Here is a 56835-nt window from a genome sequence, read left to right as displayed (position 1 = left end):
GGCCAAACCAAACACAACCAGAGCAAGATAAGTAGCGCGCCGAGACGGGCGCTGAGACATGGTCTGAGTCATTTGAACATCCTGTGCAGCTTTGGATGGATCGTGTCGATACATTATCAAGCTTTTGTGAGTCGCGAAAGCATTATTAATCTATCAAATATATCGTGATTGATTCTGACGGCGGAAAAAGGCGGTTTTCGCAGTGATTTCTGGAGTTTCAGAGCTGTTGATCCATCGGCGATAGTTGGCTTGCGGCTGGCTCAGGCGGCAATCCCCTGCGAAACCGTCACGCAGGGGCTTTGGTGTCAAGTTTTTTTACAATCCCGCTTCGCGCGGATTGATTCCTTTTTCCACGCCAGTTAGGTCTTGGAGATGATTACACAAAAGATGAAATATGCGTTGAAAGCGCTGTTGGTGTTGGCGGATGCGGCAGCGATGCCCGCGCCCGAGGCCTTGACGATCGAAGTGATCGCCAAGCGCTCTGGCACGCCGAAGCGATTTTTGGAGCATATCCTTTTGGAAGTGCGCAACGTGGGCATCATCGCCTCGACCCGTGGGCGCTCGGGCGGCTATCAGTTGATCAAACCGCCTGCCGAGATTTCGATTTCGGAACTGCTGCGGCTGATTGACGGGCCGATTGCGCCCTTGCCGTGCCTGTCGCGCCGCGCCTATCAGCGCTGCGAGGATTGCGCGGATGAGGAAAGCTGCCGGATCCGCAAGGTGTTTGCCGATATTTTCTGGTCTTACCTGCTGCTGATCGAATCGCTGACCTTGGCGGATATGCTGCGCTCGGGTGCGGTGGCTGCCCAAGTGCTAAGCGAGCCTTTGGCGTCTTAAGCGCTGCGTTTAGTCCTGCAACGCCGTGACTTCGCGGCGGAACGGCAAAGCGTCACCGAGATCGGGCATATCCAATTCGCGGGCATAGCGGTGGCCGGCATAGGTTGCCCAAGCAATCGGGCCAGGGGCGCAGGCATCGCCGATCAGCTTGACCGACAGGATGCCCGCATCGGCCCAATCCGCGGCGCGCGTTTGCAGATCGCGGTAAAGCTGGTCTTGGGCGATTCGGCTGGCAACCATCACGACGGATTCCGCGTCGATATGGCCTTCGATGCCAGTGTAGACGCAGGCGGTGGTAACGCCTTGATCACTCAGCGAAACCACGCCAGTGTTAAGTACGATCTTGACGCCAGCCGCTGCCAGTTTGCGATGGATCGAAGCTTGTTCGAGGGTGTTCAGCGTCCAATCCGAGACATAGGCTGAGGGGGTGATCAGCGTTACATCGCAGCCGTTTTGCGCCAGAAGTTCCGCCAAAACCCCGCCCATATAGTAGTGATCGTCATCAAATACCGTGACTTGGCCTTTCGGCAAACGCCCTGCCATGAGATCATCCGGAGTGTAAACGGGCAGACCTTGGTTCGGGATTGGTTCGACATGCATCCGGGCCACGCCATCGGCGCGCCAGAGTGCTCCTGTGGCGATGGCTACATGCTGAAAGCCAAAGCCGAGGATGTCTTCGGCGCTGAGGCGGCTGTCGAAATAGGTTTCGACATTCGGGCGCTGGCTGATCTGATAGGCGCGGTAATCGGCCACGCGACCCCAAGCCGACAGCCCGGGCAGCAGGCGTTCCTTGGCGACGCGGCCACCAAGTGTCGTGGTGGCTTCGGCCAAGGCCACATCATAGCCCCTTAGAGACAGCGCGCGGGCGGCTTCCAGACCTGCCGGACCAGCGCCGACGATCAGCACGTTTTGGCTGGGGCCTTTGGCGTTCATCTTTTCCGGGTGCCAGCCCTTGCGCCATTCCTCCATGAAGGTCGGGTTCTGCGTGCAGCGTGAAATGCTTTGCGTCATGTCGCCCGTGACACAGATATTGCAGCCGATACATTCGCGGATATCCTCAATCCGGCCTTCTTCGATCTTTTTCGGCAGGAACGGATCGGCAATGGAAGGCCGGGCGCAGCCGATGAAATCAAGCGTGCCTTGGCGGATCATTTTCGCCATCACATCGGGGCTGGTGAAACGACCGACGCCGACCACAGGGCGGTTGGTCAGCTCGCGGATGCCTGTGACAAGGGTTTCCTGTGCTGCTTCTTCCTTGAAGCGGCTTGGCCCCGAGCACTCCTCCCAGGTGCCTTGGGCCAGATCCCACAGGTCGGGCAGATCGCCGTTCATCGCGATGAAATCGCGCAACTCGGCGTTGGAAAAGCCAAGCTTTCCAATCTGTTCATCCAAGGAGACCCGCATGGTCAAAGCCATGGTATCGCCGACCGCTTCGCGCATATCGGACAGCACTTCGCGGGCGAAACGCGAACGGTTTTCCAAGCTGCCGCCATATTCATCGCTGCGCTGATTGGTGGCGCGGCTTAGGAAATGTTGAAATATTCCAAAGCCATGCGCGCCGTAGAGGCAGATCAGATCAAAGCCCGCGATCTGGCTACGCTTGGCCGCGTTCACAAACCAGCGCCGCAGGTTCTTGATGTCGGTTTTATCAAGCCCGCGCGCCTGTACCGGATCATTAGTGAAGGTGCGAATGGGGCCGGGCGACACCGCCATTGGCACCTCTTTGGAGTAGAAATTCGGGCCGTTTATGCCGGAATAGGCGAGTTGGATGCCAGCAAGCCCGCCATGGGTTTTCATTGCTGCTGCCATCTTGGCGATGGCGGGAATGTCCTGGTCTTCCCACAGCCGCAGTTCGATAAACGGCGTGATTTCAGAGCTATGGTGCATCTCGGTCTGTTCGGTGAAAATCACGCCCCAGCCACCCTCGGCCTTGATGCCACGCATCGCGGCCGCCGCGGAGGGGTCACGGTAGCCCGCGCCGTTGCAATGTGGCACCTGATAGAAGCGGTTTTTGGCGACAAGCGGGCCGATGGCCAGCGGCTGAAACAGAATGTCATAGCGAGGATCGCGCACGGGGATGCCTTTCGGGTGGGTGGCAGCACTTTGGCTGGATCGGCTTTAGCGTAAAGGACGCAAAGGTGAAGCGTAAGTTAGGTTGCGCCTTAGCTGCTGCGCGGCACTTTCAAATGCAGGCCGGGCGTGGAATCCAGTGTGATCTCGGCGCGGGCGTGGTCGATGAAGGCTTGCACGGTTAACGAAATCCCCGCACCTTCAGCCAAGGCAAGGCCAAGTTTCATCGGGCGTACGGCACCTGTGAGGGGCACATAGCGCAGGCGGCGGCCATCGGGGGCAGCGTCGGTCAGGGGGCGGATATTGGCGATGGAATAGCCAAAGCCATTGGCGACCATTGACTGCATGACGCCCATATCGCGGGTGCGCTCGACGATGTTGGGGCGCAGATTGTTGGCGGTGAAATGCGACAGGAAATAGTCCGATGACAGTGGCAGATCGAGCAGGATCATCGGATATTCCGCCAGATCGCGCGGGGTGACGTGATCGCGGTTGGCTAGCGTATGGCTGGGCGGCATCACTGCATACGGGGGCAGGGTGACCAGCGGGATGAAGCTGAGATCAGACGGAATATCAAGATCATAGGTCAGCGCAATGTCGAGATGGGCCGAACGCAGTGCTGCGAAGATTTCGACCTGGTTGAGTTCGACTTGGGTGAAATCCACCTCGGGGTAGGCCTGCACGAAACTGTGGCGCAGTTGCGGTAAAACCATTTGCGCGAAGGTAACAAGGCAGCCGACGCTGAGGGGGCCGCGCACCTTGCCGGTGATTTGGTTCGCCAGTTCGTTCAGCCTGCCGGCCTCGGTCAGCACTTGCTTGGCTTGGGCGACGAATTGCTTGCCGCCTTGCGTCAGGGACATGCCATGCGCGTGTTTGCGCACAAACAGGGCGAGGCCGAATTCTGCCTCTAGCTGTGAGATCGCGGCCGAGATCGAGGGGCTGGAGACGTTAACCTTTTCGGCCGCAAGTGCGATCGAGCCGCTGTCGCCGACGGCGACGAGATATTCCAACTGACGAAGCGTGAAGTGAAGCGGCATCTGGGGCTGTTCCCGGCTTTGGATTAGGGGCAGCCTAAGCATTCGCGATACCTGCGGCAAATCTATTCGTCGCCGGGGACACCGTAAGACGGGGCCTGGGTGGGGTCTTGCGCGCGCTGCACATAGGCGGCCATCTGCGGGCGGTAGATTTGCCAAGCGGCTTCGAGTGCTTGGATCGGGGTATCGGACCAGTCGATGCGCAGATCGACCAAGGGCCAGTCGAGTGTGTCGGCAATTTTCATGCCAGCGGAATGCACAGGGCCAGCCTCACCGCCTGCCGCCAGACCTGCGGCGAGGGCTGCTAGCAGACGGTCGCCGAGATGGCCTTTTGCGCCTTCAAACGCACCTATCATTGCGACTGGGATGGTCGGATTGGCCAGCAGATTGCCGCCTGCGGCGCAGTCTTTGCCTTGGACTTCGCCCCAGATGCCAAGGACTTGGGTGCCAGAGTGGATGGCGGTTTTTCCTTGAGCGTCTATCACCAGAAGTTGTCTGTAATCAATGTGTTGACGGTCTACGGTGATGTCCGCCAAAGCCAGATATGCCGATTTGCCCTTGGCCAGTTCGTCCAGCAGCAGCGCGCCTAAAGCCGGGTCGGTGATATTCTGGCTGGCCACCGCCCCTACGCCCGCCCGCACATGCGCGCAGCGGGCGGCGACGGCGGGGGAGGAGGACGCGATCACCATGCCAAATTGTCCGGTTTTGGCGCAGCGGGCGATTAGGGAGAAGGTCATATGTCATCCTTTTGGCCAAGTGCCGGGGGTTTCAAACCCCCGGACCCCTGTGGAGTAATTACACCAAGGTGAAAGTATTAGGGATTGATAGGTTTGGATTAGTCCGGGATCACGGCAGTTGCGTCAATCTCGACTAGCCAGTCGGGTCGGGCGAGGGCCACAACCGTCAGCCCCGTGCAAACCGGATGCACGCCTTTAATATATTCGCCCATCACGCGGTAGACGGGTTCGCGGTGGCGCACGTCGGTGAGGTAGACCACCAGCTTGACCAGATGCTCCATCCGCCCGCCAGCTTCTTCGATCATCTGTTTGATATTGCTCATGACTTTATGGGTTTGTTCAGCGGGATCGTGACTGCCGAGGTTCTCGGCGGTATCCAGGTCTTGCGGGCAAGCGCCACGGAAATACAGCGTGGTGCCGCCACGGGTGGCGACGAGATGGCAGAGGTCGTTGTCAAGGTTCTGCTCGGGGTAGGTGACTTTGGTATTGAATTTACGGTAGCGGGTGATGGTCATTTTGTCCTGCTGGGTTGGAGCGTTTTCGAGTCAGGCCGGGATGCGGCTGGCGAGATATTGGGCGAATTCAAAATTTGGCCGCTCTAGATGCGACAGCGGGCCGGGGCTAGCCATGCGGGACAACAGGCCGCGATAGACTTTCTCGGTGCAACCTTTGTCTTCGATGTTCACGTCATCCAGCAGCGCCTTGACGGTGGCGAGATGGGTCTGCGCGTCGGGGTCGGCGATCCAGTCGGCGGACATCCCACCGCCGAACAGCACGTTGACATGGCCGGGGCCGTCGGGTGTCAGCGACAGATACCAAAAATAACCCGGCGTCAGGGTGATCAGCAGCGATGGGTAGATCGCCAAAAGCCAAGTGATGCGGCGCTGATCGTCTTGCAACGTGGTGTTGCTGGGGTGCGCGAGCGCCAGCGGCACGGTGTCATTCTTGATGATCCAGTGGTAGTTGAAGGCCGGATCGCCCTCTGGACAGGTCATCAGATTGAGATCGCACGAGCCGCCGATGGTGCCAGAATGGCAAACCGGCAGGTGGTAGGATTCCATGAAATTCTCGGCCAGAACCTTCCAGTTGGTCGCCCAGCGAAATTCCTCGCGGAAGGTTTCGGTATAGGTCGACATATCAAGATAACCGACCAGATTCTCGACACCTTGCAAGCTGGTAGCGAGAGAAGCGGCCTCTGGGTTCAATGAAACCATGATCCAGCCCAGCCAGACCTCGCAGCGGATTTGCGGCAGCGCGATGTCGGTTTTGCAGAAGCCTTCGTTCTGTGCCATAGCGGGGGCACCGCGCAAACTGCCGTCAAGGTTATAGGTCCAGGCGTGATAGGGGCAGACGATGGCGCGAGTGTTGCCACGGCCTTGTAGCAGGGTGGACATCCGGTGGCGGCAGACGTTGGACATCGCGCGGATGGCACCGTCGCGGTCGCGCAGCACGATCACCGGCTCGCCTGCGATCTGCATGGTCAGATAATCGCCGGGATTGGCGAGGGTTTCTGCGCGGCCCGCACAAAGCCAGTCTTGCGCGAAGATGTGTTTCTGCTCCTGCGCCAGAAAGGCATCGCTGGTGTAGAGCGATTTCGGCATCGCATGGGCTTGGGTAAACGGCACCGAGACATTGGCGTGCAACTCGGCGGCGGGGGTGAGGCTGTGATGCTGGTTCATGGCGTGCTCGCGGCTGAGGGCTTGATGACTGATCTTTGCCCGAAAGCGGCGCTGCAGGCTATCAGTGTTTTGCTCAGCTTTGCTTAGGCGGGGGTTAAGCCAATCTGCGAGGTGGCTTTGGGTGCAGCCTAATCAGTGCTGCGTGAAATCCTTATTTCTGACGGCCTGCGTCTGGCCTACACCAAACGCAACCGCCCCAGGGGCCAGCCACAGAAAAGGACGCCGCGATGCCCGTTGAACATATTGACACGCTGATCATTGGCGGCGGACAGGCGGGGCTGGCGATGAGCGCACAGTTACGGGAACGCGGGGTGCCGCATCTGGTGCTGGAGCGGCACCGGATTGCCGAGCGGTGGCGATCAGAGCGCTGGGATTCGTTGGTGGCGAATGGACCGGCTTGGCATGACCGCTTCCCGATCCTGACCTTTGATGAAATCGACCCGGATGCTTTCGCGCCAAAAGAACAGATTGCGGCGTATTTTGAGGCGGTGGCCGAGAAGATCGCAGCGCCGATCCGCTGTGGGGTCGAGGTGACGTCGTTGCAGCCATCGGGAGAGGGGTTTGTGGCCGAAACCTCGGCGGGCCGGGTTGAGGCGCGCAATGTGGTGGTGGCGACGGGGCCGTTTCAGAAGCCGTTGATCCCGACCTTGGTGCCGGACAGTGCTGGCCTCGTGCAGATGCATTCCAATGCCTATCGCAATCCGGGCCAGTTGCCAGAGGGGGCGGTGCTGGTGGTGGGGGCGGGGTCTTCGGGGGCGCAGATCGCCGACGAATTGATGCGGGCGGGCAAGAAGGTTTACCTGTCGGTTGGGCCGCATGATCGGCCGCCGCGCGCGTACCGGGGCCGTGATTTTGTCTGGTGGCTGGGGGTTTTGGGGCAGTGGGATGCACGGGTGAAGGCGCCGGGGACCGAGCATATCACGATCGCGGTTTCCGGAGCGCGGGGCGGGCATACGGTGGATTTTCGACGGCTGGCGGCGGGGGGGATGACCTTGCTGGGACGTGTTGGGGCATATCGCGACGGGGTGTTGCAGGTGGGCGGGGATCTGGGGGAGAACATCCGGCGCGGGGATGAAAATTATCTCGCGACGCTGGACCTGGCGGATGCTTACGCGGCGGCTGAGGGGTTGGATATGCCGTTGGAGCCGGAGGCGCGACTGATTGGGCCAGACCCGGATTGTGTGACGCATCCGATTTTGGCGCTGGATTTGAAGGCGGCGGGGGTGACGTCGATCATTTGGGCGACCGGGTTTGGGCTGGATTATGGTTGGTTGAAGGTTGAGGCTTTCGATGAAAAGGGTCGGCCTGCGCATGATCGGGGGGTGTCGGGGGTGTCGGGGCTGTATTTTCTCGGGCTGCCGTGGCTGTCTCGGCGGGCGTCTCCGTTCATCTGGGGGGTCTGGCATGATGCCGATTATTTGGCGGGGCATATCGCGGCGCGGTGAGGTGTCCACGCGTGGACAAAGAGCCGGTGCGTGTAAAAACAAGGCCTTAGCGGGGCCTTGTTTACTTGGTGTTAACGCTTTGCTCAGGTGACGAGGCTGCGTTGCTCGGGCAGCCCCATTGAGATCAGCAGCGGATTGGCGGCTTGGCGCGATTGAAAATCTGCTTTGCTGGAGAGGCCCTGCCAGTGGGCGAGGATCAGGCTTTGCGCGACAGCACCCCCAAGTGTGGTGCCGGGGCCCGCGATGATGAACAGGTCGGGGGCAAATTCGCGGGCGCATGTGCGGATGGCGGCGGTGAAATCGTAGGGCTCGGTGACTTGGTGGCCGAGGGTGTAGTCGTAAAGATCGGCAGTGCGGGTTGAGCCGGGCCACCAGATCTGGCCGCGCCCGTCGATCAGCGGTTTTTGCGGTTGTTGGAACAGGGTTGCAGGCAGGGCTGCGCGGCCTTGGGCGGCCACAGGGGCTTGCAGGGCGGTGTGGAAGGCGGCGTGATTGGCCAGACGCATCGGGAAGCGGGATTGCTCGGGCGAGACGATTGCCTCGAAGGCTTTCAGGCCGGATTCGTTGCCTGCGAGGACCAACATACCACCAAGGTCGATCGACAAGCTTAGGATGTGGTCGGGGCGGGTGTTGATGTCTGCCACTATCGCGAGAAGTTCGGCGCGGCGGCTCGGGTTGCGGTGCCAGTTTTCATCCATGAAGGGGTGAATGATCTGGCCGCCGATCAGGCTTTGCTGCATCAACGTGCCCATGGTGTTGACGACTTCAAAACCGTTTTCGGGCGTGAGCGCGCCGGCACAGGCGAGGGCGGAATACCAGCCCATCGAATTGCCGGTTACGGCTGTGATTTCAACGTTTTGCAGGGACAGTGCGTCGCCCAGCGTGCAGGCATAGATCAGGGCGGAGGCGTTGTCGCCCCTTGTGTGTTTTGAGACGGAGTAAGTGGGCGCGCTGTCGAGGGCGGTCAGGGTTTCTTGGTTCAGGGCCGTGCGGCGGGCGTCGAAATGCGCCAGCAGTATGCGGTCGGGGAAACGGGTAAGGGAGCCCAGTTCGGTCTTGGTATAGCTGCCACGACCGGGGCAAATCAGGACGGCGGTTCTCATTTGCAAAGCTCCATGGCGGCGGCGGTGATACTGGCGGCTGATGGCATGGTGGCGGCATAGGCGGGGCCGGTGGCGATGAAGCTGTCAGTTGCCGTCAGGCGGGCGAGATTGGTGGGGGGGCCTTCGTGGAACAGCGCCATCAGCGCCTCGGCGACGCCGCCGGAATGGCGGGTTTCATCGACGATCAGGATGTTTTTGCAAGGCGCGGTGGCGGCGAGAAGGGCCTCGACGGGCAGTGGAGAAAGCCAGCGAGTGTCGATGATGCGGGTCTTGATGCCGGATGAATTTATGGCCGGAAGTGCTTGATGCGAAAGGTAATTTCCGTTGCCGAAGGTGACGATGGCGAGGTCGGTGCCGTCACCTTGCTGGCCAACTTCACCGAAGGCAATGCTTTGATCGGGGGCGGGGTAGCGTTGCATCCAGAGGCCGTCTTTGTCGCTGTGCAGGTCACGCATCGGGTAGAGGGCGATGGGCTCCAAGAACACCACGAGCCGCTGTTCTTCGCGGGCAAGCCGGGCACATTCGCGCAGCATTTTGGCCGCGTCGGCGCCGTTTGAGGGCACGGCAAGGATCAGGCCGGGAATGTCGCGCAGCACGGCAACCGAGTTGTCATTGTGGAAATGGCCGCCGAAGCCCTTTTGATAGCCAAGGCCCGCGATGCGCAGCACCATTGGGTTGGAATACTGGCCGTTGGAGAAGAACGGCAGGGTGGCGGCTTCACCGCGCAACTGATCCTCGGCGTTGTGCAGATAGGCGAGGAATTGGATTTCCGGGAACGGGATGAAGCCGTTTTGCGCCATGCCGATGGCAAGGCCGAGGATGCTTTGCTCATCCAGCAGGGTGTCGATCATGCGCGAGGGGCCGAAGCGTTGGGTCAGCTTTTGGGTGACGCCGTAGACGCCACCTTTGCGGCCCACGTCTTCGCCCATCATCACGATCTCGGGGTGGGTCAGCATCAGATCGGTCAGCGCCCAGTTGATCAGGCGCGACATGATTTGCGGTTCGTCCATCTGCTTCAGGTCGCTGCCGAAAGCGGCGGCTCGGGCATCGGGGCTGGGGCCGTTGCTAGGTTTGCACGGGCGGAGGGGCGGGATGATGGCGGCCATGACTTGGGCGGCGGTTTTCAGGTGGGGGTGGGTGGTGGCCTCGGCTGCGATGCGGGTGACGCGCCGGGCGGTATCGGTGTAGAGCTCAAGCGCTTGGGCAGCGGGAAGGGCCTGGGCTTGGTCGAGTTGGCGGACCATGTGCAGCAGGGGATCATGGGCTTCTTCGGCTTCGACCTCCTCGCGCGGCAGATAGGTGGTGGGCATATCCGCGCCCGCATGGCCGTAGAGGCGGATGGTTTTCAGGTGCAGGAAGACGGGTTTGCGGCGGGTGCGGACATACTGGGCGGCCTCTTGCGCGACTTTATATGTCTCGTAGATATCAAGGCCGTTGGCGTGGAAATACTTCAGGCCGGGGCGGTGTTTGAAGGAATTGGCGATCCAGCCGGTGGGGGTTTTGGTCGAGATGCCGATGCCGTTGTCCTCGCAGACGAACAGCAGCGGCAGGGGGAGGTTTTGGTAAGCCGTCCAGCCCGCAGCGTTGAACGCCCCTTGCGCGGTGGAATGGTTGGCCGAGGCGTCGCCAAAGCTGCAGTAGATAATGGCATCATCTGGAAGCTGGGCGTGATCGGGGCGGTTTTTCTTGGCAGCGCCAATGGCATAGGCAGCGCCGACGGCTTTGGGCAGGTGGGAAGCGATGGTCGAGGTTTGCGGCGGGATGTTCAGCGCTTTGCTGCCCAGAACCTTGTGGCGACCGCCCGAGATCGGGTCATCAGAAGAGGCTGCGAAGGACAAAAGCATGTCATAAGCGATGGTTTGCCCCGGCACTTGGCCCGCGCGGGCGATTTGAAAAGCAGCATCGCGGTAGTGCAGGAAGGCCATATCGGTGGGGCGCAGGGCGACGGCAACCGCCGCCAGCCCCTCGTGGCCGGACGAGCCGATGGTGTAGAATCCGGTGCCTTGGCGCTGCATTTCGCGCGAGGTGCGGTCCAGCGCGCGGCTGGTGCAGGCGGCGCGGTAAATCGCCACGGCGTCTTCGGGGGTGAGCGGGCCAGCGGGGGCGGCACCCTCGGGGAAGTCGCGGGCGGCTATTCGGCGCAGGAAGTTTTCGTGCACGATGACAGAGCGGCCCATGATCTTCTCCCGATTTGCCGCATTTTTAGCCGAAACAGCCCGGCTAAGATATTGAGAAGACAGCATGGGACTATGCAAAATCGGCATAGAGGCGGCTGGACTTATCGGCCCATGCGGTCTGGACATAAGAAGAAGCGGCGGTTTCCCGGATTATGTGCCAAACGGGGTTCGCGCGGTGCGGCCGATGCAAAGTGAGGTTCAGCCATGGACGGCTATACAAACGCCAATGATATTTCTGCGGTGGTCGCCGCCGACAAGGCGCATGTTTGGCACCATCTGAGCCAGCACAAGGGCTATGAAAGCCCGGATGTCGACCCTCGGATCATCGTTGAGGGCAAGGGTCTGCGTGTCTGGGATGCGCGCGGCAAAGAGTATATCGACGCGGTGTCGGGCGCTGTCTGGACGGTGAACGTCGGGTATGGCCGCGAAAGCATCGCCAATGCGGTGCGCGATACTTTGCTGAAAATGAACTATTTTGCCGGGGTTGGCGGCTCGATCCCGGGGGCTTTGTTTGCCGAACGGCTGATTTCGAAGATGCCGGGGCTAAGCCGGGTGTATTATTCGAACTCGGGCTCCGAGGCGAACGAGAAGGTCTATAAGATGGTGCGCCAGATCGCGCACAAGCATCACGGCGGCAAGAAGTGGAAAATTCTGTACCGCGAGCGGGATTACCATGGCACCACAATTGGCACGCTTGCGACTTCGGGTCAGTTGGAGCGGGCGGCGCAATATGGGCCCTATCCCGATGGCTTCGTGATGGTGCCGCATTGCCTCGAGTATCGCAAGCAATGGGACGTTGAGAACTACGGCGAGCGCGCGGCGGATGCGATTGAAGAAGTGATCTTGCGCGAAGGCGCCGATACCATTGGCGCGCTGGTGCTGGAGCCAGTGACCGCAGGCGGTGGGGTTATTACTCCCCCGACTGGGTATTGGGAGCGGGTTCAGGAAATCTGCAAGAAATACAACATCTTGCTGCACATTGATGAAGTGGTTTGCGGTGTGGGCCGCACCGGGACTTGGTTCGGCTATCAGCACTATGGCATCAAGCCCGATTTCGTGACGATGGCGAAGGGTGTGGCCTCGGGCTATGCGGCGATTTCCTGCACAGTGACGACTGAGGCCGTGTTCGACATGTTCAAGGATTCGGGCGATCACATGTCGTATTTCCGCGACATTTCGACCTTTGGTGGCTGCACGGCGGGGCCTGCGGCGGCGCTGGAGAACATGCGGATCATCGAGGATGAGGGTCTGCTGGATAACACCCTGAAGATGGGTGCGCGGGTGCTGGATAACCTCAACGCCTTGATGGAAAAGCACAAAGTCATCGGCGATGTGCGCGGCAAGGGGCTGTTTTGCGGTGCGGAATTGGTGGCGGATCGTGTCACCAAAGAACCGATGGACGAAAAGAAAGTCGCAGCCGTTGTGGCCGCCTGCAACGCGCAGGGCGTGATTATCGGCATGACCAACCGCTCGATTCCAGGGCTGAACAACACGCTGTGCCTCTCGCCTGCACTGATTGCAACTCCGGATGATATCGACCAGATCACCGGGGCGATTGATAACGCGCTGACGACGGTGTTTGGCTAAATCCTGCGGATTTATCTAAAATTTGTGCTTTCTGATTGAGCCCGTGCCTTGACTGGCGCGGGGTTTTTCTTGGGCGTGCCGCGCGGGTTGCGGCGCAGAATTGAGTATTTAGAAAAGAGCAATTCCCTTGCAGTTGCTCTTTTTTGAAATACTCCCGCCGGAGGCCCTTCGGGTGGCCCAGAGCGCTTGACTTTGCCCTAGGGTCGCGGGCCTATAAGTCCAGCAATGCCGCCGAAATGAGGCCAGAATGTCGATCCCCGCTGAAGCCTTTGTGCTGCCACCTGCCGTACGCGGCACTTTGCAGCAACGTATCCGGCAGATGGTGACGGAAGGCGTGTTGTCGGGCCGGTTTCGCGCCGGGCAGAAGATGCCGTCGTCTCGGGGTCTGGCGGAGCATTTGGGGATTTCGCGGATCACGGTGACTTTGTCTTATGCTGAGCTGGTCAGTGCGGACTATCTGATGGCGCGGGGGCGGTCGGGGTATTTCATCTCTGAAAACGCGCCGCGCGCGCCGGAGTTGCAGGCGCGGGCACCGCGGGCTGAGGGCGTCGATTTTGCGCGGCTGACGGGGCGGCGGTTTTCTGATCTCGCCACGGTAAAGCGGCCGCTGGATTGGGAAAATTATGCTTATCCGTTCATTTATGGCCAAGCAGATGCGAGTTTGTTTGATCATCAGAACTGGCGGCTTTGTGCTTTGCGCGCGCTGGGGCGAAAGGATTTTGCGGCGCTGACAAGCGATATGTACGACCGCGATGATCCGCTTTTGATCGAGCATCTGTTGCGTTCGATCCTGCCCCGGCGCGGCATTGCGGCGCGCGAGGATGAGGTGTTGCTGACCTTGGGGGCGCAGAACGCGCTGTGGATCACAGTCGCGACCCTGCTTGGGCCGGGGCGGCGGGCGGTGGTGGAGAATCCGGGATACTCCGGCCTACGCGGGGTGTTGGAGCCTTCGGGAACGGAGGTGATCTCAGTCGATGTCGATGCCGATGGGTTGCCGCCGGACCGTTTGCCGAAAGGGGTGGATGTGGTGTTCACCACCGCCAGCCATCAATGCCCGACCAATGCGACGATGCCGCTTGAGCGGCGACTGGCCCTGTTGGAGGCGGCGTCGCGCGAGGATTTCGTAATTGTGGAGGATGATTACGAGTTTGAGATGTCGTTTCTGAAGCCGGTGTCACCCGCCTTGAAGTCTTTGGATAGCGAGGGGCGGGTGATCTATGCGGGGTCGTTTTCCAAGTCTGTGTTTCCGGGGATGCGGCTCGGCTATCTGGTGGGGCCTGCGAGTTTTATCCGCGAGGCGCGGGCGTTGCGGCTGATGATGCTGCGGCATCCGCCGGGGCATATTCAGCGCACGGTGGCATATTTTCTAAGCCTTGGGCATTATGATGCGTTGATCAACCGGATGCGAAATGCCTATCGCAGGCGTCGGCAGGTGATGGAAGAAGCCATTCGCGACAATGGCTTGGCGGTGGCCGGGCAGGGCGGCTTTGGCGGATCGAGTTTCTGGATGCGCGCGCCTGCTGGGGTGGACGCCGAGGTTTTGGCCGAAGGGTTGCGGGCGGAAGGCGTGTTGATCGAGCCGGGGCGGGCGTTTTTTGATCCGGCTCAGGCGCCACGGAATTTCTATCGGCTGGGGTATTCCTCGATTTCTCCAGCAAAGATACCTGAGGGGATTGCGCGGATTGGGCGGGCTATTCGGGGGATGTAGGGGCTTGGAGCCGGCCGCCGGGGCCGGCCCCCGCCGATTGGGTCTTTGAACCAATGGCAGACTCAATCGGCACCCGGAGTATTTTCGCCAAGATGAAATTGGAGAACTGGCCTTATGACGGGGGAGGCTCTGGCCCTAAGGCAGGCTTGGGCAGAGGGATAGAACAGATTTAACCACGGAATTTCAGGAGCAAGCCGATGCGGATGACCACGGAAGAAGCCTTTGTCAAAGTGCTGCAAATGCATGGGATTGAGCATGCGTTTGGCATCATCGGCTCGGCGTTCATGCCGATTTCCGATCTGTTTCCGCGCGCGGGAATTACCTTTTGGGACTGTGCGCATGAAGGCTCGGGCGGGATGATGGCGGATGGCTACACGCGGGCCACCGGCAAGATGAGCATGATGATTGCGCAGAATGGGCCGGGGATTACCAACTTTGTGACGGCGGTGAAGACGGCCTATTGGAACCACACGCCCTTGGTGTTGGTGACACCGCAGGCGGCGAATAAGACCATTGGGATGGGCGGGTTCCAAGAGGTGGAACAGATGGCTTTGTTCGCCGATATGGTCGCCTATCAGGAAGAAGTGCGTGATCCTTCCCGCGTGGCAGAGGTGCTGAACCGGGTGATCATCAACGCCAAGCGTTTGAGCGCGCCTGCGCAAATCAACATGCCGCGCGATTACTGGACGCAGGTGATCGACATTGATCTGCCCGCGATTGTCGAATTTGAGCGGCCTTCGGGTGGCGAGGCGGCTGTTCATGCGGCTGCGGAATTGCTGTCGTCGGCGAAGTTTCCGGTGATCCTGAACGGCGCGGGCGTGGTGCTGGGCGGGGCAATTCCGGCAAGCATGGCATTGGCCGAGCGGTTGGATGCGCCGGTCTGTGTGGGCTATCAGCATAACGATGCATTTCCGGGCAGCCACCCGCTGTTTGCCGGGCCTTTGGGCTACAATGGCAGCAAGGCGGCAATGGAGTTGATTTCTGCGGCGGATGTGGTATTCTGTCTGGGTACCCGATTGAATCCGTTTTCAACGCTTCCCGGATACGCGCTGGACTATTGGCCTAAACAGGCCAAGATCATCCAAGTCGATATTAACCCTGATCGGATCGGGTTAACGAAGAAGGTGACTGTTGGCATTGTCGGCGACTCGAAAAAGGTCGCCGAGGCGGTTTTGGCGCGGTTGGCCTCTACCGCTGGTGACCATGGGCGCAGCGAACGCAAAGCCAAGATCGCACAGACCAAATCCGCTTGGGCGCAGGCTTTGTCCTCGATGGATCATGAGGACGACGACGCGGGCACCACATGGAACAGCCGTGCGCGGGCGGACAAGCCAAACTGGATGAGCCCCCGGATGGCGTGGCGGGCTATACAGGCCGCTTTGCCGAAAGAGGCGATTATTTCTTCGGACATTGGCAACAACTGCGCGATTGGCAACGCTTATCCGACGTTTGAGCAAGGGCGAAAATATCTGGCTCCGGGGCTGTTCGGGCCGTGTGGCTACGGTTTGCCTGCGGTGGTGGGCGCGAAAATCGGTTGCCCGGATGTGCCGGTGGTGGGCTTTTCGGGTGATGGGGCGTTTGGCATTGCGGTGACCGAATTGACCGCGATTGGCCGGGGCGAATGGCCTGCGATCACTCAAGTGGTGTTCCGCAATTACCAGTGGGGCGCGGAGAAGCGCAACTCGACCCTGTGGTATGACGATAACTTTGTCGGCACCGAGTTGGACACGCAGGTGTCTTATGCTGGGATTGCAAAGGCTTGCGGGCTGCAAGGCGTTGTGGCGCGAACTATGGACGAGCTGACGGCGGCATTGCGCCAAGCGATCATCGACCAGAAGGCGGGCAAGACCACACTGATTGAGGCGATGATCAATCAGGAACTGGGTGAGCCGTTCCGCCGCGATGCGATGAAAAAGCCGGTGGCGGTGGCGGGGATTTCTGCCTCTGATATGCGCAAGCAGGTGGTTTGATGCCGTTTGAGCTGGGGCTGGGTGCCTCGATCTGGATGGGTTGCGCCATTCTGGTCGCGGCTTTCATCCGGGGCTATTCTGGCTTTGGCTATTCGGCGATGGTGATTGCGGCCTCGGGCGTGGTCACCAATCCGCTGCATTTCGTGGCGGTGGTGGTGATCCTAGAGACCGCGATGAGCCTGCAAGCCGCGCGCGGCATCGGCGGCGATGTCGATTGGCGCAGGGTTTGGCTGATGCTGGCGGGGGCGGCCGTGGGCCTGCCGCTGGGGCTGTGGGCGTTGACCGGGATCAGTGAAGAAGCGGCGCGGGCGGCGATCTCGGTCTATATCCTAGTGATGTGTTGCGTGTTGCTGGCGGGCTGGCGGCTGAGGTCTGAGGTGCGCGGCGCGGGTAATCTGGCGGTTGGCGTGGTTTCGGGTCTGGCCAATGCGCCGGGGATGGGGGGCTTGCCGGTGGCGGCTTTCTTTGCAGCACAACCAATGCAGGCGGCGACGTTTCGCGCCACGTTGATCGCGTTTTTCCCGCTGCTGGATATCTATTCGGCACCTTTGTATTGGTGGCACGGGCTGGTGACATGGGATACATTGTCGGCGTCATTGGTGGCTTTGCCACTGACGTTTCTGGGCAATTGGCTGGGATCGCGGCATTTTTTGCACACCGATCCGCAGGATTTTCGCCGTTTTGCGATTTTGCTGCTGGGTGGGCTGGCGGTGATGGGGCTGATCAAGGCGGTGCTTTAGATGTTGCTGGTGGTCAATGCCGGGTCATCCTCGGTCAAGCTGGCGGTGTTTGACGGTGGTTTGCGGCAGATTCTGGCTGGGTCTGTTACCGAGATTGGTGGCGTGGGGTGCCTGCGCCTTGGCGCGGTGGATCGCGATTGTGCAGCGGCGGATCATCAGGCGGCATTGGCGCTGGCGTTTGAGGCGATGGCGGCGCAGGGCGTGGCGCTGGCGGATCTGACGGCGGCGGCGCACCGCGTGGTACATGGCGGCGAGGCTTTGGTGCGGCCTGCGCGGGTGACGGCTGCGGTGATTGCAGGGATTGAGGCGTGTGTGCCGCTGGCCCCGTTGCACAACCCCGGCAATCTGACCGCTATTCTCGCTTTGCAGGCCTTGGCGCCCGATCTGCCGCAGTATGTCAGCTTTGATACGGCGTTTCACAGCACGAACCCAGAGGTGGCGGTGACTTATGCTTTGCCTTTGGCGGAGCGGGCGCGCGGGCTGCGGCGCTATGGCTTTCATGGCATCAGTTATGGCGGTTTGGTGCGGCATTTGCGGGGTTTGGAGGCGCTGCCCGAGCGATTGCTGGCGCTGCATCTGGGCAACGGGGCCTCGCTGTGCGCGATCAAGGCGGGCGTGTCGGTGGCGACGACAATGGGCTATTCGCCGCTGGATGGCATCACTATGGGCACGCGGACGGGCGGCATTGATGGCAATGCGGTTTTGCGGCTGGCCGAGTTGCATGGCGTTGCGGGCGCTGGGCGGATTTTGAACCGCGAAAGCGGTCTGCTGGCGTTGGGTGGCCATAGCGATATGCGGGCCTTGCACGCGGCGGGGACGCCAGAGGCGGCGTTTGCGGTGGAGCATTTCTGCTATTGGGCGGTGCGACATGCAGGCAACATGATCGCGGCGATGGGCGGGCTAGACGGTATCGCCTTCACCGGCGGGATTGGCGAGAATGACGCTTTTGTACGCGGGCGGATTGTGGCGGGCTTGGCTTGGGCTGGCAATGTTCCCGTGCATATCGTGCCTGCCGAGGAGGAGCGTTCGATCGCGACCGAGGCTTTGGCGCTGCTGGGGGTTGGTTTGTAAGCGTATGGCGCGCGTGGGTTTTTCTGGGTTTCCGGCACTGGGGCGGAAGTTTTTCCGAGATTGCGGTGAATGTCGCAACGGTGTGTCGCAATCAGGCTTGTTTGGCGAAAAGCTTCCGTCCAGATTGACGGTCAGACGTAAGGGGGGAAGATGAGAGTTCAGCCGAAGATTGACACCTCGCCCCCGGTTTCGGACGAAATCCGCAAGACCACCTGCTATATGTGCGCCTGCCGCTGCGGCATCAATGTGCATCTGAAAGAGGGCCGGGTCAGCTATATCGAGGGCAATCGCGACCATCCGATCAACAAGGGCGTGCTCTGTGCCAAGGGCGCGAGCGGTATCATGCAGGTGACGGCGCCGTCGCGGCTGCGCGCGCCGTTGAAGCGGGTGGGGCCGCGTGGGTCCGGCGCGTTTGAGGAGATTTCCTGGGATGAGGCTTTGGCTTTGGCGGTGTCCTGGATGAAGCCATTGCGCGAAACAGCCCCCGAAAAGCTGGCGTTTTTCACCGGGCGCGATCAGTCGCAAAGCTTTACCGGTTGGTGGGCGCAGGCGTTTGGCACGCCGAATTATGCGGCGCATGGTGGGTTTTGTTCGGTGAACATGGCGGCGGGCGGGATTTACACCATCGGCGGTGCGTTCTGGGAGTTTGGCGCGCCGGATTGGGAGCGCACCAAGCTGTTCGTGCTGTTTGGGGTGGCGGAAGATCATGACAGCAACCCGATCAAAATCGGGCTGGGCAAGCTGAAGGCGCGCGGCGCGCGGGTGATTGGCGTTAACCCTATTCGCACCGGGTATAATGCTGTGGCCGATGACTGGCTGGGCATCACACCGGGGACGGATGGGCTGCTGATCCTGTCGCTGATCCATTGCTTGTTGCAGGCGGGCAAGGTCGATCTGGAGTATCTCGCGCGCTACACCAATGCGCCGTTGCTGGTGGTGGAAGATGGGCCGGAAAAAGGGCTGATCGCGAAGAACGCCGAAAGCCAACCCTTTGTGATTGATCGCAGAACCGGCGCGCCGGCGCCTTGGGATGGCAAAGGCGTGCAGCCTGATCTGGGGGCGACATATCAGGGCAACCGGACGGTGTTTCAGCATATGGCTGAGAAATATCTGTCGGATGACTATGCCCCCGAAGCGGTTGCTGCGCGCTGTGGCATTGCGGCGGATCGTATCCGGGCTTTGGCTGCTGAACTGGCGCATGTGGCGTTTGAGCAGGCGATTGAGATTAAGCAATCCTGGACGGATTTTCGTGGCGATTTCCATGCAACCATGCCGGGGCGGCCTGTGTCGTTTCACGCCATGCGCGGGATTTCGGCCCATTCTAACGGCTTTCAAACCGCCCGCGCTTTGCATCTGTTGCAGATCGTTCTGGGCACGGTCGAGGTGCCGGGTGGCTACCGCCTAAAGCCGCCCTATCCGAAACCGATGGAGGCGCATCCGACGCCGCATTTTGTTACCGCTCCGGGCAAGCCGTTGTCTGGGCCGCATTTGGGCTATGTGCGCGGCCCGGAAAATCTGGCGCTGAAGGAAGACGGCTCGCCTGTGCGGATCGACAAAGCCTTTACGTGGGAGAACCCATTTTCGGCGCATGGGCTGATGCATATGCTGATCCCAAATGCCCATGCCGGTGATCCCTACAAGATTGATACGCTGTTTTTGTATATGGCCAACATGGCGTGGAATTCTTCGATGAATTCGACTAAGGTCATGGAAATGCTGACAGATAAAGCGCCGGATGGAGAATACATCATCCCCCGGATCATCTATTCCGATGCTTATGCGTCGGAAATGGTGGCTTATGCCGATCTGATCTTGCCGGATACCACCTATCTGGAACGCCACGATTGTATCAGCCTGCTCGACCGTCCGATCTCGGAACCGGATGCGGCGGGGGATTCAATCCGCTGGCCGGTGGTGGAGCCGGACCGCGATGTGCGGCCGTTCCAATCGGTGCTGCTGGATCTGGGCGCGCGGTTGGGGTTGGCGCCGATGGTTAACGCGGACGGAACGGCGAAGTATAAGGACTACGCCGATTACATCGTGAACCATATTCGCCGCCCCGGAGTCGGGCCGCTGATCGGCTTTCGCGGCGATGGTACGGCGGAAGGGCGCGGCGATGCCAACCCCGACCAGATGGCGCGCTACATCGAAAATGGCGGGTTTTATCAAGCCCATGTGCCGGAGGAGGGGGCCTTCTACAAGCCGTGGAATATGGCCTATCAGGACTGGGCAGTGAAAACCTCGTTCTATGAGAGCCCGCAGCCATATCTGTTCTCGATCTGGTCGGAGCCTATGCGCAAATTCCAGATGGCCGCCGAAGGGCTGGGGCCGATCCAGCCGCCCGATCATCTGCGCGCGCGGTTGAAACAGGCGATGGATCCGCTGCCGATCTGGTATCCGCCGTTTGGCGATCTGGAGGCGACGGGTTGGGGCTATCCTGTCCACGCGATCACCCAGCGGCCGATGGACATGTATCACTCCTGGGGCAGTCAGAACGCGTGGTTGCGGCAAATTCGTGGGACTAACTATTTGTATTTACCAACAAAAATATGGGCGGAACATGGTTTTAGCGAGGGCGACTATGCCCGCGTAATCTCGCCCAATGGCGGCATCACCGTGCCCGTCGCGCATATGGCGGCGCTGAACGAAAATACGGTTTGGACGTGGAATGCGATTGGCAAACGCAAGGGGGCTTGGGCGCTTGACGATGGCGCGTCGGAGGCGACAACGGGGTTCTTGCTGAACCACCTGATCTCGGAACTGCTGCCAGACAAGGGCGATGGCGCGCGGCTGTCGAACTCTGATCCGGTGACAGGGCAGGCGGCGTGGTTTGATCTGCGGGTGCGGATTGAGCGGGTGGGGGCAAAGGCGCAGTCTGAACCTGCCTTTGCTCCGATCCCGCGCGTGGTGCCGCAAGGGGGGGAGCGCGCATGACCTGTTTACCAGTTTCCACGGAAAAGCGGCTAGGTCTGGCGATTGATCTGGACACTTGCGTTGGTTGTCAGGCTTGCGTGACGGCGTGTAAGGGTTGGAATGATCAAGGCTACGGCGTACCGTTGTCCGACCAAAACCCATATGGGGCAGAGCCTTCCGGGGTGTTCTTAAACCGAGTTCACAGCTATGCCGTGCAACCCATTGAAGGTGAGGCACAAACGATCAATTTCCCTCGCTCCTGTCTCCATTGCGAAGATGCGCCTTGCGTCACGGTTTGCCCTACGGGTGCAAGCTATAAGCGCAGTGAGGATGGCATTGTTTTGGTCAACGAGGATGCCTGTATTGGCTGCGGTCTTTGCGCTTGGGCCTGCCCTTACGGCGCGCGCGAGATGGATGCGGAGGCCGGGGTGATGAAGAAATGCACGCTCTGTGTGGATCGGATCTATAACGAAAACCTGCCCGAAGAAGACCGAGAGCCCGCCTGCGTGCGCGGTTGCCCGACAGGCGCGCGGCATTTTGGCGATTTTGCCGACCCAGATAGCAAGGTAAGCCGTTTGAGTGCCGAGCGCAGTGGTTATGCCCTGATGCCCGATCTGGGAACCAAGCCGGTTAACCGCTATCTGCCGCCGCGCAAGAAAGATGTGCGGCAGGATGCCAGCATTTTGGCACCCCTGTTGGACATCAAGGCCAGTGGTTTCGCCGGATGGCTTGACCGCGTGTTGGGGAAGATCTGATGCATCCGGCACCTTCGGTTATTGTGTTTTCGGTGCTGTCTGGCGCGGGGTTTGGCCTGCTGTTTTTTCTTGGTCTGGGATTTGTACATCCGTCCGGGCTGGTGGCCTTTCTATGGTGGGGCTTGGGCTATGGTCTTGCGGTGATTGGGCTTTTGGCCTCGACCTTCCATTTGGGAAATCCTAAGCGGGCATGGCGGGCGTTCACGCAATGGCAGACAAGCTGGCTTTCGCGTGAGGCTTGGGCTTCGGTAGCGGCCTTGGTTTTGTTGGCTCCGATGGCGCTGTCGGATTGGTTGGATTTGGGTCTGCCGCGCCCGTTCGGCTGGCTTGGTGCGGCGTTGGCGCTGGTCACCGTGTTCACTACTTCGATGATCTATGCCCAGATCAAAGCGGTGCCGCGCTGGCACCATTGGTTAACACCTGTGATGTTTTTAAGCTTTGCGCTGGCAGGGGGCGCGGTGTTGGCGGGGCAAAGCTTTGCTGCAGTGTTGCTTTCGGCCTTAGCGGCGGTCTTGCTGGCGATATGGCAGGTCGGTGATGGACAGTTTGCGCGTCGGGCACAGACTTTGGGCACCGCGACCGGGCTTGATCGGATCGGCGAGGTAACGGTGTTTGAGCAGGCGCATACGGCGGGAAATTACCTGCTGCGTGAGATGATTTTCGTGGTGGGGCGCAAACATGCGCAAAAGCTGCGGGCGATTGCATTGGCACTGGCGGCGGTGATTCCGGCGGCGTTGCTGGTGATTTCGGGCGAGGTTTGGACCTTTGCTTTGGCTGCAATATGCCATCTGATCGGCGCTTTGACGGCCCGCTGGTTGTTCTTTGCACAAGCCGAGCATGTGGTAGGCTTGTTCTACGGAAAACGCTAGGAGGTGCGATGAGTCCGCTGCAAAAGGTGCAAAATCTGCCGATCTGGCAGGGCGCGGCGCGGATTAAACCCCTCGGCGGCGGCATCACCAATGTGAATTTTGTTGTGGAAGATGATGCACAAAAGGTGGTGGTGCGGATCGGCGATGACATTCCGCTGCACCAGATCTTGCGATTTAATGAATTGTCGGCCAGCCGTGCGGCCCATGCGGCAGGGGTGTCGCCCGCGGTGATTTACCACGCGCCGGGGGCCTTGGTGATAACCTATATTCAGGGCCGCACCATGACGCCTGCGGATTTTGCCGAGGATGCGGTGCTGGATCAGGCACTGGACTTGGTGGCGCGGGCGCATCGCGAAATTCCGCAGCATTTACGGGGGCCCGCGCTGGTGTTCTGGGTGTTTCATGTGCTTCGCGACTATGCCGGAACGCTGCGGGATGCGGGATCGGGGTATAGCTCGGCGCTGCCAGAATTGCTGGCGCAGGCCGTGCTGCTAGAGGCGGCGGTGGGGCAGATTGACTTGGTGTTTGGCCATAACGACCTGCTTGCGGCGAATTTTCTGCATGATGGCACGCGGATGTGGTTGATTGACTGGGATTACGCAGGTTTCAACTCACCGCTGTTTGATCTGGGCGGCTTGGCCGCGAACACGGGGCTGAGCGAGCGCCAAGAGACGCGGATGCTGGGGGCCTATTTTGATAGGGCACCAGAAGGCGATTTATGGCACAAATACAAGGCGATGAAGGCTGCAGCGGCGCTGCGCGAGACGCTCTGGAGCATGGTATCGGAGATCTATTCCGAGATTGATTTCGACTATGCCACCTACACTGCGCAAAATCTTTCCACCTATCGGGCGGCGTTTGCCGCCTTTGAAAACTCCTGAGGATATCATGGTTGATCTACCCACGACCGCGCGCACTGTCATCATTGGCGGCGGGATTATTGGCTGCTCCACCGCCTATCACATGGGGAAATTGGGCTGGACCGACACGGTTTTGCTGGAGCGGAAAAAGCTGACGTCGGGGACAACGTTTCATGCCGCGGGGTTGGTGGGGCAACTTAGAACCTCGGCTAACATCACTCAGTTACTCGGCTACTCGGTAGAGTTGTACAAACGTCTTGAAGCCGAGACTGGCTTGCAAACCGGTTGGAAAATGAACGGTGGCTTGCGTTTGGCCTGTAATGAGGCGCGCTGGACCGAGGTGAAACGGCAGGCGACGACGGCGAAATCCTTCGGGCTTGAGATGCACCTTTTGACGCCGCAAGAGGCGCAAGATTTATGGCCGTTGATGACGATCGATGACCTTGTGGGGGCAGCTTACCTGCCGACCGATGGGCAGGCGAACCCCTCAGATATCACCCAAAGCCTCGCGAAAGGCGCGCGGATGGCGGGGGTGAAGATTTTTGAAGACACCCCGGTGACGCGGGTGATCGTCGAAGGTGGCCGGATTCGCGGGGTGGAAACGCCGTTCGGGACGATTGAATGTGAGAAGGTAATCTGCTGTGCGGGGCAGTGGACGCGGGTGCTGGCGGCATCAGTGGGGGTGAATGTGCCGCTGGTCTCGGTCGAGCATCAGTATATGATTACCGAGCGTATTGAAGGGGTTACACCGGGTCTGCCAACTCTGCGCGACCCGGATCGGCTGACCTATTGGAAGGAAGATGTCGGCGGTTTGGTTTGGGGTGGCTATGAGCCAAACCCGAAGCCTTGGGCGGTGAAAGGCATACCGGAGGGGTTTCATTTCGATTTGCTGACATCGGATTTTGACCACTACAGCCAGTTTATGGAGGATGCGATTGCGCGGGTGCCTGCGCTGGCAACGGCGGGGGTGAAGCAGCTTTTGAACGGGCCAGAAAGCTTCACGCCGGATGGCAATTTCATCTTGGGCGAAGCACCAGAGTTGAAGAATTTCTATGTGGGCGCTGGGTTTAACGCCTTTGGCATCGCCAGCGCTGGTGGTGCGGGCATGGCTTTGGCGGAATGGGCGGCGAAGGGCGAGGCGCCTTATGATCTATGGCCGGTGGATATTCGCCGCTTTGGCCGCGTGCATCAGTCGACCGATTGGGTGCGGACGCGGACACTGGAGGCTTATGGCAAACATTACACGATTGCTTGGCCGTCAGAGGAGATGACCTCGGCGCGACCGACCCGGCGCTCGGCTTTGTATGGGCATTTGCAGGCGGCGGGGGCGTGTTTTGGCGAGAAATTGGGCTGGGAGCGCCCGAACTGGTTCGCCGATTTGTCAGTTGGGGAAGTCGCGGTTGATCGCTACTCCTACCAGCGCCCCGGCTGGTGGGATCAGGTGCGACGCGAGCATTTGGCGTGTCGGGAAGCGGCGGTGCTGATTGATCAGTCGTCGTTTGCTAAGTTTGTGCTGAAGGGGCCGGATGCGGCTAAGGCGTTGAATTATGTTGCGGCGGGGAATGTAGATCGGGCGGTGGGGGCACTGACCTATACGCAGATGTTGAACGCGCGCGGCGGGATTGAGGCGGATGTAACTGTGGCTCGGACGGCTTGGGATGAGTTTTACATTGTCACCGGCACCGGTTTTGCGACGCATGATTTCGACTGGATTTCACGCAATCTGACCGGGAATTGCCAGTTGGTTGATGTGACCTCAGGCTCGGCGGTGCTGTCGCTGATGGGGCCGGAGGCGCGCCGCATTTTGGCGCGGGTTTGCTCGGATGACTTGTCGAATGAGGGGTTCAAATTTGGTACCGCGCGGCGGATTTCGGTCGCGGGTTGCCCGGTTCTGGCGTTGCGGGTGACCTATGTGGGCGAGCTTGGCTGGGAATTGCACATGCCGACCGATGTGGCGGTGACGGTGTATGAGGCGCTGATGGCGGGCGGCGATGTGGTGAACGCAGGCTACCGCGCGATTGAAACCCTGCGGTTGGAGAAGGGGTATCGGGCTTGGGGCGCAGATATTGGGCCGGATCATACGCCGGTTGAGTCAGGCTTGCTTTGGGCCTGCAAGATGAAATCCGGGGTGGATTTCCTGGGCCGTGCAGCGCTTCAGGCGCAACTTTTGGGCGGCGTGAAGAAGCGGTTGGCGGCGTTTACCGTGGATGATCCTTCGGTGATTTTGCTTGGGCGGGAAACAATCTACCGCAATGGCGAGCGGGTTGGCTGGCTGTCATCTGGCGGGTTTGGCCACACTATTAACCAGCCGATTGGCTATGGCTATGTCCGGCGCGAGGCGGTGGATGCGGCGTTCATGACGAGCGGCAGCTATGAGCTGGAGGTGGCGTCAGAGCGGGTCGCGGCCAAACTGCATCTGGGCGCGCTCTATGATCCGACGGGCGCACGGATTAAGGCGTAAGCTGGAACCGGAGGCTTGGCAGGTTGTGGCAGAAGCCTCCGGCGGGAGTATTTTTAAAACAGCATTTCATGAAGTGACAGGCATTCACGCCATAAAGAACTGTTTTGGCAGCAAATATGGGTAGTTTGTGGTGGCGTCGATTTCGATTTTCATGATCGGTGCCATCCATTCGCCCCAGCGTTTATCGACGGGCGATGTCCGTAGATAGGCCTTGGTGGCGTCTAGGTCATCGGTTTCAAAGAAGCCGAACAGGGTCAGTCCGTGGCGGAAAATATTGTAGTTGCGGATGCCGGCTGCGCGCAGCGCCTCCAGCATTTCGGGCCAGATTTCATCATGGCGTTTGAGGTATTCAACCTCGTATCCGGGGCGGACTTCCAGCACCCAAGCGTATCCGGGCATAGTTAACCTTTCCAGTTTTGGAAACAATCGCGCAGCAGGATGGTTTCCGTCAGAACGTCTTCGGTGAGGGTGTTCATGTAATCTTGATGCACGGCCTCAAGCGCCAGATGGCCATAATAGCCCACATCGCGCAGGGTGGCGAACAACGCGGGGAAATTCAGCGTGCCATGGGCGAATTTGGTCTGCAGCGCGCCCATTTTGGTTTGGCGCAGATGGATGTGGGTGGCGTGTTTGGCCAGCGGGTCGATCTCATCCTGACGGTAGCCAAGGCAGGTGAAGTGGCTGTAATCTAACGCCAATCCGATGCCGGTTTGGTCGATCAAAAGTTGGGTCAGGGCGGGGCTTTCGGCCCAGCTTTGCACATGCGGTTCAATGCAAAGGCGGGCGCGGTGGTGGGTGGCGACTTCCAGCAGGGCTTTGAGCGATTCGGTGGCTTGCTGGGCTGCTTGATCGCGAGATTGGCCGGGATTGATGATGCCGGGCAGGATGAAAACCGAGGCGATGTTGGCGGCATCGGCGAAGGTCAGGACGGAGTCGATGTCTTTGATATTTTGAGAGATTGTGCCAGGCAGAGATAGGTTTTGGCCGCTAACGCCTGCGCCAAACAGATGGTAATAGTTCGGGATGCTGACGCCGAGGCTGCGCAGCGGCTCTGCCGCAGCCTTCGGATCAGCGAGAATTTCCGATTTGTTAAGACCTGAGCGGTAAAATAAACCGACGTCCAACGCGCCGATGCCCAAAGCGCGGCTGATGGCGGCACATTCTTGCAAGTTACAGGCGGGGAAAGACCATGATGTAAGGGACAGTTTCATCTTAAGCTTCGATCTGTATGGCAGCGCCTGTGGTCGCAGAAGCATACATCGCGGCGATGGCTTCGGTGACGCGGGCGCCGTTTTCGCCGTTGGCGGGGTTGCCGACGGGTTTTCCGGCGCAGAGAGCGGCAAAATGCGTGACGGGGAGTGTACCGTCATAATTGGCCTCTCCGGGCGCCATTGCATAGGTTTCATTGCTGCCGTCGAGACGCGACAGTTCCAGTCGGGCGCGACCGGATTCGCAATCAAACCAGATCACGCCTTCGGTGCCGTAAAGGCGGATATCGGTATGCATGCCGCGCTGTTTTGGCACGGTGGAGGCACCGGAAAGTGCGACGGTTGCGCCATTGGTGCAACGGCCGACGGCGGCGTCGTAGTAATCGACTCCGGTTTTTGACTTGCCATCAAGACAGTAGATCGACTGGAACTTCACATCCGCGACATGACAGAGCCACGCCAGAGAATGGCTCATCTGGCCCCAGGCATAGCCGCCGGCTTTCGCCGGATCGGACCATGTCGATGCTGGCGGACGGAACAGGTGGTTTGCGGTCTCTAACATCGGCTCGCCGGCCATCAGATCATCCAAAGCGCTGCCCATTTGACAGGCGGCGTGGCGGATCTGGCCGATTCTGCCGCTGCGCACCCACGCGGCGGCTTGCGCGGTGAAGTTTGTGTAGTTGAGGCCGGTGGCGATCAGCACTTCGCGGCCCGCAGCGATACCAGCGGCGGCTATCGCGCGACCGTCGGCGGCAGTGGTGGCCATCGGTTTTTCGACCAGCACATGCGCGCCCGCTTGCAGCGCGGCGAGGGCGGGGCGGGTGTGGGCGATGTGGGGAGTGGAAATGATCACGCCGTCGAGGGCTTCGGTTTTGATCATTTCGGCCACATCGCTGTAGCGGGCGGTGATGCCGAATTGGTCGCCGACTTGGACGAGGCGCGCTGGATCAAGATCACATATGGCGATTTTATCAACGTCTCCCAAGGCTTGCAAGGCTGGTATGTGATTGAAGCAGGCCCACCAGCCGATGCCGACTATTCCGATTTTGGCCATGTTAATTTTCCTGCGCAACGGTGGATTGGATGGTGGATTGGTAGACGTTTTGCATATGCGCCTCGGCTGCGCTTGCGGCTGCGGCGGGGTCGCGGGCCTTTAGCGCTTCCAGCAGGCGGCGGTGGTCTTGCAGCGATTGATCCAGCACGCCGGGGCGTTCCGAGGCGCGTTTGCGGAACTCTAACCCGATCACGTTCAGGGTTTCGCCGATGCGCTTCAGAAAGGCATTGCCGGAACCGATCCAGATGATTTCGTGGAACTCAAAATCGGATTTTCGGAAGGCCAGCGCGTCGCCGATGGTGTCGTGCTGGGCTGTCAGAACCAATTCCAGCCGCGCCAGATCCGCATCGGTGATGTTGACGGCGGCGCGGCGGGCGACATCGGATTCGATCAAGCTGCGGGCGTCATAAAGCTCGCGGATGTTCATTTGTTCGAGTGACAGATAGAACTGGATCGGGCCAAGCAGCGCATCGGGGCCAAGATCAGAGATATAGGCGCCTCCGCCTTGGCGCGATTTCACCACACCGAGCACCGCCAAACCCCGCATCGCCTCGCGCACCGAGGGGCGCGAAACGTCCAGCGATAGCGCCAGATCACGCTCGGGCGGCAGGGCGTCTCCGGCTTTCAGAACGCCGGATTTCACCATGTCAAGGATGCGGCGGACCACCATTTCGGCGACGGATTCGCGCTGGATCGGGGTTTCAAATTCGATGCGGATCGGGTCGGTCATGTTGCAACCTCGGGCTTGAGTGACCTAGGGGTAGGGAGTTTGATGCGCGGGATCACTACCGATGCGATCAGCAATAGGCCAATCACCCCGGTTTGGATATGGCCAGTGATGCTAAGCAGCGCCATGCCGTTGCGCAGGTTTAGAACGATCAGGATTGAAAGCAGGGTGCCGACCAAGGTGCCTTTGCCGCCGAAAATGCTGACGCCGCCGAGCAAAACGATGGTGATCACGTCAAGCTCAAAGCCAGAAGCCACATCACCGCGCACGGCCCCGACGCGGGCGGCGTAGAGCAGGCCTGCGAAGGCGGCGCATACCCCGGACATGGTGAAGATGATGATCTTGTGGCGGGCGGTGTCGATGCCAGCAAAGTCGGCGACGTCTCGGTTCGAGCCGATGACATAGGTTTTGCGGCCGAAACCGGAGCGTTCGAGCAGGATATAGAGCACGGCGAACAGCACCAAGAAAGCGATCAGCGCGAAGGGCACCGGGCCGATCAGGCCCTTTTGACCCAAAGCGGCGAACCAATCGGGGAAGCTGCCGATGCCGCGATCTTCCAGCATGACGCGGGCGAGGCCGCGAAAGCCGATCAGGGTGGCGAGGGTGACGACGAGGCTGGGCAGGCCTAGGCGGGCGACGAACCAGCCGTTGAACAGGCCGCCCGCAATGCCGATAGTCAGGCAGATCAGGATGATCAAGGGCGCAGGGACGCCCATTTGGAAAAGATAGCCGAAAGTGCAGGCGGAAAGGCCCATCATCGAGCCAACCGAGAGATCAATCTCGGCATTGATGATCACGAAGGTCATCACAAGAGCGAGGATGATTTTCTCGATGGAAAGCTGGAACAGGTTGATTTGATTGGAGATGCCAAGAAAATCTGGGACGGCGATGGCATTGAAGGTGAAGACCCCCAAAAGGCAGACGAACAGGAAGCCTTCCCAGCTGAACAGACGGCTCATTGCGCAGCCTCCTTGGATTTCTTGGTGCGGAGTTTGGTGAGGCGGCGCGACAGGATGGTGTCGGTGGCGACGGCGAGCAGGATCAGCGCACCAAGGATGGCTTCGCGCCAGAATTCAGAGACGACGGCCCAGCGAACGAGGGAGGTTTCCAAGAGGTCAACCAAGATTGCGCCGAGGAATGCGCCGATCACCGAGCCGGAACCGCCGAAGATATTGACGCCGCCAACGACGCTGGAGGCCACGGATTTCAACTCAAACCCGAGGCCCGCGACGACGGTGATATTGCCGAAACGGGCGAGGAACATGAAGCCCGCAAGGCCCGCCATCAGTCCCGACAAAGCGAAAGCGGCAAACACCACGCGCTTGGCGTCAATGCCTGCCATGTCCGCGGCTTCGGGATTGGAGCCGACTGCGAACAAAGCACGGGCGGGGCGCAGGCGTGTGAGGCAGAGGTGGACGAGGATCACCACCAATAGGCTGGCGGTGAAGCCGGCGCGGAATTCCAGCGCTCCGATCGAGAACACCGGAAGGTTGGGAAAATCGGTGAGCCATGCCGGCAGGCTGTCGGAGGTGATGGATTTGGCGTTGGAATATTCGACAAGGAACGAGCGGAACAGCGCCATGGTGGCGAGGGTGACGATGATCGACGGCACGCGGGCGTAGGCGACCAAAAGGCCGTTGATGATGCCAAAGCCGGTGCCGACAAGGGCAGCGTAAAGCAACAACAGCAAGGGGTTAAGATCGGGATGGTTTGTGATGATGGAGCCTGTGGCGAAGGCAGAAAAGCCCACGACAGAGCCGACTGACAGGTCGATATTGCGGGTCAGGATCACCAGTGTTTGGCCGGTCGCGATCAGTGCCATGATCGCGACCGAGGATGAAATCCGGTTGAACAGGCGGCCGTTCAGGTAGCCTTCGATCTGGGAGGCGAAGAACAGTATGACGATGGCAAGCACTACCAGCAGCGCGAGGATCCGCAAAGCGGCCGGGGAAAGGCGGGAAAGTAGGCCCATCAGGCGGCGTCCTTTTGTCCGGTGGCAAGCGCCATGATGGATTCTTGAGAGGCATCGGCGTGATTAAGGATCGCCATTTGGCGGCCTTCGCGCATCACCAGAATGCGGTCGCCAAGGGCGAGGACTTCGGGCAAATCTGAAGAAATCACCAAAGCGGTGCCACCCGCGGCTGTGAAGGCGCGGATCAGGGCGTGGACCTCGGCTTTCGCACCGACATCGATGCCACGGGTGGGTTCATCGACAATCAGCAGGTCAGGCGCCATATTCAGCCATTTCGCCAGCATCACCTTTTGCTGATTGCCGCCCGAAAGATTGCCGACGGCAATATCGGTGTTCGGGGTGCGGATGTTCAGCTTTTTCTTGTAATCCCAAGCGGTTGCGATCTCGGCACTGGTGTTGATCAGTCCTAGGGGCGTGAGGTATTTCTGCAAAGTCGCAAGGCTGATATTCCAGCGGATCGGTAGCGCCATGGCAAGACCCAGCTTGCGGCGGTCTTCCGAGACATAGGCGATGCCAGCATCAATCGCTTGCCGCGAGGAGGTGACTTTCAGCGGTTGGCCTTTGTAAGTGACGGCCCCGGCGCTGGTTTTCAGCATGCCAAACAGCGCGAGGGCAACATCAGTCCGGCGCGCGCCGATCAGACCGGCCATGGCAAGGATCTCGCCGCGTTTGATGTCGAAGGAGATGTCTTCAAACACACCGTCGACGCTGAGGCTCTGCACGGACAGCAGAGTTTCCGAGGTGGCGGTGGAGGGCATCTTGGTGAAATAATTGCCAACCTCGCGACCCACCATCTCGGCGATCAGGGTTTGCGGATCGGTTTCGGTGATCAATTTGGTCGAGATGTGCTTGCCGTCGCGGATCACCGAGACCCGGTTGGCGAGTTGAAAGACTTCCTCCAACCGGTGCGAGATATAGACCACAGACACCCCATCATCGGCCAAAGCGCGGGCGATGCGGCGCAACTCAGAGGCCTCATGCGCTGAAAGGCTGGCGGTGGGCTCATCCATGATCAGCACGCGCACGTCTTGGCTGAGGGCGCGGGCGATTTCCACGGCCTGCTGTTCGGCCAAGGACAGACCCGAGGCGATACGGTCGACATCTAGCGTCATACCGATGCGGGCGATTAACTCCTTCGCGGCGCGGCGCATGGCGGGGCGGTTGAGGAACAGGCCGGAAGTGGCCGAAATGAAGATGTTTTCGGTGACATCAAGATCGGGAAACACCATCGGCTCTTGGTAAATCGCCGCAATCCCGCGCATTCGGGCAGCTTTTGAGCCGTTCAGCACAACGGGCTCGCCATCAACGTCCAGCACACCAGACGAAGGTTGATGAATCCCGGTCATGATCTTGATCATGGTGGATTTGCCCGCACCGTTTTCGCCGGCAATGGCATGAACTTCGCCGGGAAACAGTTCCAGCGTCATGTCGGTCAAGGCGGCGGTCATCCCGAAATTCTTCGAGATGCCGCGCAGCGCGAGCGTGGGGGCTAAGGTCATAGGGTCAATCCACAGGGAAGGACGCGGCCGGAGGGACCCCGGCCGCGTGAAAAAGCCTTACTTTGCAGCGGCTTCGACGTTGTCTTTGTTATAGACGGTGAATGGCCCCATCAGGATGCGCTTGGCCCCTTCGCGGCCCGGATCGGCCTCAATCGCGTAGTCGCCCATGCGGCCAGCGGTGAACGTCTCGCCGATTTCGCCCTTGAGCTGCCCAGTTGCGAGGCCATAGGCGGTGAAATAGGTCAAATATCCCAGATCGCGGAAGTCCCACAAAGCGAATTCTGGCGCGCAACCGTTCATCGTGTAGCTGACCATTTCGGACGGCAACCCAAGGCCAGACACTTTAACTTTGTCGCACAACCCCTCGTCCTGCATGGCTTTTGCCGAAGCTTGAATGCCGACGGTGGTCGGCGACATGATCAGGCCAAGATCGGGGTATTTATCGACCAAAGCCAGCGCGCGGTTGTAGGACACTTCCGCTTGGTCATCGCCATATACCACGTCGACCAGTTCAATGTCTTTATACTTCGGATCGGCGGCGAGAGCGGCCTTCATCGACTCGATCCAAGCGTTCTGGTTCGAGGCATCCGGCGTGGCCGACAGCACAGCCATCTGGCCTTTGCCGCCAAGGATGTTCAGCGCCATATCGGCCATCACGGTGCCGATCGAGCCGAAATCGACCTGAGCCACGAACACGCTTTCGCCCTTGCCACCCGGGATCGGGCTGTCCCATGTCACAACCTTGGTGCCAGCGGCTTGCGCGGCTTCGGCGGCGGGCACGATCTGGTCGCCCGCGTTGTTCGACAGCATCACTGCGCCCTGTTTTTGGGTGCCAGCAGTGGTCATGATCTCAATCTGGCCAGCGGTGGAGTTTTCCGGGGTTGGGCCGGTGAATTCCAGCTTGCCGGGGTTGCCGAGTTCTTTATGGGCTTCCTGCGCGCCCTCATTGGCCTGATCGAACACCAGAATACCAAGGAATTTCGGCAGCAAAACCATGTTGGTTTCTTTGCCGGGCTCGAGTTTGATGGTGTCGGCATAGGCGAAATTGGCGGTGGTCAGCATCATCGCGGCTGCTGCACCAAGTAGAACGTGTTTCATTGTAATCCTCCCAGATTTGGTGGCACGAACCCCGTGCCGGGTTATTTCCCTTGGTTTCCCGCAGGTTAGTGTGGAACTGGTTTGCGCGGGTCGTGGCCTGCAAGCGCACGGGCAATGTCGCCTGCAACAAGGTGCTGCAGCTGATGGATCGCAGCTTCGGAATACCAAGCGGCGTGCGGGGTCAGCAGCAGATTGGGGGCCGCGCGCAGCGGGCTGTCGGCGGGCAGCGGCTCGACATGGAATACGTCGAGTGCGGCGGCTGCGATGGTGCCTGCGGTCAGCGCCTGCGCCAAATCGGTCTCGTTGATCAACTGACCCCGGGCAGAGTTTACCAGCATCGCATGCGGTTGCATGGTTTTCAGCCGGGTGGCGTTGAAATACCCGGTAGTCTCGACGGTGGCCGGGGCGTGCAGGCTGATGATATCGGCCTCGCGCAACAGGGCGTCGGGGGTGACTTTACGGACGCCCAGTTCTGCCGCTTGCGCTTCGGTCAGGCCGGGATCGGCGGCGAGAAATTGAAAGCCAAAGCCTTTCAAGCGGGTGTGAACGGCGCGGCCAATGTTGCCCAGACCGAAGAAACCGAAGTTTGTTTTGTTGAAGGGTTTCATTGGCTTGGCGATTTTAACTGCGGCCCATTCGCCCACCCGCACCGAATTGTCCATCGCCACCAGTTTGCGCAGCAAGGTCAAAGCGGCGGCGGCGGTGTGGTCGGCGACCTCGTCAGCGCAGTAGTCGGGGACGTAGCCGACCTTCAGGCCATGCTGTGCGCAGGCGGCGAGGTCGATGTTGTTATAGCCGACGCCGTAGCGGATCACCGTGGCGCCGGGATTGACGGCGGCAGCGGCGGCGGGGCCGAAGCTGGAAAATTGCACGACGACGACATCGGCCCCGGCAACGGCTGCGGCGACTTCCTCGGCGGATTTGCATTGATAGGACGCAATCGCGGCTCCAGCGGCGCGGGCAGCGGCGGTTTCCTGCTCCAGCGCGGGGAAGGTGTAGTCGGTAACGACGACTTTCATGGTGAAACCTTTAGGTAGTCGTGAATGATCTCGCCGGGGACGAGGGTGAAATCGGCGCGCCAGTAGAACCCTTGCAAAGGCTCCCGCACGGGCAGGCGGAAGATCGGCATCTGTGCATTGGCGCGCAGCTCCACCGTGCAGGGGCCTTGCCAACATTCATGCACCACCACGTCTGACAGCTTACGCGAGGTGAGTTGTCGGATCGCCGGGGTACCGTCAATATGGTCGATGGCCTTGAGGTTCAGGTTGGTGGCGAAGTCGAAATAGGGCTTCAGACGGGCCGGGTCGCAGGGCCGCTGTTTGTAGGGCAGGGTTGCGGTAAGCACGTCGATGCCGTTGCGTTCAACGGTGCCGACAAACAGATCGCCGCGTACATCAAGCGTGGGTTTCCCCAGCTTTTTTGGTTGGCCATGGATCTCGCGGCCATGGGTCACGCCAACATCAGACGAGAGCACCAGATAGGGCGAATAGGCGCCCTGCCGAGCGCCAAAAGACGCGCCGAACATCACATTGGCCTCGGCATAGGGGCCAAGCCAATCGGTGTCGTTCATCTTATAGATATGGCAGCAGGCGATATCGCCTTCTGGGCACAGCGGCGGCGGCAAAAGGAAAGCCATCGCGGCTGGGTCTGTGCGCCAATACACCGTTAGGATTTCCGCATTGCGAAACCGAAACGGAAACGGCGGAATCATCGGCGCATCCCACGGGGTGGAAAAGCCGCCTTTGCGGATATCGTCCTCAGTGGGGGGCGTTAAAGTCATTGCATCGCAATCCGGCGCACGACGTCTTCCTGCACTTCGATGCCAAGGCCGGGGGCGTGGATTGGATAGGCCCAGCCGTCTTTGTGCCAGATTTTCTGGGCTAAAAGCTCGTCTTGCACGATCACCGGGAAGGGCTTGAATTCAAACACTTCGGTGTTGGGGGATGCCAAGGAAAGATGCAAAGACGCTGCCGTTGTGATGCCGGTAGACCAAGCATGGGCATTGACGGTTTTGCCGTATTGCGACGCCAAAGCATCGACGCGGCGGAATCCTGTGATCCCTTCAACGCGGGCAGGGTCTATGCCGTAGACGTCCACCGCTTGCACGAATTCCATCTGGCGGCGGTAGCCTGCTTCGGTGAATTCGCGCTCGCCTGAGGCCAACCGGACTTTGGTATTGGCGCGAAGTTTGCGGTAGCCCGCATCATCGGTGACATAGAGCGGCTCTTCGTACCAGCCGATGCCAAGATCGTGCATCCGGTTGGCGACGCTGATGGCTGTATCCACATCCCAGCGCACGCCGTTGCCGATATCGACCAAAATTCCCGCATCGGGGCCAAGCGCAGAGCGTAGAGCGCGGATGAAGGAGACATCCACATCCGGGTCGCCGCCGATATTGCTTTCGCCCTTTTTCGCAAAGCCCAGCTTGGTGGAGCGGAATCCATTAGCGAAAAAGCCTTCCACATCGGCAACGCAAGCGGCCTCGCCCTTTTTGTTGACATGGCTCGAGGCGTTGGCGAGAAGGCGATCATGCTTCAAGCCGCCGAACAACTCATACAGTGGCTTGCCTTCCAGTTTGCCGCGAATATCCCACAAAGCCATATCGACGCCCGAGATCGCCAAGGAGGCCACGCCGCCCTCGCCATACCACCAAACATGACGGCGCATCTTGAGCCAAAGTGTTTCGATATCAATCGCTTCACCCAGCAAGATCGGCGTCAAGCCTTCGCGGATCACCAGCGCGGTCGCCTTACAAGCCTCGGGCCACATGGCGATGCTTTCGCCCCAGCCGACAATACCGTCATCCGTTTCAACCCGCACCAAAACCGTACGTCTGATCGTGCCGAAATCGTTCGGATCGGGGTACTCAATCGGGATCGGCTCGATCCGCGCTATTTTCGTCATATTCCCCCCTCACCGCGTTTGGCTTTATCTTTGACTTGGCCACCAGATCGCGATACTTCGATAATTGGTAAGGCCAATTAGCAATGTTTAGCAATCTGAGGTCAAGAAAAATGTTCAACCTGAGCCCTGTTCCCGTGCCAGATCTGAGTGGCCGCACCGTCTTAGTGACAGGTGCGGGCAAGGGGATTGGTGCGGAATTGGTAAGAATTCTGGTGGCTAACGGGGCAAAGGTGTTCGCTGGAGTGTTCTCGGGCGAAAGCGTCGAAAACCTGCCTGCGGCGGCCACCGTGCTGGCACTGGATGTGACCAAACAGGCGGATGTAGATGCCGCGATGGCATGCATTGCCGCCGAATCGGGGCGGCTGGATGTGCTGGTGAACAATGCGGGCATGATCACGCCGATTGGGCCGCTGGCGGAATTGGCGAGCGATGCGCTGGCTCCGGCGTTTGCGGTCAATGTGATCGGGGTGCATCGGATGGCGATTGCGGCGCTGCCGATGCTGCGGGCCTCAAAGGGAGTTATCGTCAACGCAGGCACCGGGGCGGCCACCACACCGATGGAGGGCTGGACGGTGTATTGCGCCACTAAAGCCGGGATGCGGATGCTGAGCCAAATGATGGCTATGGAACTGGCGCCAGATGTAAAAACGTTTTTCGTCGGCATTCCGCCGACCGATACCGCGATGCAGGGGGCTATTCGTGATGCGGGGTTTAACCCTGTTTCCAAAATCCCGCAGGATAAGCTGGTACGCCCGGCGGTTCCGGCATCGGTGATGGCATGGATGTGTGGGCCGCAGGCGCGCGACGTTGAGGAAGTTTTGCTCGACGTGCGGCAGGAAATTTTCACCAAGATGATGGACCTGCCCGCCTGAGCGGGGCATGGTGCAAAAAATCGGGGTGCGGGCAAACCGGAGGATTATATGGGACGGCTTCAAGGCAAACGTGCACTGGTCACGGCGGCGGGGCAGGGCATCGGGCGGGCCTCGGCAGTGATGATGGCGCGCGAGGGGGCGAAGGTTCTCGCCACCGATGTGAACGAAAAGGCTTTGGCGGAACTGGCAGCAGAGGGCATCGAGACGCGGGTTTTGAACGTGCGCGATCCGGGTTCCATTGCGGCAGCGGCGGCGCTGGGGCCGTTTGAGGTGCTGTTCAACTGCGCGGGGTTTGTGGCGGCGGGCTCGATTCTGGATTGTGATGAGGATCAATGGGCGTTCTCACTGGATCTAAACATGACGGCTATGTACCGGATGTGTAAGGCGTTTCTGCCAGGAATGATTGAAAACGGCGGCGGGTCGATCATCAATATGGCCTCGGTGGCCTCAAGCGTGATCGCGGCACCCAACCGCTTTGTTTATGGGGCGACCAAAGCCGGTGTGATCGGCCTGACCAAGTCCATCGCGGTGGATTTCATCGCCAAGGGCATCCGCTGCAACGCGATCTGCCCCGGCACGGTGGAAAGCCCCTCGCTGGAACAGCGCCTGCGCGACACCGGTGATTACGCGGCTGCGAAGGCTGCATTCATCGCCCGGCAACCGATTGGCCGGATTGGCCGCGCCGAGGAAATTGCGGCTTTGGTGACCTATCTCGCTTCCGACGAATCCACCTATACCACCGGCGTCGCGCATGTGATCGACGGCGGTTGGGCCAATGCATAAGGAATAATTATGAAACTGCTTCGTCATGGGCCTTCGGGCGCTGAAAAACCCGGTATTTTGCACAGCGATGGCACGGTGCGCGATCTGTCGGCCATTGTGTCGGACATTGGCGGCGACGTTTTGTCGGATGCCGGCATCGCCAAAATTCGCGCGGCAGACCCGGCGCGGCTGCCGATTGTGCAGGGGGCGCGGCTGGGGCCTTGCGTGGCGGGCACCGGCAAATTCATCTGCATCGGGCTGAATTACTCTGATCATGCCGCCGAAACCGGCGCGACTGTGCCGCCCGAGCCGATCATATTTATGAAGGCTACCAGTGCGATTTGTGGCCCGAACGATCCCATCATCATTCCCCGCACTTCGGAAAAGACCGATTGGGAGGTGGAACTGGCGGTGATCATCGGCAAAAAGGCCAAGTATGTCTCGGAAGCCGAGGCGATGGACTACGTTGCGGGCTATGCGGTGACCAATGATGTCTCGGAGCGCGCGTTCCAGACCGAGCGTTCGGGCCAATGGACCAAGGGCAAATCCTGCGACAACTTCGGTCAGATCGGGCCATATTTGGTGACGCGGGATGAAGTGGCCGATCCGCAGAATTTGGGCATGTGGTTGACCGTTAATGGCACCAAGATGCAAAATGGCAGCACCAAAACCATGGTCTATGGGGTGAAATATCTGGTCAGCTACCTCAGCCAGTTCATGACCCTGCATCCGGGCGATGTGATTTCGACTGGGACGCCTCCAGGTGTCGGCTTGGGGATGAAGCCGCCGAAATACCTGAAAGCCGGGGATGTGGTGGAGTTGGGGATCGAAGGTTTGGGCCAGCAGCGGCAAGACGTGATCGCGGATTGAGTATAGGGCCCGGCGGCAACGTCGGGTCTTTTGCCTTTGGGGAGGGGTGAAATGGATCTGATCGACACCCATCAGCATCTGATTTTGCGCGCTAAATTGGGCTATGCTTGGACGACAGGCATGCCCGCCTTGCAGGGCGATTTCACCCCTGCGGACTATGCGCGGCTGGTGGCGGGCAAAGGCGTGATCGGCACGATTTTCATGGAAACCGGGGTGGATGACGCCGACTATCAGGCCGAGGCGCGACTGATCGCGGGGCTGGTGGGCAAGGGCGGGATGCTGGCGCAGATCGCTTCGTGTCGGCCTGAGCTGGATTTGGGGTTTGACGGTTGGCTGGATGAATGTCGCGGGTTGTCGGTGGTGGGGTTCCGGCGGCTTTTGCATGTCGTTGACGATGCGATGAGCCAAACGGACGGTTTTCGCCACAATATCCGCAAGATCGGGGCGGCGGGTTACACTTATGACATGGTGTTTCATGCCCGCCAGTTGCGCATTGCTGCGGATTTGGCGCGGGCTTGCCCGGATCAGGTGTTGGTGCTGGACCATTGCGGCAACCCGGATGTGTCGGGGGATGGCTTTGAGGCTTGGTTTGCCGGGATGCAGGAAATGGCGGCGCTGCCGCATGTCTGGCTGAAATTCTCTGGGATTGCCGTGAATTGCGCGCCGGGGACGGCATCCGTGATGCTGTTGCAACGTTACACCGATGCGATGCTGGAGTTGTTTGGTCCGGCGCGGATGATCTGGGGCGGCGATTGGCCGGTGGTGGATTTGGCCGTGGGCTTGCCTGCATGGATTGACCTTAGCCGGGCGTTGCTGGCCGGGTTGTCAGCGGACGAGCAGGCGATGATCGGCCATAAAAACGCGCGACGCGTCTATGGGCTGGCCGGGTAGAGAGGCTTCAGGCCCCTCTCGCGGCGCTCTCCCCCGCGGGATATCTGCGCGCAGAGGATGACAGTTTTAGATAAGTCTTAGGTTTACCCCATTCCCTTGTTGCCCAAGCCGTGGCCTTCAATCCAGCCGTTGCACCGGAACCGAGACGTTGAAGCTGGCCGCACCGGCATCGGGCAGAGTGACGCCTTCGACCATATTGATGCCGAAACCGACGACAAAACCGGGGGGCTTAACGATACAATTCTCGGGCGCGTTCTTGATCGTGCCGCCGTTCTTTGCATTGAACTGGCCGCGATAAACGATTTCCGTCTCTAGCGGTTCAAAGATCTGGCTGGTGTGTTCGCCGGTGTCAAAGGAGCAGCACCAAATCGCGCCAGGACCAACATGACCCACTCGGACGCGGGTTTGGCGGCGAGCACGTCGTTCATTTTGATAATCCTTGGGTTTGGTTGCGATTGTCGCGCGTTGATTTTATCTGCCGTGCCCAGGCTTTCGGCCTTGAACGCGTTCCCAGCTGGGAGTGAATTGTGTAATCGGGCGGATTTTAGCGAAGAAAGCACAATATGTTGTGGTTATTGGTGGGATTAGGGCAAAGCGGCTTATGCTGCGCGGGCCTTCAGGCATTGCAAAACTGATGCCGCATCGGGGCGCAAAGGCGCGCAATGTGACGGCGGATGCGGGGTGTGCTTTGGGCGCGATGTATACCGCGTTTGAGGATCTGGATTGGTTGATCCTGCAGGTGAACGCGCGCATTTTGGCGCGGCTGGGGGCGGCGTTGCGCCAACGCGTGCTGAGTGTTTTTGCCGCCGTGTATGGTTTAGTGACGCTGACCGCGCCGTTCGTGGCCCCCCGCGCGATCAGTCGCAAGATGAAGTGGCGGCTTTGGTCGTGGCGATGACGTAGGGGTTAGCGGAGGCGCCTTACTCAGACACCGTCCTGCAAGATATGCCGTGCCGTGCGCAAAGCCAAAGCCGCCACGGTCAGTGACGGATTGGCCGCGGCAGACGTCGGCAGCACCGAGGCATCGACGATGAACAGGTTCGCCAGATCATGGCTGCGGCAGAACGGGTTGACCACGCTGCTGGCCGGGTCCACCCCCATCCGGGCCGTGCCACATTGATGGCTTGGGGTGCGTTTCTCGAAGGTCTTGGTCAGCACCAGTGGCCAGCCCGCCTTTTTCAGCGTGGCTTTCAGCTTGGCGTTCAGCGCCGCATGGGCCTGCCAGTTGGAGCGTTGCCATTTCAGCACGATTTGACCATCGCGCAAGAACACCCGGCTTTCGGGGTTCGGCAGGTCTTCTGACATGGTCATCAGATGCACCGAATGATCCGCCAGCCAGCGCGAGACGGGCAAAGGCAGGCCGGATTCCGCCGCCATGATCTCGCCAGTGATCCGCCCCAGCATTTGCACATTGCCCAAGGGTTCGCCGTTTGGCCCCCCGGTCAAGTACCAGTCGTTCATCTGGATGGTCTTTTCATAGACCGAGCGGTTGCGGCGGAACGGGCTGACCCCCAGCACGGCGGTGATGTTGTGGTTCATAAAGTTGCGGCCAACCTGATCGGAGGTATTGGCAAGGCCCGTGGGGTGATCGACATCCGCGGACGCCAACAGCAAACAGGCGGATTTCACCGCACCCGCGCAGAGGCAGACAAGGTTCGCCGAAATCCGCAGCGTTGCGCCGTCTTGGTCATATTCTACCGTCGAAATGCGGCCAGCTTCAGCGATCAACCGTGTCACCTTGGCCTTGGTGATCAGCGTCACATTCGGGTGCTTCAGCGCGGCGGCAAGCCCTATGGTTTCGGCATCCATCTTGCCGCCACGGGTGTTTGGGAAGCCGTCAAAGGTCAGCGGCCCGCCCTTCAGCCAGAGGTCAATATCAACGCCCAAGGGCAGCGCTCCCGGATGTAGGCCCTGTGCTTTCAGCCGGTTGCAAAGGTCCACCATATCCGGCTCGTGCGGCACGGGGGGGAAAGGGTAGGGGCGCGAATGATGTGGCTCGGTCGGGTCTTCGCCTAAAGCGCCGCGCACCTGATACATCTCTTCGGCGGCCTGATAATCCGACTCGAACGCCTCATACGGCATCGGCCAGCCGGGGGCGGTGCCGCCCATGTGCTTTAAAGGCCGAAAATCTTCCGCCCGGTAGCGCATCAGCACCGCGCCGTAGAATTTCGAATTGCCGCCGGGGTGGTAGTAGTTGTTCGGCGTGAAGGTGCCGCCGTTGGCATCATACCACGTCTCGCCCGGGCTGAAATGGCCGCCAAAGACTGCGCCCGGCTCGCGGGTTTGCGGGCTGTCTTTCAACCAATCGCCGCGCTCCAAGATCACAATCCGCTTCCCCGAAGGGGCCAAAGCCGCCGCCAGTGTTGCCCCGCCCATGCCAGAGCCGATGATCAGAATATCAGGGGAAGTCATGCGGGCCTTGCCTTTGTTGCGTGACCCTGGCGCAAAGCCCGATCCACCGAGACGGCAAGGGTTTGATCCACCCACATCCGCTGGTGACAAAGACGACAGCCCCACCGCGCACTGCATCATCACAGCGAATGTGTCAGAGCTGCAGGGCGTCGTCATCCCAAATCGCCGAGGACGGGGAAAGGAAATCGAGAATTAAGGCTATGAAAGGCGATTGTTACCGCAAACACACAGGGAAATCTGCGAAAATCGCGGAAAATTCACATAAGCTATCTGCTGAATGAAAGAGATGCGCCGCGTTCCCGCAGCATCAGATCGCGCATATGACCTGTTCATTCCGACAAAAGGCCGTGCCGTGAACAGCCCAATAAACAAGGTTGCCCGCCCGGTACTATAACGAGGGAGGAGTGGGCGCACCGGGCGGGTCTTGTGCCAACGCGTCTGGGGACAGACATGCGTTGGCAAGTCGTGGTTCATCATCGCGCAGATGCGTTGTCTCGGCACTGCTTCAGATTAGTATTTAACCGCAGGACAAATATTTTTTGTGCTTGTGGTCGTTGTGCAAACTGAATCAGCCAGCGGCAACGCATGGGCCTTGGCATCCTGCAATGGCCGTACCTTCGGTGTTGCGGTGGCGCGCTGATCCAGATCAACGCGCTTCAGCTTCGGCTTCGCTATGGTGTTCAAAGCGCAACTTTTGTCTGCAGGACAGATCACTTGAAACCCAGTCAGCTGTCATTTCGGCTTTGCTCGTCTGTCGTGCGGATGGTCGCGGTGGCGCATGTTGCGGTGTCGCAGTGGTGGGCGCATGTCTGATGCCAAAACACCCAACAGCGCAGCCCTGCGCACGGGTGGCGAGCTTATGACACCCAACATCGGCGGTCAGTTGACGGTGCCGCCACCGCCGACGCCGACGCTTAGCCCGAGGCAAAGCTTCAACGGGTGGATCTGGGCGGGTCTGGTGGCACTTGTTCTTGGTGCGGCGGCGCTTTGGTATGTTCAGCCTTGGGCGAGCAAGGGGCTGGCTGTCACGGTTGAGACGGCCACGCCTGCGCCGCTGATCTTGGTGCTGGCGGTGAACGGGCGATTGGCCCCGCAGCATCTGGTTGCGGTAAAACCCACGGTTGCCGGCACAGTGACAGCGGTGCCCGTCGAGGCGGGCGCGGTGGTTCGGCAAGGCGAGATTCTGGCGCAGATCGATGCCTCGGGACAGCAGGCGCAGGTGCGTCAGTTCAAAGCGGGGCTGGATGCAGGCTTGGCCGCGCAAGAGCAAGCCGAGGCAAATCTTGCACGGGCGGCGGCTTTGGGCGGTAACATCACCCGCACGGCGCTGGGCGATGCCAGGACTGCGCAGCAGACCGCTGTGCAAGAGGTGGCCCGCCTGACTGCCTTGCTGGATCAGGCGCAGATCGGCCTTGCAAAATACACGATTGCGGCCCCGGTGGCGGGCAAAGTGTTAAACCGAAACGCCGAAGTCGGGCAAGTCGTTGACATCGCAACCGCGTTGTTTGCCATCGCTGACCTTGGAAAGCTGGTGGTCGAGACTGATGTGGATGAAGGCTATGCCGCGCGGATGACTTTAGGGTTGCCCGCCGTCTTGCAATTGAAGGGCGAGAGCGCCAAGCGGGATGGCCGCGTCAGCTTTGTGGCAGCACAGGTTGATGCGGCCACCGGCGGGTTGGCGGTGAAGATCGCCTTTGATGATCCGGTCACAGCTCCGGTGGGTCTGACGGTGACGGCAAACATCATTGTCGGGCGCCAAGCGGCCGCAATCTCGGTGCCGCGTGCCGCAGTGGTCACCGATGCCACAGGTGCGGCGGTGTTCGTCGCGGTGGCAGGTCATGCCGTTCGACGGGACGTCAGCGTGGTGGATTGGCCGGCAGACCGGGTGCAAGTGACTTCGGGGCTTGCGGCGGGCGAGCTGGTGATCACCGATGCGACTGGGCTGGCGGACGGGTTGGCCGTCAGCGTGCCCGCCGCCGCCAAGGCCGACCCCTGATGCTGTACGCGCTTAAAATCGCCTTTCGCTATTTGCTGTCCAGCAAGGCACAGACCGCGCTGTTGGTGCTGGGAGTCGCCTTGGGCGTGTTCATCTTTATCTTTATGAGCGCGCTGATCGGCGGTCTGGCGAACTTCATCCTGGCCAGCATCGCGGGCGATCTGAGCCATGTCAGCATTGTCGCCGAGGTCGAAGACCCCGCGCTGTTGTTGGATCCAAATGCAGGGCAAATCCTGCTTGCACAGGAAAAATCGGCAGTGCGGCAAGCCTTTCTGCGCGACGCGGCAATTTATGCGCCGATGATTGCCGCCTTGCCGGGCGTGGTGGCGGTATCGCCGCAGATCACCGGAAGTGGGTTCATCACCCGCGGCGGCCAAGTGGCGCAGGTGGCGATCAACGGCGTCGAGCCGGGCAAGGAATCGGCGATTGTGCAACTGGACAGCTACATCACCGCAGGCTCTGTCCGGCTGGGCACCGGGCTTACCATCATCGGGCAAACGCTGGCCGATGATCTTGATCTGACGGTGGGCGATACCATCCGGCTTGATTCAGCCCAAGGCATCGACGCTTTGCTGACGGTATCGGGCATCTACAAGATCGGGCAGGGCGGCTTTGATCGCGCGACTGCCTATGTCAGTCTTGATACCGCCCGCACCCTGATGGCACTGCCGCAGGGGGTGACGCGGATCGAGATCAAGCTTGCCGATCTGATGACGGCGGATGCCACGGCGCTGCGGATCAGCGCGATCACTGGGCTGAAGGCAAAGTCTTGGACCGAGCAAGGTGCGCAGGTGATGTCAGCGCTGCAGGCGCAGGGCCAGACCGGGCTGCTGTTGAAGACATTTGCCATGGTGTCGATCGTGATCGGCATCGCGTCGTCACTGTTGCTGTCGACCTACCGCCGCAAGGCCGAGATTGGCATCATGCGGGCGATGGGGGCCAGTCGTCGCTTCGTGGTGTTCGTGTTCGTCAGTCAGGGCGCGTTGGTGGGCTTGCTGGGTGGGCTGTTGGGTGCGGGGTTGAGCTATATCGTGCTACAGGCGTTTCCGCCGCGCGATGCGGCGCACCCTTCTGTGATGCCGATTGATATCCACGAAGGCGCGTTCGGGTTGGCGGTGCTGTTGACCGTCACCATCGCCACCTTGGCCGCAATCCTGCCTGCGCGTGCTGCGGCGCGGGTGGACCCTGTCACGGCCATCGGACAATGACCGAGGCTTTGTTGCAGGTCAGCGATTTGGTGAAAACTTTTGGCTCGGGTGAAGCCGAAACCCGCGTGCTGCGCGGGTTGTCGCTGCGGATGGACAAGGGCGAGTTGTCGGCGCTGCTGGGGCCGTCCGGCTCGGGCAAAAGCACGCTGTTGACCATTCTGGGCACGCTGATGCAGCCGACATCGGGCCGCCACACCATGCTGGGGGTGGATCTGACCACGGCCAATGACCGCGCGCTGACCGATTTTCGCAACCGCCACATCGGCTTTGTGTTTCAGTTTCACAACTTGCTGCCCGACTTTACTGCGCTGGAGAACGTGATCTTTCCCACTGCCGTGCGCGAGGGCCGCGAAACCGCTGCGGCGCGGGCGCGGGGGCGCGATTTGCTGGGCCGGATGGGGCTGGCCGACCGGGTGGATTTTCCATCGACCAACCTGTCAGGCGGCCAGAAACAACGTGTCGCCGTTGCGCGCGCGCTGATGAACTCCCCCGAGTTGGTGCTGGCGGACGAGCCCACTGGCAACCTCGACCGCGCCTCGGCGATTCAGGTGATGAAGTTGATCGGCCAGATCAACCGCGATGAAGGCACGACCTTTCTGATCTCGACGCATGATGAGAAGATCGCGGCGACGTGTCGGCGGCAGATCGTGGTGGGCGAGGGCGTGGTGACAGGATGAGGGCCAGTGTGTTGCGTCATTAGAGTCCACCTGTTGTTCACGGTGCGAAGCTGTAGGCCAACCGCGTGATCCTGCCGCGATGATACGACCGCTCGCCGTGCGGGGTCTGTCAGAACACCTCGCCCATGACAGGCACTAGCATACCGTGTTGCCGCCGATACTGCGACATCCGGCAGAACCACGGCATCATCACCACGGTGTTGCCCAGCATGCCGCAGCGCGCGTCAGCGTGCACCTCGGCCACCAGCCCATCCGCGCCAAACCGAAACAGCAGGGTCAGGCTGACCCCGCCATCTTTGATCGTGGCGCGGGCAGAGCTGTCATCCACCGCCTGCCAGACCACACCCTGACTGGGCAAAAGCGCTGTTGGATTTCCGTCGTCGCTTCACCCGCGTGCGAAAAGCGGAAGGCACCGCTAGCACCTTGATCAAACAGAACCTCGCCCGGCATCCCGCACGTGGCGGCGGCGCGCGCTGGGCGGCCACGCGCGCGGTATAATCCGGCATCGAGCCGATCTGACGCAGGCCAAACCCGGCAGCACGTGCTTTTGCAATCAGGGTCGCTTCGCCCGCGATCAGCAGATTGCGCCGCTTCAGCATGGACGGGTTTAGCATGGACGGGCCTCCTTTGCCGTGTTGCGATGACCTGCACCAGTGCGTTGATCAAGATCAGGCAGCGGGGCGATCCGCAGAAAGCTGCGGTGCCCTGCGCGCCGCAGCGCCCGGCCGCGCCGCGTGCCGCCAGAGCGGCTTCAGTATTTCCAAGATCAGCAAAACCAGCACCCCGGCACCCAAAGGCACCACAAGCCACTGCGGCTTTAGCGCGCCAAAGCTGAACAGATCGCGGGCAGGGGCCCAGAACACCGTCACCGCCAGCAGCACCGCCACAATCGGCAAAGCCACCGCCAACGCGCGGTTGGGTCGGGTGATCGCAGTGATAATGGAGGAGGAAATCGAGCGGTTCACGAAGATCAGCGCCACCACGCAAAGCACCAGCGCGTGAAAGCTCAAGGCGCGGACCTGATCGGGGTCAAAGCCATAATCTGGGGCAAGAAACAGGATCGTGGTGACAATCACCAGCACCAACGTGCCTTGCAGCAGGCCCCAAAGGATCGTCGGCGGCGAAAATAGCGGCTCGGACACCGGACGCGGTGGGCGCGTCATCACGTTGTCTTCTTCGGTTTCCGCCTCGAACACCAAGGAACACACCGGGTCGATGACCATTTCCAGAAACGCGATATGCACCGGGCCGAACAGCAGCGGCATCCCAAACGCCAGCGGGATCAGCGCAAGGCCCGCAATCGGCACATGCACCGCCAGAATGAACGCCATCGCCTTGCGCAGGTTGTCATAGATGCGCCGCCCCAGCCGCACCGTGGTGACAATAGCGCCGAAATCATCGTCAAGCAGCACAATCGCTGCGGCCTCGCGCGCGACATCGGTGCCGCGCCCGCCCATCGCGACGCCAATATCGGCGGCTTTCAGCGAGGGCGCATCATTCACCCCGTCACCCGTCATCGCCACGATCGCGCCGCTGGTCTGCAACGCCCGCACAATGCGCAGCTTTTGCTCTGGCTGGATGCGGGCGAAAACGGTGGCGGTCTGTATGGCCAGGGCCAGATCGGCGTCGGTCATCGCGGCCAAGGCTGTGCCGTCAATCACCGTATCCCCCCCAATCCCCGCAGTTTTCGCAATCGCCAGTGCAGTGGCCGGATAATCCCCGGTGATCATGATCACTTTGATCCCTGCTGATCTGCATTGCGCAACGGCTGCGGGGGCCGAGGCCCGCAGCGGGTCGGCAAGCCCGACAAGCCCCAGAAAGCGAAAGTTGAAATCATGCTGATCGGCGGGCAGGTTTGGGCCTGCAAAGGCCGCCTCGGCCACGCCAAGGATGCGCAGGCCTTTGGCGGCCATGCTGTTCACGGCCTGCATCATCGCTTGCCGCGTCAGGTCCGACAGATGGCAGAGATCAGCAATCGCCTCGGGCGCGCCCTTGGCGGCGACCATGTGGCTGCCGTTGCCATCAGCACGGTCCCACACTTGCGACATTGCCAGCAGTTTGGCCGACAGCGGATAGGATCGGATCAGCGTGCGGCCCTCGCCGGGCAGAGTCTCGCCCTTGCGCAGATCGCTTGCTGCGAGGCTGTGAAACGCCTTTTCCATCGGGTCATGCGGCTGCGGTGCCGAGGCCATCACCCCCGCCGCCGCCAGTTCGCGAAAGGCATCTGGCACCGGGTCAGGCCCGATCAGAAACGCTTGGCCTTCCGGCAGATGCAGTGCCGCAAGCGTCATGCGGTTTTCGGTCAGCGTGCCGGTCTTGTCGGTGCACAGCACCGAGGCGGCCCCAAGCGATTCAATCGCCGAGGCCCGGCGCGTCAGCACCCGCGCCTTGGAAATCCGCCACGCCCCCATCGCCATGAACACCGCCAGCACCATCGGAAATTCTTCCGGCAGCATCGCCATGCCCACTGCAATTCCTGCCAGCACCCCGTCCAGCCAGTCGCCGCGCTGCCAGCCGTGCAGCGCCACGACCAACAGCGCCACCGTCCCGCCGATCAGCGCAAAGGCCAGCACCAGCTTGCGCATCTGGCGTTGCAAATGCGGCGTGCCGGTTTCCAATTGGTTCAGCGACGTGCCGATCTTGCCGATTTCACTGTTTGCACCGGTTGCCATGACTTCAGCCAGCCCCTGACCGCGCACGATCAGCGTGCCCGAAAACACCAGCGGTTGATCCTCGCCCCCCGGACGGGCCGTGGCCCCCGCCGCGCCCACCGCCTTGCGCACCGGCACCGCCTCGCCTGTCAGCAGGGATTCGTCCGCCGACAGGTCTGCTGCCTGCAACAGCCGCGCATCGGCGGGCACGCGGTCGCCCTCGGCCAACACGATCAGATCGCCGCGCACCACCTCGGTGCCCGCGATGCGCAGCCGTTCGCCACCGCGTATCACCAGCGCGCGCGGGCTGGTCAGATCGCGCAGCGCATCAAGCACACGTTCCGTGCGCGCCTCTTGCACGGCGGTGATGGTGATCGACAGGCAGGCAAAGGCCAGCAGGATCAGCGCCTCGGCCCGGCTGCCCAGCAACAGATAAACCACGCCACCGCCGAGCAGCAGCGCCAGCATCGGCTCGCGCAGCACATTCAGCACGATGCGCAACGGCGCGCGGCGTTTGGCGCGCGGCAGGGCGTTGGGGCCATCGGCGGACAGGCGGCTTGCGGCCTGAGCAGGGCAAAGCCCCGGTAAACCAGCTGGGTTTGGCAAAGTCGCGGGATTCGGCTGGGCGCTGTCCATAGATCGTCTCCGCGAAGAACGGCCACCGACGCGTCGGACATAGGCGGCATCGCGGCGAGCGATGCGGGTTTTTTGCAGACCACGCCTTGATCTGCATCAGAGCGGGCCGGGGTCAGTGGCGCTATGGCTTAAAGCAGCGTCGAGACGGGCCGGTTGGCCTGCACTGCGCACGTAAAGGGGCGAGTTCATGCCACAGACAACTGATCCTGTACCCGTTCCAGCGCCGCCCGCCATGGGCTTGCGCTTTCCGTCTGCCTTCACCATCCTGTTCGCGCTGATCGTTCTGGTGGCGGTGCTGACTTGGATCATCCCGGCGGGGCAATATGCCCGCGTCGCCTCGGAGGCTCTGGGTAAGGATGTGCCGGTTGCTGGCACTTATGCGCTGACTGATGCCAATCCGCAGGGCGTGCTTGATGTGATACTCGCCCCGATCGCCGGGTTTTACGACCCCGACAGCTATGCTGCCAATGCCATCGACGTGTCGCTGTTCGTGCTGATCATCGGGGGCTTTATCGGGGTGGTGACGGCGACTGGCGCGATAGATGCCGGGATTGCGCGCGCCATGGTCAAGCTGCAGGGCCGCGAGAACTGGATGATCCCGTTCCTGATGGCGCTGTTCGCGCTGGGCGGCACTACTTACGGTATGGCCGAGGAGACGCTGGCATTTTACGTTCTGCTGATCCCGGTGATGATTGCGGCGGGCTATGACGCGGTGGTGGCGGTGGCGGTGATCTTGCTGGGGGCGGGGGTTGGCGTGCTGGGCTCTACCATCAATGCCTTTTCCACGGTGATCGCGTCGGATGCAGCGGGGGTGACGTTTGCCGATGGGCTGGCCCTGCGGCTGATCATTCTGGGGCTGTGCTGGCTTGTCACGGTGGCCTTCGTGATGCGCTATGCTGCACGGGTGAAGGCGGACCCGTCTAAGTCATTTGTCTTTGACAAAAAAGCCGCGAACGAAGCGCATTTTCTGGGTGGCAAGGCCGCAGCGGGAGGCACGTTTACCGGGCTGCATCAGATTGTTCTGATCCTGTTCGGTCTGACATTCGCCGTGATGATCTGGGGCGTCTCAAGCCAAGGCTGGTGGATGGCGCAGATGTCAGGACTGTTCCTGATCGGTGCCATTCTGATCGGCTTGATCGCCCGCCTTGGCGAAGCCCGGCTGGTTGAGGCGTTTCTGACCGGCGCGCGGGATCTGCTGGGGGTGGCGCTGATCATCGGTCTGGCGCGCGGCATCGTGGTGGTGATGGACGCAGGCCATATCACCGACACCATTTTGCACGCGGCGGAAACCACGGTGGCCGGGTTGCCAAAGGTCGCCTTCATCAATGTGATTTACTGGATCGAGGTCGGCATGTCGTTCCTTGTGCCCTCGACTTCGGGCCTTGCGGTGTTGTCGATGCCGATCCTTGCCCCGGTCGCCGATTTCGCCGGGGTGCAGCGTGAACTGGTCGTCACCGCCTTTGCCACCGGCAGCGGCATCGTCAACCTGATCACCCCCACATCCGCCGTTGTTATGGGCGGCCTCGCCATCGGCCGGGTGCCGTATGAACGCTGGCTGCGCTTCATCGCACCGCTGCTGGCAGCCCTGACCTTGATCATTATGGCGACACTCAGCGCAGCCGTCGTCTTAGCATAGGAAACCGAATGGCACTTACCTATGGCGTTCATTCCGAAGCAGGCTTGTTGCGCCGCGTCATGGTGCATCGTCCGGGCACCGAGATGGCGCGGCTGACGCCGGAAAACCGCGAAGAACTGCTGTTCGACGATGTGATCTGGGTGAAACAGGCGCGGGTCGAACATATGACCTTCTGCGATGTGCTGCGCGAGCGCGGCGTCGAGGTGGTCTTTCTGCGGGCCCTGCTGACCGAAACCCTGCGCGATACCGAGGCGCGCAGATGGCTGCTGTCCGCGCGGATCAGTGACAATACGGTGGGCGTCGGTCTGTCGGAGGATCTGTTCGCCTGCCTGATGGAGATGGAGGCGGATGCGCTGTCGTCTATCCTGATCGGCGGCATCAACCGGGCTGAATTGCCGATCCCGCGTGCTGGCGTGTTGATCCCGATGCTGCGGCCGCAGGATTTCGTGCTGGCCCCGCTGCCCAACCATATCTTCACCCGCGACACCACCTGTTGGATTTACGGCGGCGTCACGCTGAACCCGATGCACTGGGCGGCACGGCGGCTGGAGACGTTGAACCTTGCCGCGATCTACAGGTTCCACCCCGATTTCAAGGACGCAGGCTTTCCGATCTGGTGGGGCGATCCGCTGCTGGATCACGGCCCGGCCACGCTGGAAGGCGGCGATGTGATGCCCGTTGGCAATGGCGTGGTGCTGATTGGCATGGGCGAACGCAGCACGCCGCAGGCAGTGGGGCAGGTGGCGCGGGCCTTGTTTGCGCAGGGTGCGGCAACGCGGGTCATTGCCTGCCAGTTTCCGCGCAGCCGCGCGGCCATGCACTTGGATACCGTGTTCACCTTCTGCGACCGCGATCTGGTGACGGTGTTTGCCGAAGTCACCGATGCGATCCAAAGCTATTCCCTGCGTCCCGGCAAGGCGGGCAAGATTGACGTCACCGAGGAGACCCAGCCGTTTCTGGCCGTGGTGGCCGAGGCTTTGGGCCTGAAAACCCTGCGCACGGTGCCGACTGGCGGGGATGCATATGAGTCGCAGCGCGAACAATGGGATGATGCCAACAACCTGTTGTGCATCAGCCCCGGCGTGGTGGTTGGCTATGAACGCAACACCCATTCCAACACCCTGCTGCGCAAAGCGGGGGTCGAAGTGATCACCATTCCGGGGGCTGAATTGGGTCGGGGCAGGGGAGGCGCGCATTGCATGACCTGCCCGCTGATCCGCGACGCGGTATAGGAGGAAAACATGCCCGAAAATCTGCATGGTCGCAGCTTTCTGAAGCTGCTGGACTTTACCCCCAGTGAGGTCCGCCACCTGTTGCAGCTTGCTGCCAGTCTCAAGGCGGACAAGGCGGCGGGCACTGAACAGCCAAGGCTGCGCGGCAAAAACATCGCGCTGATCTTTGAGAAAGACAGCACCCGCACCCGGTCGGGCTTTGAGGTGGCGGCCTATGATCAGGGCGCACATGTCACCTACATTGGCCCCGCTGGTAGCCATATTGGCCATAAGGAAAGTATGAAGGACACCGCCCGCGTGCTGGGGCGGTTCTATGATGGTATCGAATATCGCGGTTTCGCGCAAAAGGATGCCGAGACGCTGGCCGCGTTTTCGGGTGTTCCGGTCTACAACGGTTTGACCGACGATTTCCATCCGACCCAAGTGCTGGCCGATCTGATGACGATGCACGAATTCACCCATAAGCATCTGTCGGATATTAGTTTTTGCTTCATGGGCGATATTGGTGGCAATATGGCAGCTTCGCTGATGGTGGGGGCTGCGCTGATCGGGATGGATATCCGGCTCTGTGGCCCGCAAGGCTTGTCACCCGATCAGATCTTGCTGCAACATTGTGAAGCCATCGCCAAAACCAACGGTGGCCAAATCACTTTGACCAAGGATGTGGCGCAGGCTGTCGCGGATTGCGATTTCATCTATACCGATGTCTGGGTTTCGATGGGCGAGCCGGATACGGTTTGGGCCGAGCGGATCAAACTGCTGACACCTTACCGGGTCACGTCCGCCGTAATGGGCGCCTCGGGTAATCCACATACCAAGTTCATGCATTGCCTGCCCGCCTTCCACAACCGCGATACCGAGGTGGGTGAGGCCATGTTCCAAGCCCATGGCATCGACTGCATGGAAGTGACGGACGAGGTGTTCTGCTCGCGGGCTTCGGTGGTGTTCGATCAGGCGGAAAACCGGATGCATACGATCAAGGCGGTGCTTGTCGCCACGTTGGGGTAGTAAGATTGGCCCGATATGATTGGAAGGAGCCTGAAAAATGCGCATCGTTGTAGCCCTTGGCGGCAATGCCCTGCTGAAACATGGCGAGCCGATGACCTATCAGGCGCAGCGCACCAATGTGCGGATCGCGGCACTGGCTTTGGCGGATCTGGCCCGCGATCACCAGATCATCGTGGCGCATGGCAACGGGCCGCAAGTGGGCCTGCTGGCGTTGCAAGCCGCCTCTTACGCGCCGCAAGCCCTGTGGCCGCTGGATGTGCTGGGGGCGGAAACCGAAGGCATGATCGGCTATCTGATCGAGCAGGAACTGATGAACGCGCTGCCTGCGGGCGTGGAATGTGCGACTTTGCTCACTCGGGTCGAAGTGAACCGCAGTGACCCCGCCTTTGATCAGCCGACCAAACCCATTGGGCCGATCTATTCGGCGGCAGAAGGCAAGCTGATCAAAGCGGAACATCTTTGGTCGATGGTGACAGACCCCAAAGGCGGGTTGCGTCGTGTCGTGCCCTCGCCGCTACCGCAGCGGATTCTGGGGCTGGCGGCGATCAAGCTGCTGGTCGAAGCGGGCGTCTGCGTGATCTGCGCAGGCGGTGGCGGTATTCCGGTGATCCGCAATGACACGGGCGGCATGGAAGGCGTCGAGGCGGTGATCGACAAAGACCGCACTGCGGCTTTGTTGGCGCAGGAACTTGACGCCGATGCGCTGCTGATGCTGACGGATGTGGCGGCGGTGATGCGTGATTGGGGCGGCCCTGCCGAGGCTGCAATTCGCACGATCACCGCCGACGCGCTGGACAAAATCAGCTTTGCGGCAGGCTCGATGGGCCCCAAAATTGCCGCTGCCAGTGCGTTTGTGCGCGCGGGCGGCGCGATGGCTGGGATCGGCACCCTGCAGGATGCCCGCGCCATTCTGGAGGGCCGGGCTGGCACCCAGATCACCGCAGCCGCAGCGACAACCCGCGCAAGCGCCAAGCACGCAGTACCCCAGTAATCCGCGTATTGTTCAAAACGGTTGCGGCTAAAAAGATCGACCCCACCCTGTTGATCCCCCCCATTTCAAACTGCGGGATATCCCAAAGGCCTATGCTACCTTTGGCAATGTTGCCGCGACCATAGGCGCTGAAGGTGATCTTTCCGAACTGCGCCAGGCGGGCTGTCGGCCTAGCGCAAGCGCACCCCGTCATGGTCGAGACAGGCCTTGTCGACATCAGCAAAGGCCACGCGCCCGCCTAATTGTTTGCCGCGAAGGCCCTTTTGACGGGTGAATCTCAGGGCAAAGCTGATCTTGATCAGTCCGTCACGCCTTAACTCTGTCAGATTGAAGGAAGTGCCCGCAGCCTTGGCGTCCCCGTCCGGGTTAGCAGAGCAAATGGAAAGATAATCTCAGATGGCCCAACCGAACGATGTTTCCGGCACCGCCGCGCTTGCCATATGTGAATCCCTGTTGCTGGCGCTGAATGACCGCTACATCCTGCCGGAATCCGAGATTATCGGGATTCTAGAAGACGCGGCGGCGGCACATCATCACGCGCCAAAAGGCGAGACTGACAGCGCTGCATTGCACGCGGCCGTCGCCGAGTTGATCGATGGCATCCTTGCTGGCGGCAATTCGGTGCGCCGACGCTAGCGGCGCCTGCCCTTAAACAGCTAGCAAACCGATAAATCGCGCGCCGACACGCGCACGCAGATCTTGTGGTTCGACCTCTAGTGCCTGCGCCATGGCACGCAGGTGCTGGCGGGTGATGTGCAACTGGTCGATCAACGCGATCACCACAGCCAAAGCATCGCCCTGCAGATCGAAATGCTCGGCAAGATCACAGAGCAGCGCAAGACGCGCCACATCGACGGCGCGAAACACTGCGCCTTCGGGTGAGGGGTGGGCGGCAATAAGGCCCTCTGCCAGAAACACGCCCAGTTGCGCGCGGGACAGGCTTGGCACTGCGGCAAGGGTCTGAATTTCACTAAAATACTGCGTTTCGCTAAAATATTCAGTCATTCTGCTGCCTCGTGCATCATTGCCTTGCGCGGATCATCGGCATGGCTTTTGCGCCATTCAGCCAAGAAGTCGGAAAGGGCGGCGTCAATGGCGTGCGGCATCACGATGCGCAATTCGATCAGCGCGTCGCCCGCAGGACCACGCGCGCGCGCGACACCGCGCCCGCGCAGGCGCAAGATACGCCCGCTGTTCGCCCCCTTGGGAATGTTCACACTGACGGGCCCTTCGATGGTCGGCGCGGTGACTTTACCGCCCAAGACAGCCTCATCTATGGTGATCGGCAGGGTGATCAGAATGTCATCGCCCTCCCGCCGGAACACCGGATGCGGGCGGATTTGCACGGTGACAAGCGCGTCTCCCGCAGGGCCGCCGTCATAGCCCGCGCCGCCGCGCCCCCGCAGCCGCAGGCTTTGGCCGTCTTGCATGCCTTTGGGGATCTGCACCTCAAGATTGCCGCCGTCGGGCAGGCTGATCCGAGTCTTGCTGCCGCGCACCGCATCCAGAAACCCCACCTCTAGCGTATAGCGCAGATCCGGGCCCGGTTGCGGGTAACCGCCCTCGCCACCCCGCGCGCGCTGCCGCAGAATATGGGCGAAGATATCAGAGGGATCGCCGAAATCGCCGAAGCCCGAAGTTGGTCCTGACTTTTGACCAAAACCTTGTCCTCCAGCATCGGCATGATCGCGGTAATAGGTGCGAGGCGGGCGTTCAGCCCCGGTCGCGTCAATCTCGCCCGCATCAAACCGCGCGCGCAGTTCTGGGTCTTTCAGCAAATCATGCGCCGCGGTGATCACCTTGAATCGCGCCTCGGCCCCGGCATCATCGGGATGCAGATCAGGGTGCGCGCTGCGCACCAGCTTGCGGTAAGCCGTCTTGATCTCTGCCGCCGTGGCGGATTTGTTCAGTCCAAGGGCTGCATACGGATCCTGGCTCATCTGGTCCCCGAAACGGAATTTTGCCCAAGCCTACAACAGTTCTGCTGCGTCACCTTGACTCAGATCAGCCCGGTCTCGCAAACGGGCCTTCTAAACGGCGTTGATGCGTAACTTACGTCTGAGGCATGATGGGCTCTTTCCCTTTGGGGTCAGGCCAAGCGAACGATTTCGGCCGTTCCGAGGGCCAAGAACCGGTTCATCAGTGCGATGCGGATCTGGATTTCGGCCGTTTGGGGTCGGACAACCAAGGTCAGCACAGATCGGCAAAATCGGTTCGGTTCAGATCTTATCAAGGCCTTGTCGCCAAAAGCGGCTGCCTTTGCCGCTTCTGCCTGGCGCGGCGGCAGCGTGTATGGAAAACCCCTGTAAACATTGAGCGTGACAAGAAAATGACGAAGCTGTGCATTTTTCCTCTTGCGGGTTTCGGCGACTAACCCTAAACACCGCCTTACCGAAGCGAAACAGACGCAGCGATGCAGACGGGACGCGGACGGAAGCGAGATGAGACGCTCGTAACAGAATTTGGATACACGACGGCAAGACGCCCGAAGTTCGGGCGATCTGGTTATTTTGTG

The 56835-nt window shown here is 60.6% G+C and carries 51 protein-coding genes and 1 pseudogene (1 of these 52 only partly in view); 25 read left to right on the top strand and 27 right to left on the bottom strand.

Annotated features, from left to right (window positions below; all coding sequences use genetic code 11):
• A protein-coding gene (locus Q7V03_RS04150; RefSeq protein ID WP_304924346.1) for a hypothetical protein crosses the window boundary here: on the bottom strand, positions 1 to 72 show its 5' end (the start). It extends 87 nt beyond the left edge of the window; 72 of the gene's 159 nt are visible here — the first part of the coding sequence; it begins with the start codon at positions 70 to 72; its stop codon lies beyond the left edge, outside the window.
• A gap of 300 nt (positions 73 to 372) precedes the next feature.
• Here Q7V03_RS04150 and Q7V03_RS04145 point away from each other — a divergent pair, with 300 nt between their 5' ends.
• Positions 373 to 837, top strand: a complete 465-nt coding sequence (locus Q7V03_RS04145) for an Rrf2 family transcriptional regulator (protein WP_304924345.1) — start codon at positions 373 to 375, stop codon at positions 835 to 837.
• A gap of 9 nt (positions 838 to 846) precedes the next feature.
• Here the strand turns inward: Q7V03_RS04145 and Q7V03_RS04140 are convergent, their stop codons facing one another.
• From Q7V03_RS04140 to Q7V03_RS04120, 5 genes are all read right to left on the bottom strand, one after another.
• The gene (locus Q7V03_RS04140) at positions 847 to 2910 is read right to left on the bottom strand and encodes an NAD(P)-binding protein (protein ID WP_304924344.1); all 2064 of its coding nucleotides are present in this window, start codon (positions 2908 to 2910) and stop codon (positions 847 to 849) included.
• Positions 2911 to 2999: 89 nt separating this feature from the next.
• A complete protein-coding gene (locus Q7V03_RS04135; protein ID WP_304924343.1) occupies positions 3000 to 3944 on the bottom strand; it encodes a LysR substrate-binding domain-containing protein in 945 nt (314 codons plus the stop codon).
• Positions 3945 to 4006: 62 nt separating this feature from the next.
• A complete protein-coding gene (locus tag Q7V03_RS04130; RefSeq protein ID WP_304924342.1) occupies positions 4007 to 4678 on the bottom strand; it encodes a DUF1028 domain-containing protein in 672 nt (223 codons plus the stop codon).
• A gap of 98 nt (positions 4679 to 4776) precedes the next feature.
• Positions 4777 to 5193 carry a RidA family protein gene (locus Q7V03_RS04125; RefSeq protein WP_304924341.1) on the bottom strand — a complete coding sequence of 139 codons (417 nt, stop codon included), beginning with the start codon at positions 5191 to 5193 and terminating at the stop codon, positions 4777 to 4779.
• A 30-nt stretch (positions 5194 to 5223) separates the two neighbouring features.
• A complete protein-coding gene (locus Q7V03_RS04120) occupies positions 5224 to 6357 on the bottom strand; it encodes an aromatic ring-hydroxylating dioxygenase subunit alpha (protein WP_304924340.1) in 1134 nt (377 codons plus the stop codon).
• 227 nt (positions 6358 to 6584) lie between these two features.
• Here Q7V03_RS04120 and Q7V03_RS04115 point away from each other — a divergent pair, with 227 nt between their 5' ends.
• Positions 6585 to 7802, top strand: coding sequence for an NAD(P)/FAD-dependent oxidoreductase (locus Q7V03_RS04115; protein WP_304924339.1), 1218 nt, complete (start codon positions 6585 to 6587; stop codon positions 7800 to 7802).
• An 83-nt stretch (positions 7803 to 7885) separates the two neighbouring features.
• Here the strand turns inward: Q7V03_RS04115 and Q7V03_RS04110 are convergent, their stop codons facing one another.
• Complete coding sequence (locus Q7V03_RS04110) at positions 7886 to 8905, bottom strand: ACP S-malonyltransferase (protein ID WP_304924338.1); 1020 nt, start codon at positions 8903 to 8905, stop codon at positions 7886 to 7888.
• On the bottom strand, positions 8902 to 11082 hold the full coding sequence (locus tag Q7V03_RS04105) for a dehydrogenase E1 component subunit alpha/beta (protein WP_304924337.1): 2181 nt from the start codon (positions 11080 to 11082) through the stop codon (positions 8902 to 8904). Before Q7V03_RS04105 ends, Q7V03_RS04110 begins: the two co-directional genes overlap by 4 nt.
• Positions 11083 to 11286: 204 nt before the next feature.
• On the opposite strand from Q7V03_RS04105, the gene tpa reads away from it, so the two are divergent.
• From tpa to Q7V03_RS04055, 10 genes are all read left to right on the top strand, one after another.
• A complete protein-coding gene (gene tpa / locus Q7V03_RS04100; RefSeq protein ID WP_304924336.1) occupies positions 11287 to 12669 on the top strand; it encodes a hypotaurine--pyruvate aminotransferase Tpa in 1383 nt (460 codons plus the stop codon).
• Between the two features lie 247 nt (positions 12670 to 12916).
• Positions 12917 to 14377 carry a PLP-dependent aminotransferase family protein gene (locus Q7V03_RS04095; protein ID WP_304924335.1) on the top strand — a complete coding sequence of 487 codons (1461 nt, stop codon included), beginning with the start codon at positions 12917 to 12919 and terminating at the stop codon, positions 14375 to 14377.
• Positions 14378 to 14574: 197 nt separating this feature from the next.
• On the top strand, positions 14575 to 16347 hold the full coding sequence (gene xsc, locus Q7V03_RS04090; RefSeq protein WP_304924334.1) for a sulfoacetaldehyde acetyltransferase: 1773 nt from the start codon (positions 14575 to 14577) through the stop codon (positions 16345 to 16347).
• Positions 16347 to 17087, top strand: a complete 741-nt coding sequence (locus Q7V03_RS04085; protein WP_304924333.1) for a sulfite exporter TauE/SafE family protein — start codon at positions 16347 to 16349, stop codon at positions 17085 to 17087. Before xsc ends, Q7V03_RS04085 begins: the two co-directional genes overlap by 1 nt.
• Positions 17088 to 18158, top strand: a complete 1071-nt coding sequence (locus Q7V03_RS04080) for an acetate/propionate family kinase (protein WP_304924332.1) — start codon at positions 17088 to 17090, stop codon at positions 18156 to 18158. It begins immediately after the preceding gene.
• A gap of 150 nt (positions 18159 to 18308) precedes the next feature.
• The gene (locus Q7V03_RS04075) at positions 18309 to 21092 is read left to right on the top strand and encodes a molybdopterin oxidoreductase family protein (RefSeq protein ID WP_304924331.1); all 2784 of its coding nucleotides are present in this window, start codon (positions 18309 to 18311) and stop codon (positions 21090 to 21092) included.
• The gene (locus tag Q7V03_RS04070; protein WP_304924330.1) at positions 21089 to 21826 is read left to right on the top strand and encodes a 4Fe-4S dicluster domain-containing protein; all 738 of its coding nucleotides are present in this window, start codon (positions 21089 to 21091) and stop codon (positions 21824 to 21826) included. The genes Q7V03_RS04075 and Q7V03_RS04070 overlap by 4 nt, the downstream gene beginning before the upstream one ends.
• A complete protein-coding gene (locus Q7V03_RS04065) occupies positions 21826 to 22695 on the top strand; it encodes a DmsC/YnfH family molybdoenzyme membrane anchor subunit (RefSeq protein WP_304924329.1) in 870 nt (289 codons plus the stop codon). Before Q7V03_RS04070 ends, Q7V03_RS04065 begins: the two co-directional genes overlap by 1 nt.
• A gap of 8 nt (positions 22696 to 22703) precedes the next feature.
• Positions 22704 to 23576 carry a choline/ethanolamine kinase family protein gene (locus Q7V03_RS04060; RefSeq protein WP_304924328.1) on the top strand — a complete coding sequence of 291 codons (873 nt, stop codon included), beginning with the start codon at positions 22704 to 22706 and terminating at the stop codon, positions 23574 to 23576.
• Positions 23577 to 23583: 7 nt separating this feature from the next.
• Positions 23584 to 26016, top strand: coding sequence for an FAD-dependent oxidoreductase (locus Q7V03_RS04055; RefSeq protein WP_304924327.1), 2433 nt, complete (start codon positions 23584 to 23586; stop codon positions 26014 to 26016).
• Between the two features lie 84 nt (positions 26017 to 26100).
• On the opposite strand, the gene Q7V03_RS04050 is transcribed toward Q7V03_RS04055, so the two are convergent.
• From Q7V03_RS04050 to Q7V03_RS04000, 11 genes are all read right to left on the bottom strand, one after another.
• Positions 26101 to 26415, bottom strand: coding sequence for an L-rhamnose mutarotase (locus Q7V03_RS04050; protein ID WP_304924326.1), 315 nt, complete (start codon positions 26413 to 26415; stop codon positions 26101 to 26103).
• A gap of 2 nt (positions 26416 to 26417) precedes the next feature.
• Positions 26418 to 27227 carry a sugar phosphate isomerase/epimerase gene (locus Q7V03_RS04045; protein ID WP_304924325.1) on the bottom strand — a complete coding sequence of 270 codons (810 nt, stop codon included), beginning with the start codon at positions 27225 to 27227 and terminating at the stop codon, positions 26418 to 26420.
• A 1-nt stretch (position 27228) separates the two neighbouring features.
• Positions 27229 to 28278, bottom strand: a complete 1050-nt coding sequence (locus Q7V03_RS04040) for a Gfo/Idh/MocA family protein (RefSeq protein WP_304924324.1) — start codon at positions 28276 to 28278, stop codon at positions 27229 to 27231.
• Between the two features lies 1 nt (position 28279).
• Entirely contained in the window at positions 28280 to 29008 is a 729-nt protein-coding gene (locus Q7V03_RS04035) for a FadR/GntR family transcriptional regulator (RefSeq protein WP_304924323.1), read from the bottom strand.
• A complete protein-coding gene (locus tag Q7V03_RS04030; protein WP_304924322.1) occupies positions 29005 to 29964 on the bottom strand; it encodes an ABC transporter permease in 960 nt (319 codons plus the stop codon). Before Q7V03_RS04030 ends, Q7V03_RS04035 begins: the two co-directional genes overlap by 4 nt.
• Positions 29961 to 30977: an ABC transporter permease gene (locus tag Q7V03_RS04025; RefSeq protein WP_304924321.1), complete on the bottom strand. Its 1017-nt coding sequence runs from the start codon at positions 30975 to 30977 to the stop codon at positions 29961 to 29963. The genes Q7V03_RS04030 and Q7V03_RS04025 overlap by 4 nt, the downstream gene beginning before the upstream one ends.
• The gene (locus Q7V03_RS04020; RefSeq protein WP_304924320.1) at positions 30977 to 32476 is read right to left on the bottom strand and encodes a sugar ABC transporter ATP-binding protein; all 1500 of its coding nucleotides are present in this window, start codon (positions 32474 to 32476) and stop codon (positions 30977 to 30979) included. Before Q7V03_RS04020 ends, Q7V03_RS04025 begins: the two co-directional genes overlap by 1 nt.
• Before the next feature lie 57 nt (positions 32477 to 32533).
• Entirely contained in the window at positions 32534 to 33574 is a 1041-nt protein-coding gene (locus Q7V03_RS04015) for a rhamnose ABC transporter substrate-binding protein (protein WP_304924319.1), read from the bottom strand.
• A 65-nt stretch (positions 33575 to 33639) separates the two neighbouring features.
• Complete coding sequence (locus Q7V03_RS04010) at positions 33640 to 34593, bottom strand: C-terminal binding protein (RefSeq protein WP_304924318.1); 954 nt, start codon at positions 34591 to 34593, stop codon at positions 33640 to 33642.
• Positions 34590 to 35354, bottom strand: a complete 765-nt coding sequence (locus tag Q7V03_RS04005; protein ID WP_304924317.1) for an acetoacetate decarboxylase — start codon at positions 35352 to 35354, stop codon at positions 34590 to 34592. Before Q7V03_RS04005 ends, Q7V03_RS04010 begins: the two co-directional genes overlap by 4 nt.
• Positions 35351 to 36478 carry a mandelate racemase/muconate lactonizing enzyme family protein gene (locus tag Q7V03_RS04000; RefSeq protein WP_304924316.1) on the bottom strand — a complete coding sequence of 376 codons (1128 nt, stop codon included), beginning with the start codon at positions 36476 to 36478 and terminating at the stop codon, positions 35351 to 35353. The genes Q7V03_RS04005 and Q7V03_RS04000 overlap by 4 nt, the downstream gene beginning before the upstream one ends.
• Positions 36479 to 36588: 110 nt before the next feature.
• Between Q7V03_RS04000 and Q7V03_RS03995 the strand changes: the two genes are divergently transcribed.
• The 4 genes from Q7V03_RS03995 to Q7V03_RS03980 are packed head-to-tail and all read left to right on the top strand — an operon-like array spanning position 36589 to position 39873.
• Positions 36589 to 37350, top strand: a complete 762-nt coding sequence (locus Q7V03_RS03995) for an SDR family oxidoreductase (protein ID WP_304924315.1) — start codon at positions 36589 to 36591, stop codon at positions 37348 to 37350.
• Positions 37351 to 37398: 48 nt separating this feature from the next.
• Positions 37399 to 38133, top strand: a complete 735-nt coding sequence (locus Q7V03_RS03990; protein WP_304924314.1) for an SDR family oxidoreductase — start codon at positions 37399 to 37401, stop codon at positions 38131 to 38133.
• A gap of 9 nt (positions 38134 to 38142) precedes the next feature.
• Positions 38143 to 38982 carry a fumarylacetoacetate hydrolase family protein gene (locus tag Q7V03_RS03985; RefSeq protein ID WP_304924313.1) on the top strand — a complete coding sequence of 280 codons (840 nt, stop codon included), beginning with the start codon at positions 38143 to 38145 and terminating at the stop codon, positions 38980 to 38982.
• Between the two features lie 51 nt (positions 38983 to 39033).
• Complete coding sequence (locus Q7V03_RS03980; RefSeq protein WP_304924312.1) at positions 39034 to 39873, top strand: amidohydrolase; 840 nt, start codon at positions 39034 to 39036, stop codon at positions 39871 to 39873.
• Positions 39874 to 39990: 117 nt separating this feature from the next.
• Here Q7V03_RS03980 and Q7V03_RS03975 read toward each other — a convergent pair whose 3' ends face one another.
• Positions 39991 to 40266 (bottom strand): hypothetical protein, encoded by a 276-nt coding sequence (locus tag Q7V03_RS03975; RefSeq protein ID WP_304924311.1) that lies wholly within the window; start codon positions 40264 to 40266, stop codon positions 39991 to 39993.
• A 208-nt stretch (positions 40267 to 40474) separates the two neighbouring features.
• Here Q7V03_RS03975 and Q7V03_RS03970 point away from each other — a divergent pair, with 208 nt between their 5' ends.
• Positions 40475 to 40771, top strand: a complete 297-nt coding sequence (locus tag Q7V03_RS03970; RefSeq protein WP_304924310.1) for a hypothetical protein — start codon at positions 40475 to 40477, stop codon at positions 40769 to 40771.
• A gap of 26 nt (positions 40772 to 40797) precedes the next feature.
• On the opposite strand, the gene Q7V03_RS03965 is transcribed toward Q7V03_RS03970, so the two are convergent.
• Complete coding sequence (locus Q7V03_RS03965) at positions 40798 to 42285, bottom strand: FAD-dependent oxidoreductase (protein WP_304924309.1); 1488 nt, start codon at positions 42283 to 42285, stop codon at positions 40798 to 40800.
• A gap of 805 nt (positions 42286 to 43090) precedes the next feature.
• Between Q7V03_RS03965 and Q7V03_RS03960 the strand changes: the two genes are divergently transcribed.
• Genes Q7V03_RS03960 through Q7V03_RS03950 form a run of 3 tightly spaced genes read left to right on the top strand, consistent with a single transcriptional unit; the run spans position 43091 to position 46166 of the window.
• Positions 43091 to 44281, top strand: coding sequence for an efflux RND transporter periplasmic adaptor subunit (locus Q7V03_RS03960; RefSeq protein ID WP_304924308.1), 1191 nt, complete (start codon positions 43091 to 43093; stop codon positions 44279 to 44281).
• Positions 44281 to 45489 (top strand): ABC transporter permease, encoded by a 1209-nt coding sequence (locus tag Q7V03_RS03955; RefSeq protein WP_304924307.1) that lies wholly within the window; start codon positions 44281 to 44283, stop codon positions 45487 to 45489. The genes Q7V03_RS03960 and Q7V03_RS03955 overlap by 1 nt, the downstream gene beginning before the upstream one ends.
• Positions 45486 to 46166, top strand: a complete 681-nt coding sequence (locus Q7V03_RS03950; protein ID WP_304924306.1) for an ABC transporter ATP-binding protein — start codon at positions 45486 to 45488, stop codon at positions 46164 to 46166. Before Q7V03_RS03955 ends, Q7V03_RS03950 begins: the two co-directional genes overlap by 4 nt.
• 109 nt (positions 46167 to 46275) lie before the next feature.
• Here Q7V03_RS03950 and Q7V03_RS03945 read toward each other — a convergent pair whose 3' ends face one another.
• The 3 genes from Q7V03_RS03945 to Q7V03_RS03935 are packed head-to-tail and all read right to left on the bottom strand — an operon-like array spanning position 46276 to position 49453.
• A complete protein-coding gene (locus Q7V03_RS03945) occupies positions 46276 to 46494 on the bottom strand; it encodes a DUF6544 family protein (RefSeq protein WP_304924305.1) in 219 nt (72 codons plus the stop codon).
• Positions 46487 to 46780, bottom strand: coding sequence for a hypothetical protein (locus tag Q7V03_RS03940; RefSeq protein ID WP_304924304.1), 294 nt, complete (start codon positions 46778 to 46780; stop codon positions 46487 to 46489). The genes Q7V03_RS03945 and Q7V03_RS03940 overlap by 8 nt, the downstream gene beginning before the upstream one ends.
• A gap of 54 nt (positions 46781 to 46834) precedes the next feature.
• On the bottom strand, positions 46835 to 49453 hold the full coding sequence (locus Q7V03_RS03935) for a cation-translocating P-type ATPase (RefSeq protein ID WP_304924303.1): 2619 nt from the start codon (positions 49451 to 49453) through the stop codon (positions 46835 to 46837).
• A gap of 187 nt (positions 49454 to 49640) precedes the next feature.
• On the opposite strand from Q7V03_RS03935, the gene Q7V03_RS03930 reads away from it, so the two are divergent.
• From Q7V03_RS03930 to Q7V03_RS03910, 5 genes are all read left to right on the top strand, one after another.
• Positions 49641 to 51089: a YfcC family protein gene (locus tag Q7V03_RS03930; protein WP_304924302.1), complete on the top strand. Its 1449-nt coding sequence runs from the start codon at positions 49641 to 49643 to the stop codon at positions 51087 to 51089.
• 8 nt (positions 51090 to 51097) lie between these two features.
• Positions 51098 to 52321 carry an arginine deiminase gene (locus Q7V03_RS03925; RefSeq protein ID WP_304924301.1) on the top strand — a complete coding sequence of 408 codons (1224 nt, stop codon included), beginning with the start codon at positions 51098 to 51100 and terminating at the stop codon, positions 52319 to 52321.
• A 9-nt stretch (positions 52322 to 52330) separates the two neighbouring features.
• The gene (argF, locus tag Q7V03_RS03920) at positions 52331 to 53329 is read left to right on the top strand and encodes an ornithine carbamoyltransferase (protein ID WP_304924300.1); all 999 of its coding nucleotides are present in this window, start codon (positions 52331 to 52333) and stop codon (positions 53327 to 53329) included.
• A 37-nt stretch (positions 53330 to 53366) separates the two neighbouring features.
• The gene (arcC, locus tag Q7V03_RS03915) at positions 53367 to 54320 is read left to right on the top strand and encodes a carbamate kinase (RefSeq protein WP_304924299.1); all 954 of its coding nucleotides are present in this window, start codon (positions 53367 to 53369) and stop codon (positions 54318 to 54320) included.
• Between the two features lie 396 nt (positions 54321 to 54716).
• A complete protein-coding gene (locus Q7V03_RS03910; RefSeq protein ID WP_304924298.1) occupies positions 54717 to 54956 on the top strand; it encodes a hypothetical protein in 240 nt (79 codons plus the stop codon).
• Between the two features lie 12 nt (positions 54957 to 54968).
• On the opposite strand, the gene Q7V03_RS03905 is transcribed toward Q7V03_RS03910, so the two are convergent.
• The 3 genes and pseudogenes from Q7V03_RS03905 to Q7V03_RS03895 all read right to left on the bottom strand — a co-directional run.
• Positions 54969 to 55325, bottom strand: a complete 357-nt coding sequence (locus Q7V03_RS03905) for a hypothetical protein (RefSeq protein WP_304924297.1) — start codon at positions 55323 to 55325, stop codon at positions 54969 to 54971.
• On the bottom strand, positions 55322 to 56260 hold the full coding sequence (locus tag Q7V03_RS03900) for a J domain-containing protein (protein WP_304924296.1): 939 nt from the start codon (positions 56258 to 56260) through the stop codon (positions 55322 to 55324). The genes Q7V03_RS03905 and Q7V03_RS03900 overlap by 4 nt, the downstream gene beginning before the upstream one ends.
• Positions 56261 to 56409: 149 nt before the next feature.
• Positions 56410 to 56835, bottom strand: a pseudogene (locus tag Q7V03_RS03895) (hypothetical protein); the annotation flags it as partial.

This window comes from Cypionkella sp. (genome assembly GCF_030652235.1).
Classification (GTDB): domain Bacteria; phylum Pseudomonadota; class Alphaproteobacteria; order Rhodobacterales; family Rhodobacteraceae; genus Cypionkella.
This window is presented reverse-complemented; position numbering and strand designations above follow the sequence as displayed.

Bases quoted from the DNA above. Each gene is read 5' to 3' on its own strand.
- Q7V03_RS04145 (WP_304924345.1), top strand. From the start codon at position 373: ATGATTACACAAAAGATGAAATATGCGTTGAAAGCGCTGTTGGTGTTG.
- Q7V03_RS04135 (WP_304924343.1), bottom strand. From the start codon at position 3,944: ATGCCGCTTCACTTCACGCTTCGTCAGTTGGAATATCTCGTCGCCGTC.
- Q7V03_RS04130 (WP_304924342.1), bottom strand. From the start codon at position 4,678: ATGACCTTCTCCCTAATCGCCCGCTGCGCCAAAACCGGACAATTTGGC.
- Q7V03_RS04125 (WP_304924341.1), bottom strand. From the start codon at position 5,193: ATGACCATCACCCGCTACCGTAAATTCAATACCAAAGTCACCTACCCC.
- Q7V03_RS04120 (WP_304924340.1), bottom strand. From the start codon at position 6,357: ATGAACCAGCATCACAGCCTCACCCCCGCCGCCGAGTTGCACGCCAAT.
- Q7V03_RS04115 (WP_304924339.1), top strand. From the start codon at position 6,585: ATGCCCGTTGAACATATTGACACGCTGATCATTGGCGGCGGACAGGCG.
- Q7V03_RS04110 (WP_304924338.1), bottom strand. From the start codon at position 8,905: ATGAGAACCGCCGTCCTGATTTGCCCCGGTCGTGGCAGCTATACCAAG.
- Q7V03_RS04105 (WP_304924337.1), bottom strand. From the start codon at position 11,082: ATGGGCCGCTCTGTCATCGTGCACGAAAACTTCCTGCGCCGAATAGCC.
- tpa (WP_304924336.1), top strand. From the start codon at position 11,287: ATGGACGGCTATACAAACGCCAATGATATTTCTGCGGTGGTCGCCGCC.
- Q7V03_RS04095 (WP_304924335.1), top strand. From the start codon at position 12,917: ATGTCGATCCCCGCTGAAGCCTTTGTGCTGCCACCTGCCGTACGCGGC.
- xsc (WP_304924334.1), top strand. From the start codon at position 14,575: ATGCGGATGACCACGGAAGAAGCCTTTGTCAAAGTGCTGCAAATGCAT.
- Q7V03_RS04085 (WP_304924333.1), top strand. From the start codon at position 16,347: ATGCCGTTTGAGCTGGGGCTGGGTGCCTCGATCTGGATGGGTTGCGCC.
- Q7V03_RS04080 (WP_304924332.1), top strand. From the start codon at position 17,088: ATGTTGCTGGTGGTCAATGCCGGGTCATCCTCGGTCAAGCTGGCGGTG.
- Q7V03_RS04075 (WP_304924331.1), top strand. From the start codon at position 18,309: ATGAGAGTTCAGCCGAAGATTGACACCTCGCCCCCGGTTTCGGACGAA.
- Q7V03_RS04070 (WP_304924330.1), top strand. From the start codon at position 21,089: ATGACCTGTTTACCAGTTTCCACGGAAAAGCGGCTAGGTCTGGCGATT.
- Q7V03_RS04065 (WP_304924329.1), top strand. From the start codon at position 21,826: ATGCATCCGGCACCTTCGGTTATTGTGTTTTCGGTGCTGTCTGGCGCG.
- Q7V03_RS04060 (WP_304924328.1), top strand. From the start codon at position 22,704: ATGAGTCCGCTGCAAAAGGTGCAAAATCTGCCGATCTGGCAGGGCGCG.
- Q7V03_RS04055 (WP_304924327.1), top strand. From the start codon at position 23,584: ATGGTTGATCTACCCACGACCGCGCGCACTGTCATCATTGGCGGCGGG.
- Q7V03_RS04050 (WP_304924326.1), bottom strand. From the start codon at position 26,415: ATGCCCGGATACGCTTGGGTGCTGGAAGTCCGCCCCGGATACGAGGTT.
- Q7V03_RS04045 (WP_304924325.1), bottom strand. From the start codon at position 27,227: ATGAAACTGTCCCTTACATCATGGTCTTTCCCCGCCTGTAACTTGCAA.
- Q7V03_RS04040 (WP_304924324.1), bottom strand. From the start codon at position 28,278: ATGGCCAAAATCGGAATAGTCGGCATCGGCTGGTGGGCCTGCTTCAAT.
- Q7V03_RS04035 (WP_304924323.1), bottom strand. From the start codon at position 29,008: ATGACCGACCCGATCCGCATCGAATTTGAAACCCCGATCCAGCGCGAA.
- Q7V03_RS04030 (WP_304924322.1), bottom strand. From the start codon at position 29,964: ATGAGCCGTCTGTTCAGCTGGGAAGGCTTCCTGTTCGTCTGCCTTTTG.
- Q7V03_RS04025 (WP_304924321.1), bottom strand. From the start codon at position 30,977: ATGGGCCTACTTTCCCGCCTTTCCCCGGCCGCTTTGCGGATCCTCGCG.
- Q7V03_RS04020 (WP_304924320.1), bottom strand. From the start codon at position 32,476: ATGACCTTAGCCCCCACGCTCGCGCTGCGCGGCATCTCGAAGAATTTC.
- Q7V03_RS04015 (WP_304924319.1), bottom strand. From the start codon at position 33,574: ATGAAACACGTTCTACTTGGTGCAGCAGCCGCGATGATGCTGACCACC.
- Q7V03_RS04010 (WP_304924318.1), bottom strand. From the start codon at position 34,593: ATGAAAGTCGTCGTTACCGACTACACCTTCCCCGCGCTGGAGCAGGAA.
- Q7V03_RS04005 (WP_304924317.1), bottom strand. From the start codon at position 35,354: ATGACTTTAACGCCCCCCACTGAGGACGATATCCGCAAAGGCGGCTTT.
- Q7V03_RS04000 (WP_304924316.1), bottom strand. From the start codon at position 36,478: ATGACGAAAATAGCGCGGATCGAGCCGATCCCGATTGAGTACCCCGAT.
- Q7V03_RS03995 (WP_304924315.1), top strand. From the start codon at position 36,589: ATGTTCAACCTGAGCCCTGTTCCCGTGCCAGATCTGAGTGGCCGCACC.
- Q7V03_RS03990 (WP_304924314.1), top strand. From the start codon at position 37,399: ATGGGACGGCTTCAAGGCAAACGTGCACTGGTCACGGCGGCGGGGCAG.
- Q7V03_RS03985 (WP_304924313.1), top strand. From the start codon at position 38,143: ATGAAACTGCTTCGTCATGGGCCTTCGGGCGCTGAAAAACCCGGTATT.
- Q7V03_RS03980 (WP_304924312.1), top strand. From the start codon at position 39,034: ATGGATCTGATCGACACCCATCAGCATCTGATTTTGCGCGCTAAATTG.
- Q7V03_RS03970 (WP_304924310.1), top strand. From the start codon at position 40,475: ATGCTGCGCGGGCCTTCAGGCATTGCAAAACTGATGCCGCATCGGGGC.
- Q7V03_RS03965 (WP_304924309.1), bottom strand. From the start codon at position 42,285: ATGACTTCCCCTGATATTCTGATCATCGGCTCTGGCATGGGCGGGGCA.
- Q7V03_RS03960 (WP_304924308.1), top strand. From the start codon at position 43,091: ATGTCTGATGCCAAAACACCCAACAGCGCAGCCCTGCGCACGGGTGGC.
- Q7V03_RS03955 (WP_304924307.1), top strand. From the start codon at position 44,281: ATGCTGTACGCGCTTAAAATCGCCTTTCGCTATTTGCTGTCCAGCAAG.
- Q7V03_RS03950 (WP_304924306.1), top strand. From the start codon at position 45,486: ATGACCGAGGCTTTGTTGCAGGTCAGCGATTTGGTGAAAACTTTTGGC.
- Q7V03_RS03940 (WP_304924304.1), bottom strand. From the start codon at position 46,780: ATGCTAAACCCGTCCATGCTGAAGCGGCGCAATCTGCTGATCGCGGGC.
- Q7V03_RS03935 (WP_304924303.1), bottom strand. From the start codon at position 49,453: ATGGACAGCGCCCAGCCGAATCCCGCGACTTTGCCAAACCCAGCTGGT.
- Q7V03_RS03930 (WP_304924302.1), top strand. From the start codon at position 49,641: ATGCCACAGACAACTGATCCTGTACCCGTTCCAGCGCCGCCCGCCATG.
- Q7V03_RS03925 (WP_304924301.1), top strand. From the start codon at position 51,098: ATGGCACTTACCTATGGCGTTCATTCCGAAGCAGGCTTGTTGCGCCGC.
- argF (WP_304924300.1), top strand. From the start codon at position 52,331: ATGCCCGAAAATCTGCATGGTCGCAGCTTTCTGAAGCTGCTGGACTTT.
- arcC (WP_304924299.1), top strand. From the start codon at position 53,367: ATGCGCATCGTTGTAGCCCTTGGCGGCAATGCCCTGCTGAAACATGGC.
- Q7V03_RS03910 (WP_304924298.1), top strand. From the start codon at position 54,717: ATGGCCCAACCGAACGATGTTTCCGGCACCGCCGCGCTTGCCATATGT.
- Q7V03_RS03905 (WP_304924297.1), bottom strand. From the start codon at position 55,325: ATGACTGAATATTTTAGCGAAACGCAGTATTTTAGTGAAATTCAGACC.
- Q7V03_RS03900 (WP_304924296.1), bottom strand. From the start codon at position 56,260: ATGAGCCAGGATCCGTATGCAGCCCTTGGACTGAACAAATCCGCCACG.